The following is a 57,671-nucleotide window of genomic DNA, read 5'->3' as shown; positions in this document are numbered from 1 at the left end:
CCTGGAAAGCAAAGCCTGCGTTAGCTTCGGCGGCCGTCAGCACAATTGACTGCGTGTAAGCGTCGGCAGACGTACGACGCACCGAGAAACCGGCCGGCGCAGTCACCGTTACAGGGCTTACTACATTAGTACCTGAAACCGTTATGCTGGTTGCTGGCGTCTCCTGCCCAACAAAAGTGGTTCCGAAATCTACGGAAGCTGGTGAGGCGACAAGCGTAGGAACAGTACCATTACCCGTCAAAGCAATAGCTACCTCATCAGCATTGAGGCTCGACACAATTAAAGAAGCATTGTTAGGGCCCGCTGCCGTCGGCGCGAAACGCACCTGTACCCGCGTACCGGGCACCACTCCATTAATAGGAGCAAAAGAAATGCTCTGTACAAACTGACCGCTAACCCGGATTTCATAACCGGCAGGTGCCGTTACAGTGAGGTTACCAGTTAGCTGCTGGCCGCTAACACGAATGTTCTGAATGGCACTGTTGGAACCCACCGCGACATTATCGAAGTCGAGGTTGGATGGCAGGCCGGTTACAACCGGAGTCGTGGTGCCACTCAATTGCACGTCATCGATCCGGAAATCACCTGTAGCACCTCCAACCCGCTGGAACCGAAGTGCTACCAGCGAATTGCCTACAAAAGCAGCCGGAAGATCAACCGTAACAGCACCCCAGCCCCCTGAACTTCCAGCAGTGTAAGTGTAAGGCAAGTTTACATAGTTACCATATGTATCGTTGCCCGCGTCATTTACCGAGCCCACGCTGTATGCAATACGAAACCGGCCTGTAGCCGACGCATTGGTTCCTGGGATTTGGTTAATAGGGGCGTTTAACTGAAACGTAAGAGAAGCAGAACTGAAACCAGCCGTGCTGATGTCGCGAATAAAGAAGTTGGCTGCTGAGCTACTATTCGGGAAGAGTACGTTGACACCGCCAGATACCCCGCCCGGATTAGCCAGCGAAAGCACTGGAGCATCGGTACCGTTGGCAAGGTAACTCAGTCCTCTCTCGTTATCATTATCAAAGCCAAGGGCCGAGGTGTAAGAAGCTACAGATTGCCCCTCAGTGGCCGTATTGCCCATTGATTCTGTAAATGTCTGAGCCTGGCCCAGTAAGGGCGCAAACCACAGCAGGGCCAGTAAGGCCCACAAGCGCCCGTCCGAGCCGGCCTTGCTATTGCGTAAGTATTTCTTTTTCATGAGTATGATGAATGAACTGTTTACGATTGGAAGGTTTCTTCTTAGAGGATGTCGCGGAGCAACAGGTTGTTTCCGCAACGAGTATGCCAAACTTCGGCTTCTTTATATAAAGCCTTGTCTGAAATACCGTCTTATACGGGCGCACGCACGGCACGGTGTATGATTTTTTTCATTTTAAATTGGATATATGACACATAAATATCTACCTACTTTTAGTATGCATACGCCCTATACAATTGAAACCTAGTAATACAACATAATTTCATCTTTGTGTTAATCCTTTGAAAAATAAACTTGTATGTTTCTAAGCAACTGGCTTCAAGTATTATACCAGCGCGCAGGAGACACTATATAACTTACATATAGACACTTACTAGACCTACCCTATTTTGCAGCTGCAAAGTTAACCTGCATTGTTCATATAATCATGCTTTAAAAGACAAGTATTTATATAACTATTCATATATAGATACTTTTCCAGGCGCCGAAGCTGTTTTATCTGCCTGAATATCCTCTTGTAACAAATCCGCTAATGGCGAGCGGAAGGAGACATTACCACTCATGTCCCTTCCTTTCTAAATACACTTGACAACTGATAAAGCACCAATAACATGCCATATGATTGTTTATCTACCAGTTAAACCAGAAGAGGGCCACCCGACTTCTGCGGGTGGCCCTCTTCTGGGTCAACTGGTAGCTATTTTTATTTCCAGTCAGGCATCGTGGCATTATCAAATAGCTTTGCTCTGTTCCGGCCAGTCAAGTCAACCGTAAAAATCTCGGGTACCGATTGGGCTACGTTGTTCACCTGCACAAATATAATCCGGGCTCCGTCAGGCGAGTAGCGAGGAAACACGTCGTTGAAGCCAGCAGGCTTAGTAGAATTGGTGGTGCCACCCGAGCCTGCTGATACATCTACCAGGCCACTGCCGTCGAGGTTCTGCGTAAAAATGTGCGCATTAAGCTGCCGGCCGTTAGCATCGTTGAATGCGTCTATGTCGCGGGTATACACAATGCGTTGCCCGTCTACACTGAAGGAGGGAGAATCGAGGCGACCGGGAAGGTTGCCGATGAGCTGTGTAAAGTTCGATCCATCGGCGTTGAGTAGGTAGAATTCCGAATCGTAGATGCTTACCCCTACCGTCTGCACTACAATGCGGTTGCCCTGCCCCGTCCAGTCTACCTCCCGGAAATGCCGTTCAGCCGGGGCCATAGCCAGCAGCACCAAGCCAGTACCGTCGCGGTTGATGCGGTAGAGCTTATTGAAGCTGCTGTAGACCAGCTGCCCCCCATCAGGCGACCAGCTGTAGCCCACTCCCTGGTTGAAGTAGCCATCTACGGGTTGCAGGGTTACCTGCCGCACATCGGAACCGTCGCGGTTCATCGTGTAGAGCTGAAACTGACCCGTAGCATTGGAGGTATACGCTATCCGGTCGCGGTTGGGGCTGAGCCGGGGATTGGCTTCCACGAAAGCCGAAGTGGTGAGGCGCGTTAGTGTGGTGCCGGTTTCGTTGCTGGAATAGATGTCGGTGTTACCATTTTCGGTGCGTGCAAAGAGGTAACGGTTGTCAGGTTGCGCTCCGGTCCGGAAGCTCCAAAGTGGCGAACGAGCCGAACTGCCACCCGCATTGCGCACCGTTACCTGCCAAAAATACGTGGTGTTGTAGCTCAGCTGTTTAGCTACCACCGTAGTATCGCGGCTATTGGTGAGCAGATTGCGGGCAACACCATTCGTGCCCTGGTACAATATTACATCGTAACGCAATGAGTCGCCTCTGCTCGTTCCTGCTGCCGGATGCCACTCCAGCTTCACGTCTGGTCCAGGAACCGTGGCTTGGTCGGCAGGCGCGGGCCGTACCGGTGGCGAGGGCGGTGTGGTCGACAGGTTTTTTTCCAGTACAATAGCCATAGCCGCGGTGGCTTTATCTTCCACGGTTACAGCTACTGTCACCGAGCGGTAATCGACTTTGGTTGCCACAACAGTCAAACGGCCAGTAGGTACACCCGTTAGCTCGAAATTTCCTTGGGCATCGGTTACCACCGAAGATGTGGCAGGTGTTGTGGTAATAGAGGCATTGGCCAGCGGCTGGTTGTTGCGAGCGTCGCGAACGGTACCGGTTACCTTGCCAAATAGCACAGGCTCGACCGGATTATCCTCGCAACTCGTGAGCCACAGCGAAGAGATAATTAATAGCAGCCACAGCGTTCGGGAGCGGATGGAGAGCAACATGGGTGGGAGGATAATGCAATGAAAAACGGAGGGAACTTGCATGCTGCACCGGCAACTGATTACCGACAGGCTAAGGCGTATTGAAAACTACTTATTTTCCGGCTCATGCCGGATAGAATCCTGCGCTACTAAAACATTATGCGCATCGAAGACGCCTAGATGGCCAATATAAGTGGTCTGCCCATCAACATTTATGCGTGTACTAGATAGCACTACCGATTGGCCAGGAGTCAACTCGAATTTACCGCCCTGCTGACTGCTTGAACGCCCACCGGCTGACTGGCGCTCCAATGTCATCTCATATCTGAGTGAGGCTGTTTTTTTTGTCAGGTTCGCACAATTGCCACTCATTTCCAGCATATTACCACGGGGCGTAGCTTCCAACCAGACCCGATAGGGTGGACCAGATGCAGCTTGGCTGACTCCCATTAGCGCGGCCCAGCCAGCCAGAAAAAACAAGGCAGTATACATAGTAGTTTAGCATTTTTTATTTACGTCAAATATACCTTTTTTTAGAAACATAGTACCATTAAACTCAGATTATTTATAGCCCTCACATAACCTGTATTTCAAACACGCAAACACCCGCCACTTTGAGAGGGCGGGTGTTTGTCAACATTGGCCAGATATGGCACGACACGCAGTCGTTTCGCTACTGGCCGATTCGGCCGTTTTGAATTGAGAGTTGAATACCATTGCCCTTCATCTCCACTTCGTAGCGCGGAGGAGCTAACGACTCGGTACCGGTCTGACGGAGCTGGTTATTGTTGCCTAGTTGCGTTAGCTTGAAATCAGTCTGGTTGGTAGCTACATCACGCACGAAGTCATTACCATTGCCGATCTGGTTGAGCTTAGTGGTATTATTATCACCCTGCACCTTGCTCGTGGCTTTGTTATTGTAACCCAATTGATTAAGGGTTGTCGTATTACCGCTACCCCTCTGAGTCAGTGTAGCTTCGTTGGAGGAACCTACCTGTAAGATATACGCCTGGTTAGCAAAGCTTCCAGGGTTGTCCTGCTCGGCCCGGGCTTTATTGAAGCTACCTAGCTGTACCAATTTTGCCAGGTTACGGGTGTTAAGCGTTGCTGGCGTCACCAACTGGTCGAGCGCGGAGAAACCAAAGTCCTCGACCAAGCGCTGAGATACGCTATTGGCCTCACTTTGGCCTTCCTGTTGTGCCTGCGCCACATTGGCCCAACTCAGCAAACAGGTCAGCAGGCCGGCAGATGCGAAAAAACGGAGCTGTTTCATAGGAGTGGAAGTTACACAAAGTCCTGTAGAATAGAGCTATTCAGGAAGTCGGGCAGACGCTTAAGAACGTTCCCACCCTACTACTTACCCGATAGAAGCAGGCATTGGCCGGGCCTCCTTTCTCCGGCGAGAAAAGGGGCCCGGCCGTTGTTACCTGCCTTACAGGCTTAGCTTGCTATACCCGAAGGCCTAGCGACGATCCTGCAGTACCAAAGCCTGGTTGCTGTTGCCACCCTGCTCGATGCAGCTACGCTGACCGCTGATAGAGGAAGGCACGTTGGCTAGCCCGCCCTGCATGGTTACAGCAGTATTGTCGTTACCAATCTGCGACTGGGTGGCAGCACTACCATTTACGCGCTGCATGATGCTACCGCTGTTGCGGCTACCTACTTGGTTTTGCGAGGCATAGTTGGAATTGCCGTAAGTTCTGATGTCGGCGTTGTTGTCATTTCCAGCTTGGTTCTGCTCAGCCCAGTTGTCGTTACCGTTCTGCGTACCGCGTGGGCTCTCCGACCCTTCTACCTGGTCTACATTGATACCTGCTCTGTTACGGTCACCGCTCTGGAGCTGCAGGGAGGTATTACGGTTGCCCCAAACAACTGCAGTAGCTTGGTTAGAGTTACCCGTTTGCACCTGCAGTCCGTAGTTACGGTCGCCTTCACGCTGAAACAGCGCAGCGCGGTTACCATTACCAGACTGGTCAACAACGGCCCGGTTGTCGCTTCCGGTTGTAACACCAGCGCCCCCTTGTACTACTACCGAGCAGTTGTCGATAGCGGCGAGAGCAGGCGTACCATTAGGGTTAGTCTGGCTAGCTTCACGAATTGAAGGTGCAAGAGGCTCGCAACCTATGCAGGCGTTAATTGCGCGAAAGGATTCGCGGGTACCCGACTGGGCGTAAGCGGAGCTAGCGAACAGAACGGCCGCAGCGGCGAGGAGTTGTACTTTTTTCATGGTAATGGGGAAAAGAGTGAAAAAAATATGAGGAAAAATTCGGTGGGTAAGCCTGGCCCTAGAAAGGAACTATTCCCTTTTAAGATTATCCTTGCCCTTTGATTGAGACAAATATAAATAAGAATAATCAACATGCAACAGGCTTTTAAAAAGTTTAGTTACACTTTTACACTACAATATTATATTTTCAAGAACGCCATTGAGCGTATATATCGTATGTGCCTCATAATCAACATTAAATGAGTATAGTTAAAAACAATATTTTTTTAGTTATATTTTATTTGCATAAAAAATTACATTCCGGTTCTATTATAATCACAGCCTATTTTTACCACAAGCAGCTAGAAGTCTTTATCTTACACATACATGAACATCCATAACGACCTTCGATTCACAGTTACTCCTATACACTATCCTCCAAAGTGATAAGAGGAGAGAGTAGGTTGATCTGTGCAATCGGTTGAAAATGGCTTATAAGGATGGTACTTTCTGCTTAGTGCTAAAGAAGCGCTGGCAAAAGGGAGTATCCATGCGTTGTTGTTCTGCACCAGGCACCAGTCGGATTACCGTATGCCTTTGTTCCTTGCTCTAACTCACTGGCACCCTCTCCTTTCCATCAGAGGGCATCTACTTCGCAACTCATTAAATCAGAGGAGTTATTCACTCGCATTACACGGCTAAGACTTACTGATAAAGAGTGTGGGGCCTGTCTCCGCCCACCATTGCCAATCCAAGTCCGGGCCCTTCAATAGCGGGCATGCACAAGCTCTACACCCTATCATCAGCCCAAATGATATGACTACGCATTTATTAGCTTTCGTCGACCTTACACAACAAATCTTTGCAGGGTAGCATAGTAGCAATACTGAGTGGCAATAAGCACAGCCCCCGTCACCCAGCCGATGCAATGCGTGAATGATTAATGTTGCCCCTGAAGCATCAACGTTGCTATAATGTACCTGCCTGCACAACCGCGCTACTTTGCGGAGCCATTGCATAATGGCTGATATCCGGCCTCGATTCAAGGAAAGCACGCAATAGCCCTCGGTGCTACGAGGGGCAGGATGAAATTCGCTGAGGGACACCAGATAACGTAGTTGCAACCGCCTTACGCCTAATTTATAGTAATAAGGGGCGGTATTAGAGGTATTTCAGACCAATAACCATCTGCTATAAAAGCNNGCTTTTATAGCAGATGGTTATTTAGCAGCCGGACTTTTTCGTCGGGCACTCAATTGATAGGTGATTCCAAGCCGGACCCCAACACTATTGTCGTTATAACGCCCAACATCAGCGCCGTCGATGTCATCGCGCAGAAACAGGCGACTATCTACTCCACCCATCATGCTCCAGTTTAAGCTGAACTGATACTCGAGGCCGGCACCGGCCGAAATATGGGGTATAAAGCGGCTGGATGCTCCGACCGTGGACAAACTGTTGCCGCTGGTGGTTACGCCGCCACCTAGCTGTAGGTAGGGAGTAAATCGGTCGGTTGGTAGCACGCGCATCATCACACCTGCCTCAGTGAAGTAAAATTTCTGATCGAAGAACTGGCGGGCGGCCAGTCGGCTCTGCCCAACAGCAACGTAGGGGTTGAGGAAACCGCCTGCGGGCTGATATGCTACCTGTAATTGCGTAATGGGAGTAATGCGGGGCGAAGCAAAGTCGCCGGCGTAGCGCTGGCCCCCGCCCGAAACGGTTGCCAGTAGCGCCTTCTTGCGGTTCAGCACCTGCCGACCCAATACATCGTAGAACTTGCCGTACTCCCGCTCGCTTACGTACTGCAGCATTTTTGGGCCTGTAGCTTCGGTTGAGTCTTTGGGCAACCATAGTCCGTCCTGAATGCCTTCGTAGATGAGGGCCTGTACGGCTTTTTCGATGGCTTCCTTAATAGCCATTTCGCTGGGCTCATTGTAGGTGAAGCCCGTCTCAGCTTCCATCAGGCGCTTAAAGCTCACGAAGCGGAACAGGCTACCCTGAATCTGCTGCGACAGGATGGTTTTGGAGGTGTACACGGTGCGCAGAATACGGCCATTGCTGGTGCTGATGGCCCGCAGATACACCGTTACGCGGTCTTGGCGGTACTGGCCCGAGGCACCGGTGCCGAAGTAGCGCAGGCCGGCTCCACCGGTGAGCATGTTGGCATCGTAGGAAATGATACCGCCTTCCAGCATTACACCTGCAAACAGCAGGGGCGGTAGCACGGGCTGCTGCACACCCGTCTGCTCGGTGAACTCGGCCCGGGTAGAGCGAATGATTTTGCGCTCATTGAGCAGGTTGCCCAGGTTCTCGCGCTCAATGGGGTCGAACCAACCCGACTCTTCGAGCGCCCGCAGCAAAATGGTGGTGGTGCCCTGGGTAATAGCCGTCGAGAAGCTGGAGCCATTGACCTGGGGCTTGTACTGGCCGGTCTGGTCGCGGAACTTATACACGGCTACTACCGTGCGGGACTTGGGCGCCGGCAGATTGCGCATCTCGGCGCTACCGTTTACCTCGGCCCCCAGCCGAGCCCGCTCGGGGCTGAAGGGCTGATGAAAGTAGGGGCTGCAGGCAGCCAGCAGTATTCCGGCCAGCAAGCACCATGCATAGGTATAAGTGCGCACAGTAGAAGTATTCATAGAGCGACCAGTATTGAAGAGAAGAGAGAAATATGGAGAGGCACGCAACACGGGTAGCCGTGCCCACGGATTTGCCACCCGCACTAAAGCCGGCCCTGCTAAGGCAGGTTAGGAATCGTGACGGTGGTTTGGTTGCCGGTGGCGGGGTCGGCAATGACGATGACGACGCCGTTTGAACCGGGTGTTACCTGAATCTGGTAGCCGCCCACCGTGTAGCTGCCGGCTCGTACCGTACCCCGGCCAAACTGGTCGCTGATGAAGCGGTCAGTCAGCTGACTCAGAATCTGACGGTTTAGATTGGTAGCGAATGAGGCCAGAGGATCCTCGACAGCCCGAGCCTGCTCGGCATCAGGGTCTTTAAAGGTGTCTTGGGCAGTGGCTGCGCTCAGCAGCGAAGAATAGTTAAATGTGTTGCCGCCGAAGTTCGGATTGACAGGCTCATATATGAAATCCTGGGCACCGGCAGTTGGTGCGGCAACCAAGGCCAGCAGTAGCGCGAGAAAAGAGCAGTACAGGTATTTCATAAGGGAACAGGTTAAGAGAGAAGACAGGAGAACTAAGGCAGAACGGGGCTAATACACTTCCAGAGGCTGGCTGTTGCCTTTTTCCAGCTCATTGCCCAGACGGTTGTTTTCGATGAGGTGCTGCGTAACAGTGCCAACTGCTTCGCTGGCAGCCGCCTCAATATATTCTTCATTTGGCTGGAGCGGCATTTCAAGCAAATCGGTGTTGTTGACGGCTACCGTAACCAGAATGCTGGTGCCCCGGGCAGGCTTTTCGGTAATCGTAACCACGTAGTCGCCCGAGCCGGTCGGGGCTTCGAACGTGCTGAAAAACAAGCTGTAGAAGTCGCGCCCGAGCTTGCTAATGGTCTGGTCGACGACGAGGCCATCTATTTCGAAGCCACGCTGGACTTTTGGGGTATTAGTCGAGTCGGCCGTTACCTGGAGCAGCAGCCGCAGGGCTTCTTCGAGCTGCTTAGGGGTAAGCGGGTTTGCTTTGCTTTCGTTGGTGGGGGCCTGTGCCGGCACAGGGCTGCCCTGCTGCTTCACGCGGGCCGGGGGCTGCCGCACGCCCTGGGCCAGAGCGGCCGGGGCAAGCAGCAGCAGGCCCGGTAGCAGCCACCAGCCCCATTTTCGCCAGAAATCAACGAAATTTATCATAGCACCGCCGCAGCTTAGGAGCAACAAACGGAAGAGCACAGTCAGGCAACGGGCTCTTACGGTGCCTAAATGTAAGTATTTAGTATATGAATATAACTAATCACACGACAAGTAAAATTACACTGCTTAATTTCCTACTTCTATTCCCAAAGTGGATAGTGCTCCAAATTCACTTCCTGGCCGAAAAAGATGCGGGTGCTCTCCTCGAATGAGCGGGTGAAATCGGAGACATAGAAGTGGTGGCGAGGCGGCGCAGCAATGGCAGGTGCCAGCAGCTGCCGGCTTTCCAGGTACTGCCGCACATGCTGGGCCACTACATCGGAGGCATCGAGCACTTCGGTGCGGCCCTGATAGAATTCGGCAATCTGCTCTTTAATCAGCGGGTAATGGGTGCAGGCCAGCACCAGCGCTTCCACACCTTCCAGCGCAGGGTTGGAGAGGTAGGTTTCGATGACGTTTCCGGCAATGGTGTCGTTGAAGAAGCCTTCCTCAATCATGGGGGCCAGCAATGGGGTAGCCAGGCTGCGAAGGTCTACGCCGGCGTCGAGGTCGTCTACTTTCTTCTTATAGACATTGCTGTTCACCGTTTGCTTGGTGCCAATCAGACCCACTGTGCGGCCCGCGTACTGTTGCCCGACGTGCGCCACAATAGGGTCGATAACGTTGAGCACCTGGGCCTTGGAACCTACATATTCGCGCACCAGCTCGTAGGCAGCGGCCGAAGCCGAGTTGCAGGCGATGAGAATAACCTTGCACTGCTGGCGCAGCAACAAGTCGCAGATTTTCACGGCATAGGCCTGAATGGCGGCTGTGCTTTTGTCGCCGTAGGGCAGGTGGGCCGTGTCGCCGAAGTACACCAGCCGCTCGTGGGGCAGCACCTGGGCCACGGCCCGCGCGACAGTAAGCCCGCCAATGCCGCTGTCGAATACACCAATGGGGCGGGTGGTCAGGTTGGGGGAGGAAGTCGGAGCAGTCATCAGCAGCGAAGGTAATGGCCAGGCCGGGTTTCGGCTGGAGAAGCGGTTGTAGCCTATTTTTCAGAATCGGGAAAATAGGCTACAACCGCTTCCCTCCTACCCGCTCAACCGTCCGTCGGGGGCATAGCGCAGTTCGCCCAGCTCTACCAGGTCGCGCAGCAAGGCAGTAATGGCGGAGGCCTGGCCGGGGGCGTAGTGGGTGAGCACCTCGCGGGGCGTCTGGGGCGTAGCTTTAAGTAGTTCCAGCAGCTGGGCGCGTAGCTCGGGCAGCGGCACGGAGTCCTGGCGGGCTTTTTTGCGAGCCAGGCAGAAGTCGCACACGCCGCAGGCAGGTGCATCTAGCTCGCCAAAGTAGGCCAGCAGCAGTTGCTGGCGGCAGCGGCCGCCGGTGGCGTAGCGAATAACCGAGTCGGTTTTGTGGGTGGCCAGATCGCGCTGTTTGGTCAGGCGCTTCTGGTCGAGGGGCAGCTTATCGGCATCGTAGCGCGGGGTGGTAAACAGGGCCTGGGGCGACTCGTGGCGGGGCTGAAACTGAATGACGCCCGAGCGGTGCAGAAACAGCAGCATCTTGCGCAGCTCTGTCACGCTCAGGCGCAGGTACTGGGCCAGGCTGTTCTCCGAAATCCGCTGAAAACCGGCAAACAGCTCGCCCCCATGCAGCCGCAACAGGCTTTTGATAAGCTGGTCGTGCTGCACGTTGGCCACCTGAAAGCGGTACAGGTCGGTGTGGTCGATGGGGATATGGACCCGGGCGGGGTTGCTGACGGCCTCGTTCAACTGCACGAATCCTTCGCGGGCCAGGGTGCGCAGGCTGTTGTGAGCGTCGAGGGCTTTGATGCGGTAGGTTTCGGCGAACTGCTGCAGGTCGAAATCGAAGGCCACCAGCTCGCCGCCGCCCACCGCGGTGCGCGAGAAGTTAGCCAGCGCCTGGTACACGCGGCGCACCGTATCGAGGGGCGGATAGCTCAGGCGGGTGCGGCGGCGCAGCTCGTCGGCGTCGGCGGGACCGGTGAGCAGCACGGCAAAGGCGTACTTCTCGTCGCGGCCGGCGCGGCCGGCTTCCTGGTAGTAGGCCTCTAGGTTGTCGGGAGCCTCCAGGTGCACTACCAGGCGCACATCGGGCTTATCGATACCCATACCGAAGGCGTTGGTGGCCACGATGCAGCGGGTTTTGTTCTGCATCCAGTCCTGCTGCACGCGGGTGCGCTGGTCGGCGGGCAGGCCGGCGTGGTAAGCGGCGGCCGACAGGCGCTGCTGCTGCAGGTAGGCGGCGGCATCCTCGGTCTGGCGGCGGGTGCGGGCGTACACAATGCTCGTTTTGCCTTCGCCCACCCCGCGTACCACTTCCAGCATCCGCTTCATCTTGTCCTCAGTTTCAAGCACCGAGTACGAGAGGTTGGGCCGGGCAAAACTCTGCTGAAATACCTGCTGACTGGCCCCAAATACCAGCTTCTCCACAATATCCTGGCGCACCTGCTCGGTGGCGGTGGCCGTGAGGGCAATGCAGGGCACGCCCGGAAGCAGCGCCCGCAGCTCGGCAATGCGCAGGTAAGGCGGCCGGAAATCGTAGCCCCACTGCGACACGCAATGGGCCTCATCAATAGCCAGCAAGCTCACCTTCATCTTGGTCACCCGGGCCCGGAACATGTCGGTCAGCAGCCGCTCGGGGCTTACGTACAGGAACTTTACCGGCCCGTACACGCAATTGTCGAGGGTCTGGTCGATTTCCTGGTGGCTCATGCCGGCGTACACGGCTTCGGCCTTCACGCCCCGCTGGCGCAGGTTTTCCAGCTGGTCCTTCATCAGCGCAATCAGCGGCGACACGACCAGGCACAGGCCCGGCCGGGCCAGTGCGGGCACCTGAAAGCAGATGCTCTTGCCCCCGCCGGTAGGCAGCAGCGCCAGCGTATCGTGCCCGGCCAGCACTGCCCGGATGATGTCTTCCTGCAGCGGCCGAAACCGGGTGTGGCCCCAGGTTTGGCGCAACACGTGCAGAATATCGTCGGTGGCTTGCTCGGGCATGCCGCAAAGGTACGCTACGCCCGGACGCTAGGCTTTTGCCTGACCCGCTTCCTGCGCTTCTTCCTCGCGCTCTTCCTGCCGGGCCTCTTCAATTTTCTCTACCGCCTCCTGCTCATCGGCCTCATCCACCTCTTCCAGATTTTCTTCCTGCTCCGCCTTATCCTTGGGTTCGAAGCTAAGCTTGATAAAGATGGGGAAGTGGTCGGAGCCAACATACGGGAGCCGCGCCATGTCATCTACCTTGAAATGGGGCGACACGAACACATGGTCGAGGGGCCAGCGTAGCAGCCGGTACTCGGCATGAAACGTGGGCAGCAGGCCGCGCCCCACCCGCGGGTCGAGCAGGCCACTGATGCGCCGGAAAAGCTCGGAGGTGTGCGACCAAGCTACGTCGTTCATATCACCGAACACAATGGTGGGCTCGTCGCGCTCCTCCAGCTCGCGGCCTACCAGCAGCAGCTCGGCGTCGCGGCGGGTACTGGTTTCCGACTCGGCAGGAGCCGGGGGCTTGGGGTGCAGGCCGTACACGCGCACCCAGGTACGGCCGTCGGGCAGCTGCACCTTGGTATGCACGCTGGGCACATCGTCGTCGATGAGGTACTTGATTTCGCAGCCGTCAAGCGGCAGACGCGAGAAGAACAGCAGTCCGTACGTGTTGTCGAGCGGCTCGTGGCAGGTGTGGGGGTGCGTTTTCTCCAGAGGCTTCAGTTGCTGATGCCACCACTCGTCGGTTTCCACCGCCATAATAATATCCGCATCGGCCGCTTGCAGCACTTGCAGGGCTTTAGCGCTCTGTTTGTTGTACTGTAGCACGTTCATCATCACCAGGCTCAGATGGCCTTTGCCGTCGGTGCGGGTACTATCGCCCACATGTTTGCCGGCCAGCGGCGTGTAGGGCAGAATCCGGAATGCCTGGTAGGCGGTAGCCAGCGCCACACTCGCCAGCAGCCCCCGCATCCAGTAGGTATCTTCGGCAGGTTGGTGCCAGCCCAGTAGCGCGCCCGCCACCAGCACCAGCAGCAGCACGCCCACAATTTGCAAACGCGGAAAGTCGAACACACGAATCCACCAGATGGTATGGCGCAACAGCGGCAGCAGGGTAGCAATAAGCGCGACGGCGGCCAGCACCAGTATGAGCGCCTGCACCAGCGTGTGCCAGGTAAATTCGTCGAAGTGAGGCACTAGACTAGAAATTGGGATAAGAAAGAAGCCATTCGGCCACTTTTTGGGAGTGGTACAAAGCGGCAATAGGGCATTACGCACCCACCGCCAAGGGGTTGTTTTCGCTAAAAGTAGGATTTTCCCCGTGCTCGTGCCACAAAGGCTCGTACCTTTGCCGGCCATACCCTGCCCGCGCCTATGGATATTCTGCTCGCCACGTTCACTACCCTGTTCTCCGTGGTCAATCCGTTTGGTGCCATGCCGGTTTTTCTGTCGCTTACCGAAAGCGACACGCCGGCCGAGCGCGCCAGTATTGGTCTGAAGGCCTGCCTGTCGGTGCTGGCGGTGCTATCGGTGTCGTTTTTCGCGGGCCAGTACGTGCTCAATTTCTTTGGCATCAACATTCATCATCTGCGCATTGCGGGCGGTATCCTGCTCATGCGCTCGGCCTTCGATCTGCTCACGCCCGGCGGCAACCGCACCAAAGTGTCGCAGGAAACCATCGAGGCCAGCCGCGAGAAGGATGATATCAGCTTTACGCCCCTGGCCATGCCCATGCTCTCGGGTCCGGGGGCCATTGCCGTGTGTATCAGCCTGTACACCAATAAGCTCACGTATTTCGATATGGGGCTGATTTTTGCCGGCTTCGTGCTGGTGGCGCTGGCCGTCTACATCATTCTGATGTCGTCGTTGCGGCTCACGCGCTTCCTGGGTCGCCCGGGCCTGGCGGCGCTGGCCCGCATCATGGGCTTCATCACGCTGGCCATCGGTGTAAACTTTATCATGACCGCCATCAAAGCCTTGTTCGTAGATTAGGTATCAGCCGAGCGCTATTATTCAGTAGCTCTCGCTTATCAAACTTACCACAGGCCCTTTTCAACAGAAAGCTAACGGCTACCAGCTATTAGCTAACAGCTAAAAACCCGTGCTTAAAAACGACCTGCTCCTGCGCGCCGCCCGCGGCGAAGAAACCGAACGTACCCCTGTATGGCTCATGCGTCAGGCGGGCCGGATTCTGCCCCAGTACCGGGCGTTGCGGGGCCGGCTCAGCGGCTTCAAGGAGCTGGTAGAAACACCCGAGCTGGCCGCCGAGGTTACCATCCAGCCCGTTGATGCACTCGATGTGGATGCCGCCATCATCTTCTCCGATATTCTGGTGGTGCCCGAGGCCATGGGCCTGACCTACGAAATGGTGGAAGCCAAAGGCCCGCTGTTCCCTGAAACCATCAAAACGGCCGCCGATGTAGCCCGGATGCGCATTGCCGACCCCGAGGAGCACCTGGGCTACGTGCTGGAGGCGTTGCGCGTCACCAAGCGCGCGCTCAACGGCCGGGTGCCGCTCATCGGTTTTGCCGGCGCGCCCTGGACTATCCTGGCCTATATGGTAGAGGGCCACGGCTCGAAAACCTTCAGCAAGGCCCGCCGAATGCTGTACCAGGAGCCGGAGCTGGCCCACGAGCTGCTGCGCAAAATCACGGCTACTACCATTGCCTATCTGCAGGCGCAGGTGGCGGCCGGTGCTAATCTGATTCAGGTGTTCGACTCCTGGGCCGGTATTCTGCCGCCCGCACATTACGCAGAATTCAGCCAGCGCTACATTGCCGAAATCTGCGCGGCCCTGCCCAACGTACCGGTAACGGTATTTGCCAAAGGTGCCTTCTGGGCCATAGAAGACTTTGCGGCCCTGCCCTGCCGCACCATCGGCCTCGACTGGAACCAAGACCCGCGCACGGTCCGCCCGCTGGTAGGCGACAAAACCCTGCAGGGCAACCTCGACCCCTGCGCCCTCTATGGCACACCCGCCCAGGTACAGGCGGCCACGCGGGCTATGCTCGACCAGTTCGGCCCTCAGCGCCACATTGCCAACCTGGGCCACGGCGTGTACCCCGACACCAACCCCGACAACGTGAAGGTGTTCATTGAAACGGTGAAGGAGTACAGCGCGGGGATGCGCAGGTAGCGTCGTTGCTTCTGGCTACAACGGCCCGCCAGTTTCAGGTGCTCCACTACGAAACTGGCGGGCTGTTTCCGTTTTGTCGTGTTCTTTGTGGCTTACCCATTTGCTATGCCTGCCCTGCTCACCCGCCTTACAGCCCGTTCCTGGTTCTGGTTCGGTATTGCGTTTCTGTTGTTCGGAGTACACGTATTTACCTCCCGTTTCCACATCCAGGTGTACGATGCCAACGGCTACCGGGAGCTGGCATATAAACTATACAATGGGGGTGATTTCGCGCTGCTCCGCTTCGATAGCGCCCTGCGCGGCTACCTGTACCCGTTGCTGTACGTTCCAATAGTTGCGCTGGCCAACGCCCAGAGCATTGTCTCGGAAGAGGCCCTGATTAAACTTGTAGGGGCTCTGGTAGCCGGCGCCATATTCGGATGGCTGCCGGCGCTGCTGTGGCAGCGCGTCACTGGCACGAAGCTCCCACCACTGCGGCGGGGAGCATTTATCGTCGTCGGGTTTTTGCTTTGGCGCGACTATTTCAACTACATGCTCACCGATTTTCCGGCCGTAGCAGGGCTGGTAGGAGCACTGTGCCTGCTCTTGCCTCGCCCTACCCTGGCAAAAAGCGTGCTGGCGGGCCTACTGGTAGCGGCCGTCATCAATATGCGGCCCGTTTATCTGGTGGCCTTACCATCGGTGTTGGCGGTGGGTAGCTGGTTGGCTTACCACGACAGTACCCGGCGGTGGCACATTGCGGTAAGCCGGTTTTTAGGCGCGTACGCCCTGGGATTCATGCTGTTGAGCGCACCGCAATGGTACATCAATTGGGAAAACTTTGGGATAAATCGTCCGCTCGTTATTGGCATCGACTACACAGACCCGGCTATGGTGGCAACCGGCGACCTGTACTTGCAGAAAATTACTGACGGGTTTACGGTCCAGAAATATGAAACCGGCATTGCAGTCGATTATTCCAACGCCCAGGTCCAGTACCTGGATCTGAGCGGAACAGCACTGCTCGCACTGGATTTCAACAGGAAAATGGATTCCTATGGCGAATACCTGCAGTTCGTGCTGCGTCATCCACTGGACATGCTGGGCCTCAATGCCCGCCACCTGTTCAACGGGCTCGACGTGCTCTACCCTACCCCGTATCTCTACCGGGTATACACCACCACGGGCTTACTGGCCGGGATGAATTACACCCTTTTATTCGTGGCCATCATCATCTGCATGCTGCGCCTCAACCAACTTACCGTTACGCACATCCTGCTGATATCGGCCCTGCTAATACCTGCCCTGATATCGGTGCCGCTGCCCGTAGAATGCCGCTATGTGTTGTCGCTGCACCTGCTCCTGGTGGCAATTGCCTGCTTCGGATGGCCAGCCACTTGGACGTGGCGCCGCTTGGCTCCTTACCGGCTGCCACTGGTACTAACGTATCTGCTGTTCCTAACCCTCTGCTTTACCCTTTCCGGTGCCACGCAGGCCCTGCTGAGAGAGGGTCCCAAGCTCCTCAACTAGTTGCCTGCCATAGCCGAGCCTACGCAACACGAACAGCGGTTGCAATCAGCCGACGCTCAGGTTCAGGCCCACTCGCTCGGCTTCCTGCAGTAGCAGCTTTTTTTCGATAGGTACCACGCCCACCTGCTCGCACACCAGGCCGCCACCCAGGTTGGCCAGGGCCGCCGTTGCCGCCACCGGCAGCTGCAGGCCTACGCATAAGGCGGCAATACTGATAACCGTATCACCGGCCCCCGACACATCGGATATGGTGCGCAGGTGGGCCGGCAGGTAGGTTTTGTGTTCCTGCCGCTGGGCAAACACGCCGTGCTCCGATAGTGTAACGAGCACCATTTCGGGTTTCAGCACCTCCCGCAGCCGGGCCACGGCCGCCTCGAAACCGGCCTGGTCGGTACCCGGGTCGCCGAATTCGAGCTTGAGGCCCTCGCGCAATTCCTTCAGGTTGGGCTTGAACAGGGTGCAGTGCTGGTAGGCCAGGAAGTTCCGCTTCTTGGGGTCGACTACGGTGGGGATACCTCGCTCGCGGGCCAGACTGATAAAGTGGCGGATGTTGCTCTCGGTGAGCACGCCCTTGTCGTAATCCTCGAAAATCACCACATCGGCCCGCGCCAGCAGCTGGGCAAAGCGGGCCGTAAGGGCCTCGTTTTCGGTGGCGTCGGCTTCCGTTTCCACTTCGGAGTCGATGCGTAATAGTTGCTGCCCGTGGGCCAGAATGCGCTGCTTAACCGTAGTGGGCCGGGTGCCGGAGCGCACAATACCCTCGGCCGGCAGCCCGTTTGCCTCCAGCCGCTCCAGCAGCTGGTCGCCGCCCGCGTCCTGCCCGATAAGGGCACACAGCAACGGCGTGGCCCCCAGCGCCTGCACGTTCAGCGCCACGTTGGCCGCGCCGCCCAGGCGCTGCTCGGTACGGCTCACGTTTACCACCGGCACCGGAGCTTCGGGCGAGAGGCGTACCGAGCGGCCCCACACGTAGGCGTCAAGCATCACGTCGCCCACAATAAGCACGGTTAGCTGGTTGAAAGCAGCAAAAAGGTCAGGCAGCGAAGCAGGCGGCAAGGTAGTAGCGGGCATTAAAAACGGAATCCGGTAAGAAGCCGCAAAGGTAGTTTAGTATTGAGTAGTGAGTACAGAGAGGGGAGATAAGGAACGTCATTCAGAGCGCAGCGAAGAATCTCGCTTCGAATCGTTGCGCAATTATCGTTCAAAGGATTCGAGCGAGATTCTTCGCGCTACTCAGAATGACAGTGTATCTACTCGCTTCTATTTCAGCCGGGCCAACGATGCCTTGATCCGCTCGAAAGCCTCGCGAAGCTTCTCGTCGGCAGCGGCGGTGCTGAAGCGCAGGCAGTCAGGTGCGCCAAAGGCGGCACCATCGACGGCAGCTACATGGGCATCATTGAGCAGGTACATGGCCAGGTCGGAGGCCGTAGCAATGGTTTCGCCGGCGGCTGTAGTGCGGCCAAAATACCCGGTTACATCAGGAAACAGATAGAAAGCGCCGCTGGGCACGTTGGTCCGGAAACCGGGAATATCCTGTACCAGCTCCAGCACCAGGTCGCGGCGGCGGCGGTAGGCAGCCACCATCTCATCGGCCGAGGCGCGGCCGCCCTCCAGGGCCGCAATGCTGGCCCGCTGGGCAATCGAGCAGGTGCCGGAAGTAATCTGACTCTGGATTTTCTCGCAGGCGGCAGCAATTTCGCGCCGGGCAGCCAGGTAGCCCACCCGCCAGCCGGTCATGGCATAGCCCTTCGAGAAGCCATTCACGGTAATTACCTGGTCCTTCACCTCCTCAAACTGGGCCAGACTTACGTGCTCACCCACGAAGTTGATGTACTCGTAAATCTCGTCGGCCAGCACATGAATGTGGGGGTGCCGGGCCACTACGGCGGCCAGTTCAGCCAGCTCTTCGCGGCTGAAAACCGCCCCGGTAGGGTTGCAGGGCGAAGAGTACATAATGAGCCGGGTGCGGGGCGTAATGGCCGCCTCTACCTGCGCGGCCGTTACCTTGAAGTTATTTTCGAATGCCCCAACCAGCGGCACGCTCACGCCCTCGGCCAGCCGCACCATTTCCTCATAGCTCACCCAGTACGGCGAAAACACAATTACCTCATCGCCCGGGTTCACTAAGCTGAGCACGGCGTTGGCCAGCGACTGTTTGGCGCCGGTACTTACCACAATGTTCTCGGGCAGATAGTCCAGCTGGTTGTCGCGCCGGAACTTGTCGCAGATAGCCTGCCGCAACTCCAGATAGCCGGGCACCGGCGTGTAGAAGGTGTAGCCTTCGTCGAGGGCCTGCTTGGCAGCGTCCTTTATATACTGAGGTGTCTGGAAATCGGGTTCGCCAAAGCTCAGGCTGATAACATCAACGCCTTCGGCTGCCAGCGCCCGGGCCTTTTTGGCCATGGCAATAGTTTGCGACTCCTGCATGGCATTAATGCGGTCGGAGAGAACAAGCGGGGCGCGGTCGGTGGCAGCAGTAGCAGACATACTAGGGGCTATGGGTGGGTGGAACGGTAAAGGTAAACTGTTCGTCAGGAACCGATAGTATAGGCCGTTGTGCTGCCCTACTCCTCCCGGCCCAAGTGGCGCAGGCACTGGGCCATAATGCGCCAGTCGATGGCGGGGTGGTAGTCCTTGGCATAAAGCAGTTCCAGGCGGCGCTGGGTAGCTTCGTCGAGTGGGCCGGTGGCGGCGGTGGCGGCGGCATCGGCGGGCGAAAGGATGGCCCGGGCCGCTGCCTGCGGTGCGGTGGCATGGCGCAGGCCTACCCAGGTACGCGCGCCCACCAGCACGCGCAGGCAGTTGCGCAGAAACCCTGCTTTGTGCTGCTCAAACCACACCAGCAACGGGCTCAGCGTCAGCAGCAGCAGGCTACTGAGTATATCGAGCAGGCGCTTGTTGCGCACTTGCTCGGGCCGAAACAGATTGAGCGTAATATCGAGGGCATAGTAGTCGCCGGGCGAATCTTTGCCCGAGCTGCCGATGATGTACTGGCTGCCGGGGGGCAGAATTTTGAACGCTACTGGTGGGTGTTGGGGCAGGCCGGCCATCAGCCCGATAATCTGGCTTGCGGGTAGGTCGCGGCCGCAAAACACCAACTCATCGAGCCCATAGATGCGGATGATGTCTTCCAGCTGGCGCACCTCGCCCAGCAGGTCGTCGGGCGGCGGCGCGGCGCCGGTAGCCGGTGCGGTGGTCGGCTCTACGTAGCCGATAATGCGGGCCGGCACGGCGGCCTGCTCCAGCAGCTGGCGTACCCGGCCGCTTTCCTCCGCCGAACCCACGATGCCCACGTTTTTCTGCTGGCTTTCGCTTAGACTAAAGCGACGGTGGCGCAGGAAATTGCCCGCCGCCCGGCGCAGCAGCAAAGCCGCCACCGCCCACGCGCCCCCCAACAGAATAAGGGCTTTAGAGAAGCGCCAAGCGTCCAGGAAGTTGCTAAAGGCCGAAATCAGCAGCGTACCCACCACAATGCCGCGTACCAGCCGCCCGGCCCGCAGCGGCCGGTCGTAGGCCCCGCTCAGAAACGCCGAACCCAGCCACACAGCAATGTAGACCGGCACCGCCAGCAGCATGTACTGCTCGGGGTAGGGCTCGCGCACGTACTTGTGGTTCTGTTCCCAGTAGTTTTTGAGCAGGTACATACCCGCGTACAGCAGCCCCGCATCGAGCAGCACCGGGGCGGCCCGCAGCAGCAGCCGCTGGGCCACCGCTGCGCCCGCCCGTAGCCAGATAGCCGCGTTTATCAGCACCGAAAACGTACCCGCGCGCTGCGGGGCGAAGTGCTTGCGAGCGAAAATGACCATTGCCCGGTAGAACACGAATACGTAATTCACGCTCGTGCGCTTCGTGCTTTCGCCCTTGTAATGAATGATGCGGGTGCCGGGGTAGTAGTAATTCTGCCAGCCGCCCTGCGTGAGGCGGTACGAAAGGTCGATGTCCTCGCCGTACATGAAGTAGTCCTCGTCGAGCAGTCCTACTTCGGCCAGCGCCGCCTGGCGCATCAGCATAAAGGCCCCACTGAGCACCTCAATTTCGTGGGTTTCGTTGGGGCTGAGGAAGCCCAGGTGGTAGCGCCCGAAGCGCCGCGACTTCGGAAACAGCCGCGCCAGCCCGAATATCTTGTAGAAAGCCACCGCCGGCGTGGGCAGGCCGCGCTTGCTTTCGGGCAGAAACCGGCCCTGCCCGTCAAGCATTTTCACACCCAGGCCACCGCAGCGCGGGTGCGCATCCATAAACTCGCAGCACAGCCGGAAGGTATCTTCCTCCACCACCGTATCGGGGTTGAGCAGCAGCACGTACCGGCCCCTGGCTTTACGCAGTGCCTGGTTATTGGCCTTCGAGAACCCCGGATTGTGGTGGTTGGCCATGAGGATTACCTCCGGAAACCTGGCCCGCACCATGGCCACCGAGCCGTCCACCGAGTTGTTATCGACCACGAACACCTCCAGCGGCCGGCCCAGCTTCTCGCCCGCCCGCCGCACCGACAGCAGCGCCTGCTCCAGAAAGTAGCAGACATTGTAGTTGACGATAATAACGGACAGGGCAACTTCTTCGGGCGGCACGGGGCGGAGCGTCGGCGGTTAGGGCCGCGAAAGTTACACAGAAGGGCTGTAGCGCGAAGCTCCGGCTTCGCGCGCCGTTGCTGACTGCCGAGGGAAGCCGTTCAACGACACGCGAAGCCGGAGCTTCGCGCTACAACCCTCCTCCCCTACTGCGCCTGGCGCTGGCGGTCGACGATGCTGCGGCCGAGCGTAATTTCGTCGGCGTACTCCAACTCACCACCCATCGGGATGCCGCGGGCAATGCTGCTGAGGTGCAGCTCGGGCTGGTCGCGCAACTTGCGCGAGAGGTAAAAGGCCGTGGTGTCGCCTTCCATCGTGGGACTGATAGCCAGAATAACTTCCCGGATTTCGGAACCCTCGCGGGTTATGCGCTCCAGCAGCGAATCAATGTTCAGGTCGCCGGGGCCGATGCCTTCAATGGGCGAAATGACGCCGCCCAGCACATGGTACATCCCTTGGTACTGGGCCGTGTTTTCAATGGCAATTACGTCCCGGATGTCCGACACCACGCACACCGTGCTCTGGTCGCGCAGGTGGTTGGCGCAGATAGCGCACTCGGGCGTATCGGAAATGTTGTGACAGGTGTCGCAGTAGCGAATCTCGAAGCGCATTTTGGCCAGCGCCTCAGCCAGTGAGGCCGTGGTGTCGGTTTCGGCCTTCAGCAGGTGCAAAGCCAGCCGCAGGGCCGTTTTCTTACCTACCCCCGGCAGCTTCGAGAGCTCACCAACGGCGTTTTCAATTAGCTTGGAAGGAAACTCCATGTAGTTTAGCTACAAGCTATAAGCTATAAGCTATAAGCTTTTACTTTCCGCAACAGAAAGCTTGTGGCTTGTAGCTTGCAGCTTGCAGCTCAGATTAGATTACATCGGCCGAAATACCACGGTCGTGGATGGCGGTGCACATGCCGGCCAACTCCTCGTAGCTGCCGTGCTTGACGGTGCACTGGCCTTTGTAATGGATAAGCAGCGTGCATTGCTCGGCCTGTTCGGGCTGGTGGCCGCACACATCAACCAGGGTTTTGATGACGTGGTCGAAGGTGTTATGGTCGTCGTTGTACACGATAAGGTCGCGCACATCCGTCGTCTTTTCCAGGAGCAGAACGTCCTCGTCGTACTCGATTTGCGGGTTGCTGTTCATGGCACAAAAATACGAAAAACCGGCCAGAAAACTGGCTGCTACGCTCTTGGCAGCCGGGTATAACAGGGCGGCGCGCCGATTCGTTTCTGGGTTGCGTAAAAGAGTTTCGACGGAGGCCGCGCAACGGTTTTGCAGCTACTGGGCAGCCCCCGACAACTTTTAATTCGTCAATTTTATTATTTAGCCGACCCCAATGCCTGTCCCGTCCGCCGATTTCAAGCGCGCCCTCAAACAGCTTTCCGAGAAGGAAAAGGAAGCCCTGCTCCTGCGGGCCGCCCGCCGCGACGCCGAGCTCTATGACACGCTCTGCTTCGAGCTACTGCCCGACGTGGACGCGGCCACCGTGTACGAGCAGGCCTCCGACCAGATTCATGAGCTGTTTGCGGTGGGCGCCACCGGGCGGCTGCTCAACCGCAGCCTCACCAAGGCCTTGAGCAAAACCGTGAAAGAGGTGGCCCGCGCCCGCCGCATCACCAAGGACAAGCGTCTGGAAATAGACCTGAACCTGTACGCGCTACGGCATATTTTCGAGAACTATACCGGCCAGTTCGAGAGTTCGTACGCGGGCTTTTACACGGCTACGGCCCGGTTGGCAGCCCGCACTACCCAACTGATACAGAAGAACCTGCACGAAGACCTTTGGCTTGAATACAAAGCCGACTTGGATGACTTCCTGACCCAGCTGCACGCCCGCAGCAAAAGCCGCAGCCTCAAGTTCGAGCTACCCCGGGAGTTGGTATTGGCCGACTGATATGAGTCAGGTGGATGGCACAGATTAGGCTGTTTAAAAAAAGTTATAGACTGGGCTAACAAAAAGTATAAATTTTATCATTCACTGGTACAAAGCAGTTCTGCCGACCTATACATTTGGTCGAAATATCAGCGTGTGGTATGCTGGTGCTATCATTCTCATCGTATTTATATGCGAAAAACATTTACCCAAGTGGCAGCCGCTGTATCAGCGACCGTTTTGTTGTCGGGCTGTGCCGGTAGCTACCGTGCTATCCAGCCGGAGCGCATCACCTCGTACCAGCCGGCCGCGCCAGCCGGCGCGCCGGTCGATTTTAGCTACCGCTACAGCGCGTTGATTACCAACGGAGCCAACAAAAAGTACGTAAAAAAGGAGCGCAAGCGCGGTTACCAGGTGGTGGCCGTACAGTTACGCAACAACACGGCTAACGAGCTCAACTTCTCCCGCGACCTAGAACTGTCTTTTGGCGACCGGCCCATTCAGCCGGTTTCCTCTATGCAGGCATCTGAAGACCTGAAGCAGGGCGTGGCCATTTATTTGCTGTATGTGTTGCTGAACGTTACCGTTGGCAACTACACCACCGTAAATGGCCAGATAACAGAAGATAATCGGGTCTTCCTTCCTACCGGCCCGTTCATTGCCGGCGGCAACATGCTGGGCGCCAGTGCGGCCAACAAAAACATGCGCAACGAACTGGCCCGTTACGACCTGACCAACAAAGTGCTGCGGCCCGGCGAAACTGTGTACGGCATTATGGCCCTGCGCGAAACCAACGTGGCGCCACTCAAGCTTACACTCCGCAATAGCGCGGCAGCAGCTCCAGCAGCTGCCCCAATGCCCACGCCGGCTTCGGCTCCCGTGCCCACTACTAGCGGGCAATAAGCTTCTGCCGCTTCTGAACACGCAAAAGGCCCCGCAACTATAGTTGCGGGGCCTTTTGCGTACCGTGCTTTCGTAGTATGTACTACGCTCGAGGCACTAGTTTACTTCTTGGCAATTACGTTGAAGCTGAGCGTGAACTCGTCCATGATGGCTTTGTCGCCGATGCTCTCGAAGAACGACTTGGAGCCGTACTTGATGTCGAACTTGGTGCGGTCGATGGTAGCCACACCGGTGGCCGAGGCTACACCACCTTTCACGCCGGTTTTGGCCGGAAAGCTGATGCGCTGGGTGATGCCTTTAATGGTGAGGTCGCCGGTGATGGTGGAGTTGTTGCCTTTAGCATCGCCCCGCAGCGGCGCAATGCTGGTAATAGTGAACGTGGACGAGGCGTTCTTATCGATGCTGAAGAAGTCGTCGGAGCGCAGGTGGCCCACCAACTTTCCGTTGGAGTCAGCGTCCTTGATGTCCTCTACTTTCAGCGAGTTCATATCCACAACAAACTTGCCGCCTGTAATCTGGTTGCCGCGCACGGCCACAGCACCGCTTTGGAACTGCATAGTGCCGTTGTGGGCACCGGTTACTTTTTTACCCTCCCAACCCAGTGTGCTCAGCTGAGGCTGCAACTGGTAAGTGGCCGCGGAAGCAGTCTGGGCGGAGGCGGTTTTGGCTTTTTTCTGGGCCGAGGCCGGAGCAGCTGCCAGCAGCGAAGCGGCCAGCAAGGCGGGCAGGAAGAATTTGTTCATGACAAAAAGGGAAGAAGTGAAAAGAGAAAATGGGAAATCTGAAGTATGGTCGCTAGTCGCGGATTTTGTCGAGTAGCCGGCTGAGTTGGGCGGCTTCGGCCGATGTGAGGTGCTGCACGCCGAACTGCTGCTCATTCATAGCCGCATCGAGGCGCCCGAGCAGCTCCAGGCCGGCGTCGCTGATGCGGATATCGACGGCGCGGCGGTTGCTGGGACACACGCAGCGCGTTACCAGTTCTTTAGCCTCCAGCTTATCAACAATGCGCGAGGCGTTGCTGGTTTTGTCGAGCATACGCTCGATAAGCAGGTTAACAGTGGCCGGCTTAGGATGCTGGCCGCGCAGAATCCGCAGGATATTGAACTGCGGCAGCGTAAGGCCAAATTGCTTGAAAAAGCCGCTTTGCTGCTGCTGCAGCCAGTTGGCCGTAAAAATCAGGTTGACGTGCGCCTTCTGGTAGTCGTCGCGGAAAGCAACCTGTTTGATTTCGTCCTCAATCTTCATGGGCAGCGGGGAAAGGCGGATCTGGCGACAAATATATGTACATACATTTAATAATCCACCACAGTTCCGGTGAGTATACCCGGCCGGACAGACAACAACCGCGCCGCCCGGCCCAACGCAACGACCTGAACGCCGTAAGTAGCTGCATTCTCCGACGTAACTTGCCCCCATGAAAAAGATTCTCTGTGCCCTGCTGCTGGCCCTGGCCGCCACCCCGGCCCTGCATGCCCAAACGCGGCCCGCTGGCGAAGTAGCTGGCCCGGTCGAAACCTCACCCTCCGACCGTTTTATGCTCCAGAATGGCGAGGTAGTGCTCATGAAAGGTCAGCGCGCCACCTCGCTCAGCAAAAATGTGCTGCTGAAGAACGGCACCAAAATCAACTACAAAAGCGGCATTGTGGAGCTGCCCGGCGGTAAAATCACGACGCTTAAAGCGGGCGACTATGTGCGGCCCAACGGCGATATTGTGTTTGGCTCGCCGGCCAGCGCCGCTCAGGCCCGTGGCGACAACTCGGTGCCTGCTACCGCCGAGTTCAGCACTTACACCGACCCGCGCCCGGCCCCGGGCAACGCCGCCGCCATGGAAACCCGCCTGAACGAAATGAACGACAAAATAGGCCTCATGGCGCAGAAAATCGGCCTGCTCAATCAGAAAATCAGCCTGCTCAGCAGCGGCGGCAAAACCGCCGACACCTCGGCGCTGGACAGCCAGATTCAGGCTATCGATGCCAAGCTGAAATAAGCAGCACGTCGCGCTGAAATAAGCAAAACGTCATGCAGAGCAAAGCGAAGAATCTCGCGTGCCAAAGTAATCCTGATGTAGGAAGTTACTTTGGCACGCGAGATTCTTCGCTTTGCTCTGCATGACGTTCTAATATGACGTTCGGATTACGCTTTCTTCACAGAGTTACGCAACAGGCCGTTTTCCTCCTCCACCATTCCAAAGGGCTCATCGCGCACAATCAGAAAGCCGTCGAGGTCGCACACGTCGGCCAGGGCGCTCAGCTGCAGAGCCGACCAGATGCCGAGCGAGGTTTCGACCATGCAGCCAAGCATGGTTTGCAGGCCCTGCGCACGGGTTTCGCGCAGGATGCGCAGGCCGTTCAGGTAGCCACCGGCTTTCATTAGCTTCATATTCACGCCATCAAACTGCCGGGCAATATCGGCAAAGTCGGCCCCGTCAGTCACCGATTCGTCGGCGAAAACGGGGCAGCCGAGCTGGCCTTTGAGGGCGCGGTAGTCGGTGGCGCAGGTGGCGGGCAGCGGCTGTTCGAGCAGGCGCACATGCAGGCCGGGCAGTTGCCTTATCTGCTCCCAGTTCTGGCGCAGGCTGTCGGCATCGGGCCAGGCTTCGTTGCCATCGATGATGAGCGAGTGGCCGGGCAGCAGGCGGGTTACTTCACGCAGCAAGTCCAAGGCCCCGTCGCGGTTCACCTTTATTTTCAGCAGCGGAAACCGGCTCAGGCGCTGCTCGCGGATAAAACCGGCTACTTTGCCCGGCTCCATAATGGGTAATGTAGCCGCCGTGGGCACTGGCCCAGCCGGGGCAGGCACGCCCAGCAGCTCGGGCACCGCCAGCCCCAGCCGGGCGGCCTCGTAGTGTACGAATGCCGATTCGAGGGCAAAGCGGAGCGCGGCGGCCGGCTGGTGCCGGGTTAGGAAATCGGTTAGCTCGGCCAGGGTTTCGCAATGGACCAGGCCGGCAGCCTGCAGCTGTGCAAACTCCTGCTGCAAGCCTTCGGGGGTTTCGTGGTAGCGGATGTTGGGTGCCGCCTCGCCGCGGCCGGTGTAGCCGCCACCGGCCACCTGCAGCAGCAGGTTGGTTTTAGAGGCCGAAGCGTTGCGGGCAATTTTCCAGGTAAAGCGCAGCGGTAGCGCCAGGGGCGTGAGCGTCCAGGTGAGCATGGGGCGGGGCGGGCGGATGGTGGGCAAGCCGCGGGCTAAGCTAAGGCTTCGGCCGCGGTTCTCCGGCCGGGCCGCCTATATTTGTCGGATGCTGCTTTTACGGGCCGCACCAATTACAGCTCTCCATCATTACTCCCACCAAACCGGCGGGTGCTTGCCCCGCACCCCTACACCGCATGAAAATATCCCGACTCACGCTCCTGGTTCTCGTTTTACTCGCGCTGGCCGCCGGCCTAACCGTACTGGCTGGCCGCGGTATGCTCGACCCCACCGTGGCGCTGGCCGCCCGCTGGCTGTTTCTGGTAGCCCTCACCTGGGCCGCCTGGAAGCGCCGCTCGCTCACGTTCTGGATCGTCATCAGCATGTTTATCGGGGCTGAAATCGGCAACGACTACCCCGAAATAGCCGTGAACCTCAAGGTACTGAGCGACATCTTCCTACGGCTGGTGAAAACGATTATCGCGCCGCTGGTTTTTGCCACCCTCGTAGTGGGCATTGCCGGCCACGCCGACCTCAAGCAGGTAGGCCGCATGGGCGTTAAGGCGCTGGTATACTTCGAAGTCGTGACCACCTTCGCCCTGTTCATCGGCCTGGCCGCCATCAACCTCACCAAGGCCGGTGCTGGCATCGACCGGACCGGCATTGCGGCCGATGTGGAGGAACTGCAAACCGTGGAGCAGACCACCAGCGACATTATCCTGCACATCTTCCCCGAAAACATTGCCAAATCGGTGGCCAACGGTGAGGTGTTGCAGGTAGTGGTATTTGCCCTGATTTTCGCCGTGGGCCTGGCCATGGTGCACCAGCGCCACCGCCAGCCCATGATTACGATTACCGAGAGCCTGTCGGAGGTGATGTTCAAGTTCACCAACGTGGTGATGTACTTCGCCCCGATTGGCGTAGGTGGAGCCATTGCCTACACGGTGGGTAAAATGGGCTTTGCGCCGCTGTTCAACGCCTTTCAGCTGCTGCTCACGCTCTATGCGGCGCTTATTGTATTTGTGCTGGTAGTGCTGCTGCCGGTAGCCCTTATTGCGCGCCTGCCCATCATGCGCATCATCAAAGCCATTGCCGAGCCGGTGAGTATTGCCTTTGCCACTACCTCGTCGGAGGCGGCGCTGCCCCGGGCCATGGAAGCCATGGAAAGTGTGGGCGTACCGCGCCGCATCGTGGCTTTCGTGATGCCGACGGGCTACTCATTTAACCTCGACGGTACCACGCTCTACCTCTCGCTGGCGGCCGTGTTCGTGGCCCAGGCCGCGGGCGTCGACCTGACCTGGGGCCAGCAGCTGGTGATGGTGTTCACGCTGATGCTTACCAGCAAGGGCGTGGCCGGCGTGCCGCGCGCCTCGCTTGTTATTCTGCTGGCCACGGTGGCTTCGTTCAATCTACCAGCCTGGCCGGTGTTCATTATTCTGGGCATTGATGCCCTGATGGACATGGCCCGCACGGCCGTGAACGTAGCCGGCAACTGCCTGGCCTCAGCCGTAGTAGCCCGCTGGGAAGGCGAATTCATCGACAACTATGTGGCTCCTGACCCGGTTGACGACCTGGCCGAAGCCGACAGCGCCTTGGTGCAGCACGGCCACTAGGTTTAGCTGTTGGTTACTTGAATTTTATTTGGGCAATTCTGCCAAAAAAGTCCCACTGGTTTTGCACCGGCGGGACTTTTTTTTGTGCAAAAAGCAGAGGCTTCTTGCTTATCGGCAGGAAGTGCTATTTTTTGTTTTTGGAGTGAAAAACCCGGATTATATTTCTCCTAATTGCTGGAATCAATTTCCTGGCTTTCCCCGTATTTTTGCATTTCTATCTGACTGACAGCTTACTGACTGGAATGTGTATGAGGAATTTGTATCGTGGTACTGCTCTGTTTCTGCTGGCTGCCCTGAGTCTGGGAAGCTGCAAGTCGACTGAAAAGGCGGTATTTCGCACTATTCAAAGCAACAACTCGGTGGCGGTGGGCACGCTGCCCAAGCTGGAAGCCGTCGTCGATGCCGGACCGCTCACGACCAACTCGGAGGACGGCTACCCCGAAGACCCGGGCAAGGTGTTCCGCAAGGAACTGTCCTATCACCTGGCCGAATCGGCCGCGACGGGCCTCGATGCGGGCCTCGACAGCGTGCAGTACGGCTATGCCAAGTTGCAGATTACCCAGGCCACGCAGCGCCGCACCGGCCGGGTCCTGCAGATTTTCCAGATGCTGACGCTGATGACGCCCAGCCTGCTGGGCATTCCGCTGGAGTGGTACCGCACCGACATCCGCGCCGAAGTCCAGATTATTGACGCCCGCGGCGAAACTATTGGCACCTACGCCGGCCAGGGCCGCAGCAAAGTGCGTGTGGCCGTGTACCACGGTTACGGCCAGGGCCACGGCCACGCCTCCCGCCTCGCCGATGTGCAGGGCCTGCGTCTGGCCCTCGACCAGATCAGGCCCCAGCTGGAGCAAGCCGCCGACACGCTGCGCCAGCAGCTGCTCAGCACCGGCCCGGTGCAAGAAGTTATTGGGGTGTCGTCGGTGGCGGAGTAGCAGTAGCGGCCAGCACGAGTAGACACCCAGGAAACCACACACGGTAACCCAGGCCAGTAATGGTCTGGGTTATTTTAGTTTAACGCCCCGGGCTTTCAGCACAGTTTGTTGCTGAATTTTCACCAACTCATCCACAAAATTGCCGTATTCGGCTATAGCCTTCCCATTTGCCATCCGGTAGTATGGCGCAGGGTACTGCTCCTTTACCCATTCAGCATCAGAGCCTGTTATGTCAATCTCAACCGGAGTTGCAAACACGATTTTACGCGGCTTGGGCGCTTCCTTGGCCATCGGGTGTTTCAGGTCGCTGGCCATTACCGGTGAAGCCCACCGACCGTCGATGGTTTTGTACAGTGGATAATACATGTATTTCTGCTGTACATACTCCCCACAATACCGACTTACAAACAGCAGCACAGTTTCGTAGCGGCTGAAACCGGGCCAGCCGTAGTGGTCGTATGCTGTGAATTCCAGCACGGAGTCAGGCAGCAATCCAGACGCATTGGCGAGGACCTGGTACCGCCCCACAAACTTGCTGTCCATAGAAATGCGGTTGCAGTAGTAGGGCTGCTCAGCACGATTCACCCGAATTTTCCGGCCAACGAATACGAAAGTTGCCGGGGCGTCTTCTTGGCAAGGCATGTATTCCTTGCACGGCTGTGGGGCTAGTTGAATGTGAATCTGAGGTTGACGCTGCAGGTCATGCACCGCAAACCTCTGCGGAAAATGCCGATACGCGGAAAATTGCACGGAGTCGCGTAGCCGGACGGTTAGGCTGAACTGGCCAGCAGAGTCGGCAGTTAGCACATACCGGCCTGTAGTCCTAACCGTTTGGATCTGCTTGAGGGCCTGAGTTGCCAATTCCTTTTGGTGCTGGGAAAGCACCGGCTGGTCTGGTATTGCCCGCCCCATTTTGCGTAGGGTATCATTCACTTCAATCTGAACCGAGTGGTTACCCGTGGTAGTGGCCGTGCCGCGCAACACAACTGACTGCGCCCAACTGTCGGTACTCAGCAGTGCCAGAAGTACTAGAACAGCCGTAATCCACTCAGTTTGCCAACGTTTCATTTACTACCAGTAAGTATGCAGCCCATAAGATAGCGGCTATTTTTTGCTGGTTCACTACACTGTTTTTTTTCTCTGTTGCTACTTCTGCGCCCGGTGCAGCGCATCCCTAAGTCAAAAGAAAACAAAATGCAATCGTAGCGGCCCGGAGATAAAGGCTACCTTTGTTTCCCGTTATGCCAGACCGAAATTCAACTTCCGCGGCGCCAACGGCCAAATACATCTTTGTAACGGGCGGCGTTACATCTTCCCTGGGTAAGGGCATCATCTCGGCCTCATTGGCCAAGCTGCTGCAGGCCCGGGGCTTTAGGGTCACTATCCAGAAGTTCGACCCCTACATCAACATCGACCCGGGCACGCTCAACCCCTATGAGCACGGCGAATGTTACGTAACCGACGACGGGGCCGAAACCGACCTCGACCTGGGCCACTACGAGCGGTTCCTGAACGTGCCCACCTCGCAGGCCAACAACGTAACCACCGGCCGCATCTACGACCACGTGATAACCAAGGAGCGCGAGGGTGCCTACCTGGGTAAAACCGTGCAGGTCGTGCCCCACATCACCGACGAAATCAAGCGGCGCATGCTGCTGCTGGGCCAAACGGGCCAGTTTGATGTGGTGATAACCGAAATCGGGGGCTCGATTGGCGACATTGAAAGCCTGCCCTTCGTCGAGTCGGTGCGGCAGCTGCGCTGGGAGCTGCCCGAGAGCAGCTCGCTGGTGATTCACCTCACGCTGTTGCCTTACCTGAAGGCGGCCGGGGAGCTGAAAACCAAGCCCACCCAGCACTCGGTGCGCGATTTGCGCAGCGCCGGCCTGCAGCCCGATATTCTGGTGTGCCGCTCCGAGTACCCGATTCCGGCCGAGATGCGCCGTAAAATCGCGCTGTTCTGCAACGTCAACATCAACTCGGTAATCGAAAGCCTTGACGCCGACAGCATCTATTCGGTGCCATTGCTTATGCTCAAAGAACACCTCGATGAGCGCGTAATCAAGAAGCTCAACCTGAAAGGCGGCGCGGCCCAACCCGACCTGGAAGCGTGGAAGGACTTTCTGGGCCGGCTCAAGAACCCCACCGAAGAGGTGACAATTGCGCTGGTGGGTAAGTACGTGGAGCTGCCCGATGCCTACAAGTCCATCATCGAGTCGTTCATTCATGCCGGGGCCCAGAACGAGTGCAAGGTGACGGTGCGCAGCATCCAGAGCGACAACCTGACGGCCGAGAATGTGGTCCAGCAGCTGGCCGGCGTACATGGCGTGCTGGTAGCGCCCGGCTTCGGCGAGCGGGGCTTCGAGGGCAAGATTTCGGCGGTGAAATATGTGCGCGAAAACGGCATCCCGTTCTTCGGCATTTGTTTGGGCATGCAGGTGGCCGTGGTAGAATTTGCGCGCAACGTGCTGGGTTTGCAGGCAGCCTCCTCGACGGAAATGGACGCCCAGACTGCGGAGCCGGTTATTGCCATGATGGAAGAGCAGAAGACCGTAACCCAGAAAGGCGGCACCATGCGCCTGGGGGCCTACGACTGCGAATTGCGCCGGGGCTCGAAGGCGGCCAAGGCTTACGGCCGCAACCACATCAGCGAGCGGCACCGCCACCGCTACGAGTTCAACAATGACTACCTGGAACGCTTCGAGGCGGCGGGCATGCTGGCCAGTGGCCGCAACCCCGAAACCGGACTGGTAGAAGTGGTAGAACTGGCCGACCACCCTTGGTTTGTAGGGGGCCAGTTCCACCCCGAGCTGAAAAGCACCGTCCAGAACCCTCACCCGCTGTTCGTACGCTTCGTGAAAGCGGCCATTCAGTACCGGAAGGGGTTGTAGGGTTTTGGAGGTCCGGGGAACTGAGAAAAGACGTGTCATGCTCCGTTGCGCTCAGCATGACACGTCTTTTCTCAGTTTTCACTTATCCTTACAATCTCAAATTCCCCCGCCGAAAAATATTCGGCCGGTAAGTCCGACCTTTGCGGCCGGGTGGCGGACTTCGGCCGGTGCCCGGCTCTTTATTTTCCGTTGGAAGCGCCCCGGCGTAGCTCCGCACACTTTTCAGTAAATGGACAGAAATTCAGCAATTGGCCTGTTTTTGATGGCGGCCTTGCTTCTGATTTACCTTCAGTTCGCACCTAAACCCGAGCCCGCCGCCGTCGAGCTGGCCAAGACTACCAAGTCGGCCACGGCGGGCACCGATTCTGCCCGCGCCGCCGTACCTGTCGCGCCCGATTCGGCGCAGCTGGCCCGGCAGCTCGGCTCGTTTGCCGCCGCTGCCCAGGGCACAGCCCAAACGACGGAGCTGAGCAACAAGCTGCTGACCGTGACCTTCTCTTCGAAGGGCGGCCAGCCCCAGGCTGCGCGCCTGCATAAGTACAAAACCTTCGGAGGCCAGCCGCTCGACATTTTCGATGTCAAGAGCGCCCAGATGGATTTGCGCTTCCGCACCATCAGCGGCCAGCAGATAAAGCTGTCGGACCTTTATTTCCGGGCCGAGCCCCAGGGCAGCAATGCCCTGCGCTTCGTGGCTGAGGTGGCCGGCGGACAGATTGAGCAGACCTACACGCTGGCGCCCGAATCGTATGAGGTGGGCTACCAGCTGCGCTTTAATGGCCTGAGCCAGACGCTTGCCCAGGAGCCGCTTACGTTCACGTTTGTGGACAATGTGCGCCAGACCGAGCAGGACCGCACCCAGAACCGCAACCAAACCACCATTAACCGCTACCTCGCATCGGGCGACCACACGGTCTTATTCGAGGCCAGCGAGACACCGGAAGAAATTCAAGTAGAGGAGCCGATAAAGTGGGCCTCGCACAAGCACGGCTTCTTTATTGCCGGCATTGTGGCCGACAACGAGTTTACCTCGGGCCAGTTGAACTCGGGGGTTGACCTGAACGACTCGACGTATTTGAAAACGCTGAGCAGCACGCTTAAGATTCCGGTGACGGATGTGCAGCAGGGCAAGGCTAACTTCCGGTTTTTCTTCGGCCCCAACTCCTACGACCTGCTCAAAACCGTTGCCCCCGATTTTGACCGCAACGTGTACCTGGGCTGGGGCCTGTTCCGGTGGGTAAACCAGTTTGTGATACTGCCGGTGTTCCACTTTCTGCAGCAGTATATCGCCTCTTACGGTTTGATTATCGTGCTGCTGGTAATTCTGATAAAGCTGGTTACCTGGCCTTTGACGTACAAAACCTACGAAAGCCAGGCCAAAATGAAGGTGCTTAAGCCCGAGATGGACGCCATCAAGGAAAAGTACCCCGACGACCAGATGAAGCAGCAGCAGGAGACCATGAAGCTCAACCAGAGCATGGGGGTAAATCCGCTGAGTGGCTGCGTGCCCACCCTGCTGACGCTACCGATTCTGTTTGCCATGTTCCAGTTCTTCCCCAACGCCATCGAGCTGCGGCAGGAGGCGTTCTTGTGGGCGAAGGACTTGAGCACCTACGACAACCCGATTATTCTGCCCTTCGCCCTGCCGTTCATGGGCAACCACATCAGCCTGTTTACGGTGCTGATGACGCTCTCGACGCTGGCCATGACGTACCAGACCAACCAGCTGAACCCATCGGCCATGCAGGGCCCGATGAAGTTCTACAGCTACCTGATGCCGCTGATTTTCTTCTTCGTGCTCAACAGCTTCGCCGCCGGCCTGACCTGGTACTACCTAGTTTCCAACCTGGTAACGATGGGCCAGATGGCCCTGACGCGCAGCTTTATTGATGACGATAAGGTGCGGGCCAAGCTGGAAGCCAACCGGGTAAAAAACAAAGACAAGAAGCCCAGCGGCTTCTCGGCCCGCCTGGCCGATGCCATGAAAGCGGCCCAGGAGCGCGATGCCCAAACCAAACCGGGCAGCAGCAAGAAGCTGGCTACCAACAACGACGCGGCCGATGAGGCCGAGCCCGGCACCGGTGCCGATGACGTGACCAACCCAAAAAAGCCGCGCAAAACCCGCCGCTCGTAAGCCTGCTGTACGGCTGCACTTATCAAAAAGCCCCGCGCCTATAATAGGTACGGGGCTTTTTGGTGGCTTCTGGCCCGAACTTTGGCATTAGCCTATTGGTATATTGCCCCGATTTTCCTCCCAGCCTCTCCCCTGTTTCTGCCCTTGCCCATGCGTACTCCCCTGCTCCTTCCGATGTTCATGCTGATGCTTGGCCTGCCCGCGTTGCCCGCCTGCAAAACCAGCCGTCCGGCTGCGGACAGCACTACAGCCGCCGCAACCGCCCCCGCTACTGCCACGCAGCCACAGCAGCAGGAAGCCGTGCTCGTGTTCGGGCGCACGGCCTGTTTCGGCACCTGCCCCGACTACACAGCCCGCTTTTTTGCCGACGGCCGCCTTGAGTATGAGGGCCGCGAGCACGCACCTGTAGTGGGCAACCGCACCGTACAGCTGGCACCAGCCGTAGTGCAGCAGCTGCTACGCGAGGCCGAGCAGCTGGGCTTTGCGCAACTGCGCGACGTGTACTCCAAAGGAACCCTCGACCTGCCTTCCACTACGCTTAGCATCACGACGGCTACAGGCACCAAAACGGTGCGCGTTGACGAAGGCGGCCCCGAGAGCCTGCAGAAACTCTTTACCCAACTCGATTACGAGGTGCAGAAGGCGCTGGGTGTAGTGGCCGAAAAGTAGAAGCGTCCTCACATCAATATGACTTGCGCAAACGAGGCTGCAGGATGTAGCGCGAAGCTCCAGCTTCGCGTATCGTTGCACGATGTCATTTGGCAGTCAGCAACGGCACGCGAAGCTGGAGCTTCGCGCTACGGCTTGAGCACTTAACCGGTAATTTTGCACGAACATAAAAAGGCTGGGCCGCTGAACGAACCTGATGGTAACGTTCAGCGGCCCAGCCTTTTTCTCCTCAGCTTTTAGCCTACTCAGCCCTTCTTGGCGGCGTCGTAGAGTCGGCCGGCTTCGGGCCAGTTGACGACGTTCCAGAAATTTTTAATGTAGTCGGGGCGCTTGTTCTGGTGCTTGAGGTAGTAGGCGTGCTCCCAAACATCGAGGCCGACTATAGGCAAGCCGCGCCGGTTGCCGGGCAGATCCATGAGCGGGTTGTCCTGGTTGGGGGTCGAGGTGACGGCCAACTTGCCGGTTTTGCTGTCTACTATCAGCCAGGCCCAGCCCGAGCCGAAGCGTGAGCTGGCCTCTTTGGTGAACTCCTCACTGAACTTATCGAAGGAACCGAAATCCTTATCGATGGCTGCTTTAAGGTTACCGGTAGGCTGCCCCCCACCTTTGGGGGTCATAGTGAGCCAGAAGAACGAGTGGTTCCAGTGGCCGCCGGCGTTGTTGCGTACGGCTTCGCTCTGCTTACTCATGGAAGCCAGCAAGTCGGACATGCTCAGTTTTTCGGCTGGTGTGCCCATTACGGCCGCGTTCAGCTTGCTCACATAGCCCTTGTGGTGGGCATCGTGGTGGATTTCCATCGTACGGGCGTCGATGTGGGGCTCCAGGGCATTAAAAGCGTAGGGCAGCGCGGGCAGGCTGAAGGGCCCGTCGGCAATGGGCGTGGCGCGGGCTTCGCGCAGTAGTTTTTCATCGTGGGCGGCGGCCAGCAAAGTGGGGCTCACGAGGGCTCCGAGGGCAGTGAGCAGACCGGTTTTGAGAAAATCGCGCTTGATCATAGGAAGGAGGCTTTCGTTTTCAATGGATAGTTATTCGTTTTTCGGGGCCGATTGGTTCGGTTTCAAGGCAAAGCGCTTCATCCAATACGCTGAAGAAAATCTTCCCCAAAAAACGAATAATGAGCAGCAGATACTGCCCCAATATACCAACGCTTACCTGCAATTGCCGGTCCAGGTTCGGTTTTGGCCGTACTTTTACGCGCTCGGGCACGGTTTTGGGAGCGGCCCGCGTTACTGCTTCTCTGGCTGCCGCCCGGTGGCTTCTCCCCTTTAATGTATATGCCAACTTTCCGCTTTTCGCCGCCGGTTATTCGTTTTCTTCCTCTTCTGCTCGTTTTGCTGGGCCTCGCCCACCTTAGCCAGGCGCAGGTGCAGCTGCGAGGCGTGGTGCGCGACCGGGAAACCCAGGAAGTACTGCCTTTCGCCAGTATTGCCGTGCTGGGTACTACCAACGGCACCACTACCAACCTGGAGGGCGAGTTTACGCTCGTGGTGAAGGAGCTGCCCGCTCAGCTGCTGGTGTCGGAGCTAAGCCACATGCGCGACACGGTGCGCGTAACGGCCGGCGGCGAGCTACTGAACATTACACTGGCTCCGGCCTCCGTGGTGCTACCCGAAGTGAAGGTGGCCAGCTACCCGTTCCAGCTCGTAGACCGGGCCTTCCGGAACCTGGCGCGCAACTACCGCCGCAGCTACTACGGCCGTGCCTTTTACCGCCAGATTACGCGCATTGATGACGAGCCAACCGAACTGCAGGAAGTGGTCTGGAACGTAAAATCCAACCCCGCCCGCATTGAGGGCACCACGCTGGCCCAGGGCCGCTACGCCGGCGTGCAGGCCCCCATCAGCCTAAGCAACTTCTCGGTGTACACCCGCCGCTACGGCCTCTTCGACATCCGGCAGGACAGCACCACTTCGCTGGCCCTGTTCAGCCCCAACGTCGAGAAAAACTACCTGCTGGAGCTGAAAGGCATTGTGGGCGAAGACTCGACCGTTGGGGTTGCCGAAATAGGTTTCGAAACCCGGCCCGAGCTGGCCTACCAGGCCCAGGGCACCGTCTGGATTGATCTGGAAACCAACCAGGTAGTGCGCTACCGGGTGGTGCAGCCCAGCTTTACGGGCAGCACCAGCAACCCGCGCCAGAAGTTTACCAACGCCAAGCTCACCATCGAAATGACCTTTAAGCCCGGCGGAGAAGCCGGTGTGGCCCCACTGGAGCTGATGAAAATGGACCTGACTACTGACCTGACCGAGCCGGGCAAGGAGCCGCTGGCCATTAAGGTATCGTCGTTCACCTACTTCTACAACCAGAGCACCACCAACCCGCGGCTGCCCTATGCCCAGGCCAGCCTCAACGACCGGGACCTGGACGCCATCCGGGCCAAGCCCTACGACCCCGAATTCTGGGCCAACAACCCGGTCGTAAAGCGCACCCCGGCCGAGGATGAAGTGGTAGCCGCGTTCGAGAAAAAGGGCGCTTTCGGCTCGATGGTAAAAGGCCAGACCCGCAAGCCCGCCCGGCGCTAGCGGTTAGCGGTTAGCGGTTAGCGGTTAGCGGTTAGCGGTTAGCGGTTAGCAAAAAGAACGTCATTCAGAGCGAAGCGAAGAATCTCGCGTGTCACAGTATTCCTCACAATAGGGGTTACTGTAGCACGCGAGATTCTTCGCTTCGCTCTGAATGACGTTCTTTTTAGCCCTAAATCCTCGTTTACAAACTAAAATACAGCACCAGGCCCATCAGCACCAAGCCGGTGAGAAAGGCGCAGCCCAGGCCGATGCCGATGAATTTGAACAGGCGAATGTCGCTGTGGGAATGGTAGGCGCGGCGGGGCTCAGGATTTTCAGGCATGGAACCGTAACCGGCCAGCGCGCTAAAAGTAACTGAGCGGCGCAGCTTTGGGCCTTGCGAGGCATCTTTGGGGTATGAAACTGCCTTTCCGCCGATTGATTCTATTGGGTTTGCTGGGTGCCTGCTCACCCAAGGCTCCTCTGGCTACTGCGCCCGCTGTTGCAGTTGCGCCGGCCGAAACAGGCGCCGAGCTGAGCATTGCGTTCGGCTCGTGCAGCCGCCAGAACCTACCCCAGCCGCTGTGGGCCGATATTGCCCGCGACCAGCCCGACGTGTGGATGTGGTTGGGCGACAACATCTACGGCGACTCCGACGACCCAGCCGTGCTGCGCGCCAAGTACGCTACCCAGTTCAGCAACCCCGGCTACCGCCAGCTGCGCGAGCAGGGCACGCGCATCATCGGCACCTGGGACGACCACGACTACGGCCGCAACGACGGCGACAAGCACTACCCCTTTAAGGCCCAGAACCAGCAGCTGGCCCTCGATTTTCTGGAGGAGCCCGCCGACAGTCCCCGCCGCCGCCAAGAGGGAATTTATGCCGCCTACGAGTACCGGGTAGCCGGTAAAAAGGTGAAAGTGCTGCTGCTCGACGACCGGTATTTCCAGGACCCGCTCTACCGCGATGCCCAAAAGGTGTACCAGCCCAATCTCACCGGCGACGTGCTGGGCGAGGCGCAGTGGGCCTGGCTGCGCGCCCAGCTGGCCGGTTCCGATGCCGATGCCCACATCATCGGCTCGGGCATCCAGTTTCTGCCCACCCAGCATCCCTACGAGAAGTGGAGCAACTTCCCGGCCGCCCGCCAACGCCTGCTCGACCTTTTTTCTGAAACCCAACCGAAAGGTCTGCTACTCGTCAGCGGCGACCGGCACATTGGCGAGGTGTCGGAGCTGGCGGTGCCGGGGCTGGCGCGGCCGGTGCTGGAGGTAACATCGAGCGGCCTGACGCACCCAGCCACCCAGAATACCAGCGAGCCAAACGCGCTACGGGTAGGGCCTTTGGTCAATCAGAAGCACTATGCATTGTTCCGTTTCCGGGCGCCCGAAGGTCGGTTGCTGCTGGATATGTCGTTGCGCGGCGAGGCTGGCAACGTCTTCTACGAGCAGGCAATCCGCTTGGAATAAGCGCCGGCCCGCCGCGCCTTCGCGTTGCATGCCGTAAATTGACGCCACCCCCCTCATCCTTCACTACTGCCCGTCTTGGTTTACTTCCGCCGGTTTACCCTCCTGCTTGCCCTGCTTGCCGCCGCCACCACGGCCACGGCCCAGCGCCGCTCTGCTACCCGCCCGGTTAACATGCCGACTGCTTCCAAACCAGCCCCGCCGCGCAACCAGCCCGTGCCGTTTGCCGGGCAAATGGCCGGCTCGCGCTGGGTTGATTCGGTGATGGCTACGCTCACGCCCGACCAGCGCGTGGCCCAGCTGTTCATGGTGGCCGCCTACTCCAACCGCACCCGCGCCGACGAGGATTCAGTGTCGGCGCTCATTCAGAAATACGGCATCGGAGGGCTGATTTTCTTTCAGGGCGGGCCCGTGCGCCAGAGCCGGCTGCTGAACCGCTACCAAAGCCAAAGCACTGTGCCGCTGCTGGTGGCCATGGATGCCGAGTGGGGCGTGGGCATGCGCCTGGATAGTGTGGTGCGCTTCCCGTTCCAGATGAGCCTGGGTGGCCTGAAGGACAATGCGCCCATCTACCAGATGGGCCGGCAGGTGGCCGCGCAGTTCAAACGGCTGGGCATGCACGTCAATTTCGCGCCCGTCGTCGACATCAACAACAACGCCCAGAACCCCGTTATCGGCTTCCGGAGCTGGGGCGAAAACCGCGAAAACGTAACCGAAAAGAGCCTGCAGTACATGCAGGGCATGCAGGATGCGGGCGTGCTGGCCGTGGCCAAACACTTCCCCGGCCACGGCGACACCGACGTGGACTCGCACCTCGCTCTGCCCCTGCTGCGAGTTGACCGGCAGCGGCTCGATACGCTGGAGCTGTTTCCGTTCCGGGAGCTGATGGCTAAAGGCCTGGGCGGCATGATGGTGGCCCACCTCAACATCCCGGCCCTCGACACCACCGGCGTACCCTCCACGCTTTCCAAGCCGATTATTGAAGGCCTGTTGCGCCAGAAGATGGGCTTCGAGGGCATCATCTTCACCGATGCCATGAACATGAAGGGCGTGACCAGCAAGTACCCTGCCGGTGAGGCCGACGTGCGCGCCCTGCTGGCCGGCAACGACATTCTGGAGTTCAGCGAGGATATTCCGCTGGCACTGCGCATGGTGCGCGAGGCCATAGCCAAAGGCCAGATAACCCAGGCTGAAATTGACCGCCGCTGCCGCAAGGTGCTGGCCCTGAAGCAGTGGTCGGGCCTGGACCGCTACCAGCCCATAGAGCTGAAGAACATCATTGCCGACCTGAATACGCCCCACGATCAGTACCTGAGCCGGCAGCTGTCGGAGCTGAGCGTAACGGTGCTGCGCAACCAGCAAAGCCTGCTGCCGTTGCAGCGCCTCGACACGCTGCGGCTGGCCACCCTCACGCTCGGCACCACCGACACCACCGCGTTCCAGCGCCGGGTGGCCGATTACGCACCCGTGCGCCACTTCTGGCTGCCCGCTTCGCCTTCGCTCGATGAGCTGACGAAGATGCGCGAAACCCTGAAGCCCTACAACACGGTGCTGGTGGGCGTAAACAACCTGGGCCGCCAGCCTGCTACGGGCTTCGGCGTAACGCCCGAGATGAACGTGCTGCTGCGCGAACTGGGCGGTAAAGGTCAGCAGCTGGTAGTAAGTGTGTTTGGCACGGCCTACGCCGTAGACCGCCTGCGCGACCTGAACCGCGCCGGGGCCGTGGTGCTGGCCTACCAGGAAAGCCAAAACGCCCAGGAAGTGGCCGCCGAGGCTATTTTCGGTGGCATCTCGGCCAGCGGCAAGCTGCCGGTTACCGTTTCGCGCAGCTACGGCTACGGAGCTGGGCTGGCCACGGCCGGGGGCACACGGCTACGCTACAGCTTCCCGGAGGCGGTGGGCATGAGCAATGACCTGGAAAGTCGGGTCGACTCAATAATGAATGGGGCGCTGGCGGCCGGGGCCTTCCCGGGCGGCGAGGTGCTGATTGCGCGCCGCGGCACGGTGGTGCTGCGCAAAAGCTACGGCACCCAAACCTACGGCTCGAAGTCGCGGCCGGTACGCAACAACGACCTCTATGACCTGGCTTCGCTCACGAAAGTAAGCGCCGCGCTACCGGCTTTGATGAAGCTACAGGACGAAGGCAAATTCTCGCCCGATAGGACGCTGGGCCAGCTGTTCCCGGAGTTCAAAGGCACCAACAAGCAGGACCTGAAGCTGCGCGACGTACTCACCCATCAGGCCCGCCTTAAGTCCTGGATTCCGTTCTGGAAAGACTACACCAAGCCCCGCGGCCTGTTTAACTCCCTGTTCGGCAAGAGCCCGGCCGCCACCACCGTTTCGCTCACTCAGCCCGCCGAGCTGAACCGCCGCTACTTCCGTCCCGATTCGTCGGCTCGGTTCCCGCTGCCGGCCGGCCCGGGCCTGTGGGCGCGCCAGAATTTCCCGGAATTGATTACCAAGGCTATTGCCAAGTCGCCGCTGAATGAAAAGCCCGGTTACGTGTACTCCGACCTGTCGTTTATCATGTACCCACGCTTCGTGCAGGCCGCCTCGGGCAAGCCGCTCGACCAATTCGTGCGCAACGAGCTGTACGGGCCGCTGGGCGCCACCACACTAGGCTTCAACCCCACCCGGCGCTTCCCGCTGAGCCGCATTGCGCCCACCGAGTACGACTCGCTGTTCCGCCACGGCCAGCTGCACGGCACGGTGCACGACGAGGGCGCGGCCCTGCTCGGGGGCGTGTCGGGCCATGCGGGCCTGTTTGGTTCGGCCAACGATTTGGCCAAGCTCGTGCAGCTCTACGCCTGGAACGGGCGCTACGGCGGGCAACAGCTCATCAAGTCGGAAACCCTGGCCGAGTACACCCGCTGCCAGTTCTGCCCCGACAACCGCCGCGCTCTGGGCTTCGACCGGCCGGCCACCAACCCCGGGCTGAACTCGGCTAAAAGCGCCTCGCCGGCCAGCTACGGCCATACTGGTTTCACGGGTACCCTGTTCTGGGTCGAGCCCAAGGAGGAGCTGATTTGCATCGTGCTTACCAACCGCGTAAACCCCACGCGCCGCAACAACAAGATTTCCAGCCTCAATGTGCGTACCAACGTGCTGCAGGTGGCGCTGGAAAGCATCCGTCAGAAGCCGGCAGTGGAAACGACTGTAGAAGAGTAAAACCGGTTTCTCGCAGAGGGGCGCAGAAGATAAGCGCGGAGGTTTGCGGAGGTCATTCTCTGCGAACCTCCGCGCTTATCTTCTGCGCCCCTGCGCGGGAGAAAGCGTTGGCCTGAAGCTCTACAAGAGCGTCATATCAGATGCTAGGACGCATGATGCACCAGTTCCTGTGCATTGCCGGGCTGCTCGGACAAGCCGGGAAGCGGCATACTGATCCTAAAACGTTGCTGACGACGCTGAGCCTGCTACCCCGGGCGGCGCAGGTATTGTCGTTCAACGCCGAGACGCAAGGGTGCGTCTCAGCGTTGCCCAGTTAACTACACCTTGATAATAACGCCCTTTCGGTACATCAGCCACAGCACTCCAAACCAGATGAGCACGCACACCAGCGCCCCAGCCAACGAGGCATTAACGGGGCTGAAATAAGGCGTGAAGAATGTGTTGTAGAGCCAGCTTTTGAGCGACACGTTGGCGGCCGTAACCTTGATAGCGCCCAGCGTTTTGGCTACAATGCCCGATAGGAAGAACACAGTAATGGCATTCACACCATACACCTGCCCGAAGCGCGTCCACCAGCCGCGGCGGCCCTGGGCGTCGCAGAGCCAGTAGAGCAAGGCCAGCGCGGCCGTAGCCAGGCCGCCGGTATACAGCACGTAGGAGCTCGTCCAGAGGCTTTTGTTGATGGGAAACCACTCATTCCAGATAAGGCCGGCCACGATGAGGCCGGCGGCGGCCACGAACAGTTGGGCCACCCGCACAGCCGGCTCCAGCTCGCGGCGGCGTAGGTACTGGCCCGTCAGTATCCCGAGCAGGCCGGTGGCAATGGCCGGCAGCGTGCCCAGCAGGCCTTCGGGGTCCCAGGTGCGGCTTTGCTTCCAGAGATGCGCCTCGGTAAACACCACCCTATCGAGCCAGGCGCCGAGGTTGGTTTCGGGCTCCAGGTTAGCTGGCCCGAAACCGGGCACCGGCACCAGCTGCAGCAACACATTGTAGCCTACCAGCAACAGCACCAGCAGCCCGATTTGCTGGCGGCGGCTGGTTTTCAGAAACAGAATACCGCAGGCCAGAAACACCCACGAAATGCGGGCCAGTACGCCGGGAATCCGTACGGTACCGAACTCGAACTTCGGGTAGAGCGCCATCAAAAGCCCCAACCCAAACAGCAACGCCGCCCGCCGGAGCACCCGCAGCATAGCAGCGCCGTGGGTGGCCGGCTGCTGCCGCGCCGCACCCAGCGCGTAGCTGATGCTGACGCCCACGATGAACAGGAAAAACGGGAAAATCAGGTCGGTGGGCGTGCAGCCGTGCCATTTGGCGTGCTCCAGCGGAGCGTAGATGTGGCCCCAGTCGCCGGGGTTGTTCACCAGAATCATGGCTGCCACCGTGAGGCCCCGGAACACGTCGAGGCTGATGAGGCGGGCCGGCTGTGAGGCCTGGCTTACGCTTTCCTTCGGTTCGGCCAGCGGCTGCGCGTCGGTAGTTTCGAGGGCAGCCTGGGTGGTAGCAGTAGTCATGGTGAAGCAGAGAAAAGCGGGTAGCCGGCCGTGGTTGGCACCGGGCGCGGTGCGCTGTAACCGGCCATCCGGCCAGCCGCTGGGCACTCGGCCGGACAATATACTTTGACTAAACCTAGTCCTTTTTCAACTTTATGAGCATCTTAGTACCCTTACATGCCGCTCGAACCGCTTTATTTGGGTCCTTTGGGCGCACTTCCAACCACCTGATTCCAGCCCCGCGCCGACAGCTTTAGCCCCTAGCAACGCTATCTTCCCACCACTCTTCTCCCTGCATCATGCAAAAACTCTACTGGCTGGCCCCTGTGTTGGGGGCCGCGCTGGCCCTGCCACCCCAGGCAGTTTGGGCCCAGACAACGGCGCAGCGTACCGTAACGGGCGTTGTAACGGCCGCCCTCGACCGCTCGCCACTGCCCGGCGTAACTGTAATTGTGAAGGGCACGAGCATTGGCGCCACCACCGACTCGGAAGGGCGGTTCTCGGTAGCGGCCCCGGTAGGCAGCACGCTCTCGTTCAGCTTTATCGGGTACACCACCCAGGAGCGGGCCGTGGATGCCGCCGACGGGCCCATCAGCATTGCGCTGAAAGAAAATACCACGGCCCTCAGCGACGTGGTGATTACCGGCTACAATATTGCCCAGGAACGGCGCGACATTGTAACGGCGGTGCAGGAGGTGAAGGCCAAGGACATTATCGACTCGCGCCAGACCAACATCGTGAATGCGCTGCAGGGCAAGGTGGCGGGCGTCAACATCACCTCATCGGGCGGTTCGCCAGGCGAGGGCTCGGCCATCGTCATCCGGGGCGGCACCTCGCTCGACGGCGACAACCAGCCCCTGTTCATTATCGACGGGATGATTATGGACAACTCGTCGTTTCAGGAAAGCACGGCACCCGGCGGGGGCTCGCAGTTCAACGGACTGCTGGGCCGCTCGGTGGGTACGCCCAACCGCGCCGGCGACCTTAATCCCGAAGATATTGCCAGCATGACGGTGCTGAAAGGCCCGGCCGCCGCGGCCCTCTACGGCCTGAGGGCTGCCAATGGGGCCGTGGTTATCACCACCAAAAAGGGCACCGCCGGCCGCACCACCATCAACTACCGCACACAATTTTCGGTGGATGAGGTGAACCGGTTACCCAAAACGCAGGACCAGTACCAGCAGGGCTCGAATGGCGTATTCGACGCCACCACCCGCAACTCGTGGGGGCCACGTTTCGCGCCGGGCCAGGCGCAGTTCGATAACCTGCCCAACTTTTTCGATAAGGGCTATGCCTTCCAGAACTTCCTGAACATGTCGGGCGGCACCGAGAAGGCCACGTTTTTTGTGTCGGCCTCGCGGCTCGACCAGAGCGGCGTAACGCCCGAAAACAAGTACGACAAAACCACGGTGCGCCTTTCGGGCACGGCCCAGCTTTCGCCCAAGTTTAACGTAACGGGCTCGGCCCAGTATCTGAACTCGGGCGGGCGGCGCACGCTGCAGGGCCCGGGGCTGTTTGGCTCGCAGGGCGGCTTTCTGCTGAGTTTGCTGAACTGGCCTCAGAACGATGACGCCCGCATTTACCTCAACGCCGATGGTACCCGCCGCCGCCTGCTGCCGCCCAACAACGGCACCGACGTCGACGCGGACAACCCCTACTGGTCGGCCATTTTCAACCCTCAGACCGACCGCACCAACCGCTTTCTGGGCAACACCCAGCTCAGCTTCAAGGTACTGCCCTTCCTGACGGTAAGCCACAACATTGGCACCGACCTGGCCAGCACGCACTCGACTTCGGTGCGGGCGGTGGGCACCTCGCAGGTGGGCAACCAGAACGGCGGCATTGCCGAAACCGTGGACCTGAACCGGCTGATTACGGCCACCACCCTGGCCTCGTTCCAGCACACGTTCAGCGAAAACCTGCGCGGCTCGCTGATTCTGGGCAATACCATTGAGCAGAGCCGCTCCGAGGCCGTGGACTACATAGGCCTGGTTTTCCAGAATCCAACCTTCGTGAGCATCAACAACACGGTAAACCGCAACGCCCTGCAGCGGGTGAGCACGCGCCGGCTGGTGGGCAACTTCGCCCAACTGAGCGCCACGCTCTTCGACCAGGTGATTGTGGAGCTGCAGGGCCGCTACGACAAGTCGTCGACGCTGCCGCGGCCCGATGAGGGCAAGATATTCGGCAAGGGCTTTGGCTACGGCTCGGCCGCGCTGGGCTACGAGTTTACCCGCACACTGGGCCTGGAGCAGAACAGCATCCTCAACTACGGCAAGCTGCGGGCCTCGGTGGCCCAGGTAGGCCGCGACACGGGCCCCTACCGGGTACTGTCGCCACTCACAAGCAACACCTACATCGGGGGCGGCTTCCGCAACGACTTCTTCGGCTCCAACCCGCTGCTCAAGCCCGAGCAAACTCGCTCCTACGAGGCCGGCGTTAACCTGCAGTTCTTCCAGAACCGGCTGGGCTTCGATTTCAACTACTACTTCTCGCGCACCAAAGACCAGCTGATTGCCCCGCGCGTCAGCCAGGCCACGGGCTTCATTCTGCAGTATATCAACGGCGGGGTGGTAACCAACGAAGGCCAGGAAATAACGCTCAGCGGCACGCCCGTTCGTTCGGCGTCGGGCTTTAGCTGGGACATTCTGGCCAACTTCTACCACAACACCAACCGCACCGAGTCGCTGCCGTCGCCGCTGACGGTGGTGTTTCAGTCGGATGCCTTTATTACCAACGTGCACCAAGGCGGCGCTTTTGTGGGCCGGCCCATTACGGGCATTGCCGCCTACGATTTCCAGCGCGTCACGAACCCGGAGAGTCCCGACTTCGGCAAGATGCTCATCAACCCCACCACCGGCTATCCTATTCCGGGCAACACGTTCACCTACGTTGGCAACCGGGCCCCGCGCTTCACCACGCAGCTTACCAACACGGTCAGCTACAAGGGCTTGGGCCTGAGCTTCCTGCTCGATTTCCGGGTGGGTGGCAAAGTAGTCAATGGCAACGACCTGTACAGTACCTCTACAGGCACCGGCCCGCGCACCACCGAACGCTATAAGGAGGTAGTGTTCGATGGCGTGGTGACCAATGCTGACGGCACCTACTCGCCCAACGCCCGTCCCGTCGAGCTGACCCAGGGCTACTACCAGAACATTCTGGGCGCGGTGGGTACGCCCTTCATCGAGGATGCTTCGTGGACGCGCCTGCGCTACGCCACGCTCAGCTACGCGCTGCCGGCCGCGCTACTGGAGCGCACCGGCGTTATCAAGGGCCTGGAGCTGAACGTAACCGGCCGCAACCTGGTTTTGCTGACCAAATACAGCGGAGCCGACCCTGAAACGGCGGCTTCCGGCTCGGGTGTGCGCGGCGGCGGCTCCAACGGCTTCGATTACGGCAACGTGCCCGCCACCCGTGGCGTGGACATGGGCCTGCGCGTTACATTTTAAGCTGGTAGCTTTTAGCTGTTAGCCATTAGCTTTTCTGTGGAAAAGCCCCCCCCGCCAGCAGCTGAAAGCTACCCGCCATCAGCTATTAGCTTTAAAATTGATTTAACCGATGAAAAAGTATCTTCTGTTTCTGGGGCTGCTTATGGGTGGAACCGGGGCTTTGAGCTCGTGCGAGAGTTTTCTCGACGTGAACGACAACCCCAACAACCCCTCCGAGGCCTCGCCCAACTTCCTGCTGCCCAACATCATCGCCAACGGCATTCAAACGCAGATGTTCACCAGCCTGCGTACGCCGTATATCGAGCAGTACATTGTGAGCCGCACCGTGAACAGCGGCGGCAACGACCAGTACCGTTTCACCAACGCCCAGAGCACCAACACGTTCAACTACTCCTACTTTCAATCGGGCGGCAACATTCCGCCCATGATACAGGCGGCGCAGGCCGAGGGCTCGGTGTACTACGTGGGCGCGGGCAAGATTATGCAGGCCTTGATTCTGGCCCACCTCACCGACATGATGGGCGACGTGCCTTACAGTGAAGCCTACCAGGGCGGGGCCAACTACAAGCCCAAGTACGACTCGCAGGAGCAGCTGTACGCGTCCATCAACCAGCTGCTCGACGAGGGTATTGTGGAGATGAGCAAGCCCGCCAGCGAAAACACGCGGGCCTTCTACAGCACCACACCCAGCGAGAGTGGCGACATTCTGTATAAAGGCGATCCGACCAAGTGGGTTAAGCTGGCTTACTCCCTCAAGGCCCGGCAGCTCAACCACCTCACCAAGAAAGCCAGCTACGACCCCAACGCCGTGCTGGCCCTGGTCGACAAGGGATTTGAGAACAGTGCCGACGATGCCCAGCTGCAGTTCCAGGCAGCCGTAGCGCCTCAGGTCAATACCACCAACATCTTCGGCACCACGCGCGCCAACTTCGGCACGGCCACGTTCTCGAACAACTTCCTCGACTATCTCGATGGCACTACGTTTCCGGGCGTAACCGACCCACGCTTCGGCATTATGGCGCCTACCACCAGCACCGGGGCGGCTCCCGGAGCCGGTACGCCCGCCGGCACCAACCTCACGCCGGGCAGCACGCTCACCGATTTCTACGCCAGCTGGTATGCCCGCGACCTGGGCTACTTCGAGGTGATTACCTACCACGAGCTCAAGTTTATCGAGGCTGAGGCCGCCTTTAAAGCGGGCAACAAAACCCGGGCCCTGACGGCGTACAAAGAGGGAATTCGGGCACACATGGCTAAAATCGGGGTGGGCGGCACCTCCGCCGCTCCAAATGTTACGTTCCCCGTCATCACGGCGGCCCAGATTACGGCCTACCTCAACAGCGCCGCCGTAGCCCAGACGCCCGAGCAGTTGGCCTCGCCCACCAACCCCGCCGTACCCCGCGCCATCATGGAGCAGAAGTACATTGCTATGTTCCTCAACCCCGAGTCGTGGACCGATATGCGCCGCTACGACTTCAGCTCCGACGTGTACGTGAACTTCCAGTACCCCACCGGCAATAGCGTCAACGCCGAACTATCGGGCAACCCCGACCCCAAGTTGCGCTTCCCGCGCCGCCTGCTGCCGGGTGCCACCGAAACCCTGTACAACCCCGAAGAAGTAGCCCGCCAGTTCGCCGAAGCCGGTGCCACCACCAACGACGACTACATCGGCAAGCCCCTGTGGTTCGACCGGCCTTAAGAAGCCATTTGGCATACTGAAACCACAAAGCATCTGGCGTGCTGACGTTGCCAAAGTAGCTGTCATGCTGAGCTTGCCGAAGCATCTCTACCGCTTCGTTGTAGCGTCGGCTACCACGCCTGGGTGTGTTACGGTAGGGCTGCTTCGGCAAGCTTAGCATGACGGGTGCCTTACCCGTTCTAACTCTCTTCTTTCGACTATTTCCCTTTTGATATGAACTCTACGCCTCTGTTTTCCCGCCCGGCCCGGCTGCTGCCGCTGGCGGCGGTGCTGCTGCTGAGCAGCTGCGAGAAGGAGCTGGATACGTACTATTCCGAAGTCGGGCCCCAGTTCCCCACCTTCTCCACCAACGCCCTGGGCACGGCCAGCAAATACGCGACCGGTGAGGTAGTGCCATTCGAGCTGCGCTTCGCTCCCCAAACCGACCCGATCAAGGAAATTCTGATTTACCAGAAAATAGAGCCCGGCCGCGACTCGACGCTGGTTACTACGATTCCGTACAAGTCGTCCTTCTCGCGCATCCGGCAGGCCGATACGCTGGTGGTAAACTACGTGGTGCCGGCCGGGGCCAACAAAGCCAACGTGAAGGTGGATGCCCTACTGGTAAGCACCAACGGCCAGATCAAGGGCCGTAACTTCAGCTTCCGGCTGGCCGAAGCCACGCCTACTATCAGCCTGAAAGCCCCGACCAACGTGACTCTGCCAGCCGGCGCCGCCCCTGCTCCTGGCGACGTGGTACGCTTTCCGGTACTCATCAACGAGGGCGGCATTAATACCGCCTCCTCGCTCACGGCTGCCGGCATTCTGTATAATAATCTCGACAGCCTGATTACCTACGTGAAGGTGGGCACGGCCGCCGAGCGGCGCTTTGCCCGCCAGCGCGTACCGGTAGCCGGCACCCAGAGCGGAGCCGCCACCACCGTGAACGTCGATGTTGCACTGCCGGCCGGCAGCGCGGGCCAGCCGGTGGTGTTCCGCTTCGAAGCCAAGAGCCGCTTCCTGAGTGTGCCACCAAGCACCCGCTCGGCTACGGCCACGGCGGCGGCCCTCACGCCCGTAGCCGCCACGCCGCTGGCCGCCGCCCGTACCGCCACGCTTAGCTACGCCGGCACCACCGGCGGCGACTTGGCCGCCTTCGACCTGACCACCTTCGCGCCCGTAGCCGCCGCCTCTCCCGTTGCCACCAAAGACGTAGCCATTACCAGCACGGCCAGCAATGCGGTACGCCTGCAGGCCCTCAACACCACGAAGTTCGTGCGCGTGGCTACCGGCGGCGCGGCGGCCTACACCAACGCCACGCTCAGCAGCATCCGCCAGACCTACCAGGCCACGGCCGCCGCCAGCCAGGTTGCCCAGCTCGATAATGTGCTCATCGGCGACGTCTATATCGCCCGCCTGCGTGGCCTCGATCAGTACGCCATCTTCACCGTCACCAGCCTCAACCGCACTTCTGCCACTGATGTAGCCGTTACGCTGGCCATAAAGGCGCTGTAGTTAGCTGTTCACCCAAAACAAAACTGCCCCGACTCGTCTGAGTCGGGGCAGTTTTGTTTTGGGTGAACTTATAGTATCGGGAGGGCGCTCAGAACTTCCACAGAAGACCGTAAGCTTGTAGCACGAAGCAAAAGCTTCGCGTATCGTCGAGCGTCATCATTCAGAAGTCAGCAACGACACGCAAAGCGGAAGCTTCGCGCTACATCCAGCTACCGTCGGCCGCCGAAGATGCGCTCGAAGAAGCCACCGCGCTTTTTGCTTTTGGTTTTCACTTTGACTTTAGTAGGAGCCGGAGTAGGCCGCGCAACGGGCGGGCGCGGGGCCGGCACAACGGGCGGGGCAGCCGGCTGGGGCACGGGCGGCGTTACAGGGGCCGGAACGGGTGCTGGTTCAGGCGCGGGCGCGGGCGGGGCCTGGGCTACAATTACTTCGGCGGCGCGGCCGGTGGTGCGCACCCACACGGGGCGGCTTTCGTTGTGCAGGCGGTCGAGGGCGGTTAGGTAGTAGGCGTAGGCCTGGCCGGGGCGGGCAGTGGTATCGGCGAAAACGAGGCCGGTGCCGGGGAGCGGGCGTACCAGGGCCAGCAGGTTGCGTGGGTCGTCGGGGCGGGGCGTTTGCTCGGGCGTGAAGCGGTAGAGGGCGTAATAGCTGGCCCGGTCGCCATCGGGGGCAGGCGGGGCGGGCTGCCAAGTGAGCACGTTGGCAGCGGTGCTGGCCGTGAGGGTGAGGCGCTGGGGTGGCAGCGGCGGCACGGCGTCAATCCAGGGCATGGTGGGCGGCAGGGCCGGGTAGCGGAACTCGTGCTGGCGCAACGAATCGGTGGTACGCAGCGGATTGGCCATAAGCGACTTCGAGCTGAAGAACACGCTGCCCTGCAGCTCGGAAGGGAACGTGCGGTTCAGGCGCACCTGCCGGGGCAGCTCGCGCGGGTTGCGCCACACGGTGTCGGCCTTGGTATTTTCGAGCATGCGGTAGGCGCCGTGGCCGATGTACACGTGGCGGCCGTTGGCGTTGCGGGCCCACCATTCCACCAGCGTGGGGTAGCGGGCAACGGCGAAGCCGGTGCTCCAGTACAGTTGGGGCAGTACGTAATCCACCCAGCCCTGGCGGGTCCATTCCAGCGCGTCGGCGTACAGGCCGTCGTAGCCCTCGAAGGCGCGGGTATCGGAGCCGTTGGGGTCGGTGCGCTGGTTGCGCCACACGCCGAAGGGCGAGATGCCGAACTTCACCCAGCGCTTGGTGCTCCGAATGGAGTCATGCAAGTCGCGGATGAGCAGGTTCACGTTCTGGCGGCGCCAGTCGGCCAGCTTTAGGTTATCAGGGTTGAAGCGGGCGAAGGCGTCCTGGTCCTCAATCACCTTCCGGGCCTCCGGGTAGGGGTAGAAGTAATCATCAAAATGCACCCCGTCGATGTCGTAGCGGCGCACCACGTCCATAATCACGCGGTTGATGTAGGCGCGCACTTCGGGCAGGCCGGGGTTGTAGAGCAGCTTGCCCGAAAACCGCAAAAACCACTCGGGGTGCTGCCGGAACGGGTGGTTGGGCGCGAGCCGGCGCGTGAGCGTGTCCATGGTAGCCCGGTAGGGGTTGAACCAGGCGTGGAACTCCATGCCGCGGTTGTGGGCCTCCTCAATCAGGAAAGGCAGCGGGTCGTAGTAGGGCGCGGGGGCCTTGCCCTGGGTGCCGGTCAGCCACTTGCTCCAGGGCTCCAGCTCGCTGGCGTAAAAGGCATCGGATGCGGGCCGCACCTGCACAAACACCGCGTTGATGCCCGTGCGCTGGTGGTCGTCCAGAATCCGGCGGTACTCGCGGCGCTGCTGCTCAGGGCTCAGGTTGCGGCTGCTGGGCCAATCGATATTCTCCACGGTGGCAATCCATACGCCTCGCAGCTCCCGCTTCGGCGGCACTCCGGCGTCCTGGGCCCACACCTCTCGGGGCAAACCGATAAGCAGGCAGGCAATCAATACTAAAAACGGGAAGCGGGCGGCGGCAGGCAATAGGAACATTGCCACAAATTTAGCCCTAAAAAGGCTAGGCCGAAACTGACCGATGCCCGAGTACCGGCGTTTTACGTCAGACAAAAAAAGCCTGACTGCCTATAAGGCAATCAGGCTTTCTCTGCCAGATGCGGTAGCCCGCGTGCTGTGCAGTTAGTCGTTGGCTTTCATTTTCTTCTTCGACTTCTTTTTCTTGTCTTTCACCTTTACGTCAGTCGGCATCGTAGTAGCCTCTGTCATAGGAGCTACGGTGGCATCCGACTTCGTTTCCACAGTAGTAGTGGTAGCTGGGGCGGTAGTAGTGGTCGAATTCATCGTGCCAGTAGCCGGGTCCGTCTGCGTGGTCGTGCTCTGCTGGGGAGTGGTGGTAGTCGTGGTGGTGTTAGTGGTTTGCGCGTTAGCAGCAGTAGCACCAAATACGAATACGGCGGCAAAAACAAATAGCTTTTTCATGGTCAGGAAGGAAAGAAACTAGGGTGAGAATTTCGGAGCAACCGGACGGTTATTTCGAATTTAGGGCTTCAACGCATTTCCTAGACCGCAGTTTTACTTTGCCTCAATTATATACTTTATTTAAGAAGCTCGTGTAGCACGGTTTGCATGGCGAAGGTGCGGTTGCCGGCTTCCTGAATGATAAGCGAGTTGGGCGAATCGAGCACGGCATCCGACACTTCCACGTTGCGGCGCACGGGCAGGCAATGCAGGAACTTGGCGTCGTTGGTGAGGGCTATGTGCTCGGGTGTGAGCATCCAGCTGGGGTCGGTGCTGAGTACCTGGCCGTAATCGTAGTAGCTGCTCCAATTCTTGGCCTGCACGTAGTCGGCGCCGGCCAGGGCCTTGTGCTGGTCGTATTCGATGCGGGCGCCGCGGGTGAAGCGCGGGTCCAGCTCGTAGCCCTCGGGGTGGGTGATAACCAAATCAACCCAGTCGATATCGGTGAACCAGTCGCAGAACGAGTTGGGTACGCACTGGGGCAGGGCGCGCACGTGCGGGGCCCAGGTGAGCACCACTTTCACGCGCTCCTGCTGCTTGGTTTCGGCCACCGTCAGCAGGTCGGTGAAGCTTTGCAGCGGGTGCAACGTGGCGCTTTCGAGGCTGATGACGGGTACCGTGGCGTAGTGCATAATCTTGTTGAAGAACACCTCGCCGTAGTCGGCCTCGCGGTCGGTGAGCGTGGGGAAGGTGCGCACGCCCAGCACGTCGCAGTACTGGCTCATCACGGCAATGGCCTCCTTGATGTGCTCCTGGGTCGAGCCGTCCATCACGGCCCCGTCGGCCGTTTCCAGCGTCCACGAGTCGGTGCCGGCGTTCAGCACCCACACCTGGGCCCCGAGGTTGTAGGCCGCCTTCACCGAGCTAAGCCGGGTGCGCAAACTGGGATTGAAGAAGATGAGCCCGACGGTTTTGTTGCGCCCGACGTGCTGGTAGCCGTACGGGTTGGCCTTGATTTCCAGGGCTTGCTGCAACAGGGCGTTATAGTCGCCCGCGTCGGCGAAGGAGGTAAAGTTTTTCATGAGTTATTGTAGCGCGAAATTGCATTTCGCAGTTCGTTGCAAGGTTTGAACTCCTAAATGGGTTTATGCCGGAGAATAAGTGTGTTATAGCGTCTGTAAAAATCGTAATCCTTAATAGAGTCTTCCTTTGAGTAAAGCTTAAGCGTGTCACCTACAATTCTGAAGGACTCTTTATGAAAGAACCCTTTCTTTTTGCTACGCGAGTCCAACACAAAGAAATTTCCTCGTCGCTGCCAAAGGCCTTTGTCCTTTGACACACCCTTGCTGTGATGATACCAGGAAGAATAGGTAAAGTCGAATCTGGCTGGATGGTGAGGGTAATTCCTGAATAACCCCAGCGGCCGCCTTTGTATACTAGAATCGGTGGTTCGGCCACAAGAACAGTTGCCAATAGAGTGGACCAGATAAATAGTTTCATATGAATTCCGAATGATAACTGTGTTATGAAAAAACCAGAACGTCATGCTGAGCTTGTCGAAGCATCTCTACCGCAATAGTATATGATTACTTCCACAACGAAACGGTAGAGATGCTTCGGCTTCGCTCAGCATGACGTTCTGTTTTCTTTCGTTCCGACGTCTCTACATCGCCTTGTACTCGTTCCAGCTTTTAATCTTCAGATCCTTCATTTCCAGCGTGCAGAAGGCCTTGATGAAGGCCTTGGCCAGCCGCGCATTCGTCAGCAGGCCCACGCCCGAATCCACGGCGGTGCGGCGGATGGTGTAGTCGTTGTCCAGCTCGCCCTTGCTCAGGTTTTTGGGGATATTGATGACCAGGTCGATTTTCTTCTCCTTCAGGTACGTCAGCACGTTGGGCTCCTGCAGCTCGTCGGGCCAGTAGAGCAGGGAGCTGGGCACGTGGTTTTCGGTGAAAAAGCGGTGGGTGCCCAGCGTGGCGTACACCTGGTAGCCCTTGCGCACCAACAGCTGGGTGACGGAAAGCAGCGCCACTTTCGACGTGATGGGGCCGCCGCTGATGAGCACCGACTTCTGCGGAATCTGGTAGCCCACGCTCAGCATGGCCTTCAGCAACGCCTCCTCGGCCGTGTCGCCCAGGCAGCCCACTTCGCCCGTGCTGACCATGTCCACGCGCAGCACCGGGTCGGCCCCGGGCAGGCGGGTGAAGGAGAACTGCGGGGCCTTCACGCCCACGAAGGGCAAATCGTACACCCGCTCGCTCTCGTCGCGGGCCACTTTCTTGCCCAGCAGCACCTGGGTGGCCTTTTGGATGAGGTTGTTGCCCGATATTTTCGACACGAAGGGGTAGCTGCGGGCGGCGCGCAGGTTGCACTCGATTACGCTGATAGCGCCGTTTTTCTCCAGAAACTGGATGTTGAACGGGCCGCTGATGGCGTAGCGCCGGGCCACCTGCTCGGCAATGCGTTTGAGCTTGCGGATGGTGCCCACGTACACGCGCTGGGGCGGGTAGTACATGGTCGCGTCGCCCGAGTGCACGCCGGCAAACTCGACGTGCTCACTGATGGCGTAGCTCACGATTTCGCCCTTGTCGGCCACCGCGTCGAGCTCAATTTCCTTGGCTTCCTGCATGAACTCGGACACGACCACCGGGTACTCGGCGCTTACTTCTTTGGCCGCTTTCAGGAATTCTTCCAGCTCGAAGGCGTTGGACACCACGTTCATGGCCGCGCCCGACAGCACGTAGCTCGGGCGGATGAGCACGGGGTAGCCCACTTCGTGCACGAACTGCTCCATGGCCTCGAGCGACGTGAGCTCCTTCCAGCGCGGCTGGGCAATGCCCAGCTCGTCCATGATGCGCGAGAACTTGTGGCGGTTCTCGGCCTCATCAATGTGGGCGGCCGTGGTGCCCAGAATAGGCGCCTGGGCTTCTTCGAGGCGCATGGCCAGGTTGTTGGGAATCTGGCCGCCGGTGCTCAGGATAACGCCGCCGGGCTGCTCGAAATCCAGCACGTCCATTACCCGCTCGAAGCTCAATTCCTCGAAGTAGAGCCGGTCGCTCACGTCGTAGTCGGTCGAGACGGTTTCGGGGTTGTAGTTGATGAGGATGGTTTTGTAGCCCTCCTCGGCCGCCGTCTGCACGGCCTGCACGCCGCACCAGTCAAACTCGACCGACGAGCCGATGCGGTACACGCCCGAGCCCAGCACCAGGATGGACTGCTCGGTTTCGGGCGCCAAATCGTGTTCGGTGCCGTGGTAGGTGAGGTAGAGGTAGTTGGTCCGGGCCGGAAACTCGGCCGCCAGCGTGTCAATCTGCTTCACCACGGGCAGCACGCCCAGGGCCTTGCGGCGGGCCCGCACGCGCAGCTCGTCCGCCTTCACATCCCCCTCGCCCAGCAGCAGCACGGCCAGCTGCTGGTCCGAGAAACCGGCTTTCTTCACCTCGCGCAGCAGCTTGGTTTCCAATCCATCGAGGCCGGTGGCGCGACCGGCGGCCAGCTGCCGGCCCAAGGAGAAAATGGTGAGCAGGCGCTGCAAAAACCAGTGGTCAATGCGCGTGAGCTCGTGCACCTGCTCCAGCGTGTAGCCGGCCTCAAAGGCGCTGTTTATGGCAAAGATGCGCTCCTCGTTGGGCGCGCTCAGCAGCTGGTCCAGGGCGGCGTTATCCAGCGCGTCCTCGGGGCGGTTGGCCACGAAGCCGCGCTTGCCGGTATCGAGCATGCGCAGGCCCTTCTGGATAGCTTCCTCGAACGTTTTGCCGATGGCCATCACCTCGCCCACGCTCTTCATGGCCGAGCCAATCTGGCGGTTGACGCCCGTGAACTTGCCCAAATCCCAGCGCGGCAGCTTCACCACCACGTAGTCCAGGGCCGGCTCAAAAAAGGCCGACGTCGTTTGCGTGACGCTGTTTTTGAGCTCTGAGAGCGAGTAGCCCAGACTCAGCTTGGCGGCCACGAAGGCCAGCGGATAGCCCGTGGCTTTCGAGGCCAGGGCCGAGGAGCGCGACAGGCGGGCGTTGACCTCAATCACGCGGTAGTCTTCCGAGGCGGGGTCCAGCGCGTACTGAATGTTGCACTCGCCCACGATGCCCAGGTGGCGGATGGTCTGGATGCCGATAGAGCGCAGCTTGTGGTACTCGCGGTTGCTCAGCGTCTGCGACGGGGCCACCACGATGCTCTCGCCCGTGTGGATGCCGATGGGGTCGAAGTTCTCCATGTTGCAGACCGTGATGC

Annotated in this window: 45 protein-coding genes (1 of these 45 only partly in view); 17 read left to right on the top strand and 28 right to left on the bottom strand. The window is 59.1% G+C overall.

The window, feature by feature from the left end:
• The 11 genes from J7E24_RS03395 to J7E24_RS17535 form a co-directional block, all read right to left on the bottom strand.
• Positions 1-1,198 carry the beginning of a T9SS type A sorting domain-containing protein gene (locus tag J7E24_RS03395; RefSeq protein ID WP_215135133.1) on the bottom strand. The gene continues 2,126 nt to the left of window position 1, outside the view, so only the first 1,198 of its 3,324 coding nucleotides appear in the window; the start codon lies at positions 1,196-1,198; its stop codon lies off the left edge, out of view.
• 703 nt (positions 1,199-1,901) lie between these two features.
• A complete protein-coding gene (locus J7E24_RS03390) occupies positions 1,902-3,428 on the bottom strand; it encodes a carboxypeptidase-like regulatory domain-containing protein (RefSeq protein ID WP_215135131.1) in 1,527 nt (508 codons plus the stop codon).
• Positions 3,429-3,515: 87 nt separating this feature from the next.
• Positions 3,516-3,899, bottom strand: coding sequence for a curli-like amyloid fiber formation chaperone CsgH (csgH, locus tag J7E24_RS03385; RefSeq protein WP_215135130.1), 384 nt, complete (start codon positions 3,897-3,899; stop codon positions 3,516-3,518).
• 181 nt (positions 3,900-4,080) lie between these two features.
• A complete protein-coding gene (locus J7E24_RS03380) occupies positions 4,081-4,680 on the bottom strand; it encodes a hypothetical protein (protein ID WP_215135128.1) in 600 nt (199 codons plus the stop codon).
• 189 nt (positions 4,681-4,869) lie between these two features.
• Positions 4,870-5,634, bottom strand: a complete 765-nt coding sequence (locus tag J7E24_RS03375) for a hypothetical protein (RefSeq protein ID WP_215135126.1) — start codon at positions 5,632-5,634, stop codon at positions 4,870-4,872.
• Between the two features lie 1,199 nt (positions 5,635-6,833).
• Positions 6,834-8,252 carry a CsgG/HfaB family protein gene (locus J7E24_RS03370; protein WP_215135124.1) on the bottom strand — a complete coding sequence of 473 codons (1,419 nt, stop codon included), beginning with the start codon at positions 8,250-8,252 and terminating at the stop codon, positions 6,834-6,836.
• 98 nt (positions 8,253-8,350) lie between these two features.
• Positions 8,351-8,776, bottom strand: coding sequence for a curli production assembly/transport component CsgF (locus tag J7E24_RS03365; protein WP_215135122.1), 426 nt, complete (start codon positions 8,774-8,776; stop codon positions 8,351-8,353).
• Positions 8,777-8,824: 48 nt separating this feature from the next.
• Positions 8,825-9,415 (bottom strand): curli production assembly/transport protein CsgE, encoded by a 591-nt coding sequence (locus J7E24_RS03360; RefSeq protein WP_215135120.1) that lies wholly within the window; start codon positions 9,413-9,415, stop codon positions 8,825-8,827.
• A gap of 140 nt (positions 9,416-9,555) precedes the next feature.
• On the bottom strand, positions 9,556-10,392 hold the full coding sequence (gene murI, locus J7E24_RS03355) for a glutamate racemase (RefSeq protein WP_215135118.1): 837 nt from the start codon (positions 10,390-10,392) through the stop codon (positions 9,556-9,558).
• Between the two features lie 96 nt (positions 10,393-10,488).
• Positions 10,489-12,414 carry an ATP-dependent DNA helicase RecQ gene (locus tag J7E24_RS03350; protein ID WP_215135116.1) on the bottom strand — a complete coding sequence of 642 codons (1,926 nt, stop codon included), beginning with the start codon at positions 12,412-12,414 and terminating at the stop codon, positions 10,489-10,491.
• Positions 12,415-12,441: 27 nt separating this feature from the next.
• Positions 12,442-13,596, bottom strand: a complete 1,155-nt coding sequence (locus tag J7E24_RS17535; RefSeq protein WP_215135114.1) for an endonuclease/exonuclease/phosphatase family protein — start codon at positions 13,594-13,596, stop codon at positions 12,442-12,444.
• A gap of 177 nt (positions 13,597-13,773) precedes the next feature.
• On the opposite strand from J7E24_RS17535, the gene J7E24_RS03340 reads away from it, so the two are divergent.
• The 3 genes from J7E24_RS03340 to J7E24_RS03330 all read left to right on the top strand — a co-directional run bounded on the left by J7E24_RS03340 (position 13,774) and on the right by J7E24_RS03330 (position 17,044).
• Positions 13,774-14,391, top strand: a complete 618-nt coding sequence (locus tag J7E24_RS03340; RefSeq protein WP_215135112.1) for a MarC family protein — start codon at positions 13,774-13,776, stop codon at positions 14,389-14,391.
• A 109-nt stretch (positions 14,392-14,500) separates the two neighbouring features.
• Positions 14,501-15,535 carry a uroporphyrinogen decarboxylase gene (hemE, locus tag J7E24_RS03335; protein ID WP_215135110.1) on the top strand — a complete coding sequence of 345 codons (1,035 nt, stop codon included), beginning with the start codon at positions 14,501-14,503 and terminating at the stop codon, positions 15,533-15,535.
• A 105-nt stretch (positions 15,536-15,640) separates the two neighbouring features.
• Complete coding sequence (locus J7E24_RS03330) at positions 15,641-17,044, top strand: hypothetical protein (RefSeq protein ID WP_215135108.1); 1,404 nt, start codon at positions 15,641-15,643, stop codon at positions 17,042-17,044.
• 45 nt (positions 17,045-17,089) lie between these two features.
• Here J7E24_RS03330 and J7E24_RS03325 read toward each other — a convergent pair whose 3' ends face one another.
• The 5 genes from J7E24_RS03325 to J7E24_RS03305 form a co-directional block, all read right to left on the bottom strand.
• A complete protein-coding gene (locus J7E24_RS03325; RefSeq protein WP_215135106.1) occupies positions 17,090-18,115 on the bottom strand; it encodes a bifunctional heptose 7-phosphate kinase/heptose 1-phosphate adenyltransferase in 1,026 nt (341 codons plus the stop codon).
• Positions 18,116-18,304: 189 nt separating this feature from the next.
• The gene (locus tag J7E24_RS03320; RefSeq protein ID WP_215135104.1) at positions 18,305-19,531 is read right to left on the bottom strand and encodes a pyridoxal phosphate-dependent aminotransferase; all 1,227 of its coding nucleotides are present in this window, start codon (positions 19,529-19,531) and stop codon (positions 18,305-18,307) included.
• A 77-nt stretch (positions 19,532-19,608) separates the two neighbouring features.
• Positions 19,609-21,609 carry a glycosyltransferase gene (locus J7E24_RS03315; RefSeq protein WP_215135102.1) on the bottom strand — a complete coding sequence of 667 codons (2,001 nt, stop codon included), beginning with the start codon at positions 21,607-21,609 and terminating at the stop codon, positions 19,609-19,611.
• Positions 21,610-21,755: 146 nt separating this feature from the next.
• Positions 21,756-22,370 carry a recombination mediator RecR gene (gene recR / locus J7E24_RS03310; protein ID WP_215135100.1) on the bottom strand — a complete coding sequence of 205 codons (615 nt, stop codon included), beginning with the start codon at positions 22,368-22,370 and terminating at the stop codon, positions 21,756-21,758.
• A gap of 94 nt (positions 22,371-22,464) precedes the next feature.
• The gene (locus J7E24_RS03305; RefSeq protein ID WP_215135098.1) at positions 22,465-22,746 is read right to left on the bottom strand and encodes an ATP-dependent Clp protease adaptor ClpS; all 282 of its coding nucleotides are present in this window, start codon (positions 22,744-22,746) and stop codon (positions 22,465-22,467) included.
• Between the two features lie 193 nt (positions 22,747-22,939).
• Here J7E24_RS03305 and J7E24_RS03300 point away from each other — a divergent pair, with 193 nt between their 5' ends.
• The gene (locus tag J7E24_RS03300; RefSeq protein WP_215135096.1) at positions 22,940-23,497 is read left to right on the top strand and encodes a hypothetical protein; all 558 of its coding nucleotides are present in this window, start codon (positions 22,940-22,942) and stop codon (positions 23,495-23,497) included.
• A 171-nt stretch (positions 23,498-23,668) separates the two neighbouring features.
• Positions 23,669-24,379 (top strand): hypothetical protein, encoded by a 711-nt coding sequence (locus J7E24_RS03295; protein ID WP_215135094.1) that lies wholly within the window; start codon positions 23,669-23,671, stop codon positions 24,377-24,379.
• A gap of 101 nt (positions 24,380-24,480) precedes the next feature.
• Here the strand turns inward: J7E24_RS03295 and J7E24_RS03290 are convergent, their stop codons facing one another.
• Together J7E24_RS03290 and J7E24_RS03285 are read right to left on the bottom strand one after the other, a co-directional pair.
• Entirely contained in the window at positions 24,481-25,122 is a 642-nt protein-coding gene (locus tag J7E24_RS03290) for a YceI family protein (RefSeq protein ID WP_215135092.1), read from the bottom strand.
• 52 nt (positions 25,123-25,174) lie between these two features.
• Positions 25,175-25,624, bottom strand: a complete 450-nt coding sequence (locus J7E24_RS03285) for a MarR family winged helix-turn-helix transcriptional regulator (protein ID WP_215135090.1) — start codon at positions 25,622-25,624, stop codon at positions 25,175-25,177.
• Positions 25,625-25,793: 169 nt separating this feature from the next.
• Between J7E24_RS03285 and J7E24_RS03280 the strand changes: the two genes are divergently transcribed.
• Positions 25,794-26,366, top strand: a complete 573-nt coding sequence (locus tag J7E24_RS03280) for a DUF6799 domain-containing protein (protein WP_215135088.1) — start codon at positions 25,794-25,796, stop codon at positions 26,364-26,366.
• Positions 26,367-26,512: 146 nt separating this feature from the next.
• On the opposite strand, the gene J7E24_RS03275 is transcribed toward J7E24_RS03280, so the two are convergent.
• Positions 26,513-27,556: a dipeptide epimerase gene (locus J7E24_RS03275; RefSeq protein WP_215135086.1), complete on the bottom strand. Its 1,044-nt coding sequence runs from the start codon at positions 27,554-27,556 to the stop codon at positions 26,513-26,515.
• 149 nt (positions 27,557-27,705) lie between these two features.
• On the opposite strand from J7E24_RS03275, the gene J7E24_RS03270 reads away from it, so the two are divergent.
• Together J7E24_RS03270 and J7E24_RS03265 are read left to right on the top strand one after the other, a co-directional pair.
• The gene (locus J7E24_RS03270) at positions 27,706-29,121 is read left to right on the top strand and encodes a dicarboxylate/amino acid:cation symporter (RefSeq protein WP_215135084.1); all 1,416 of its coding nucleotides are present in this window, start codon (positions 27,706-27,708) and stop codon (positions 29,119-29,121) included.
• Between the two features lie 248 nt (positions 29,122-29,369).
• Entirely contained in the window at positions 29,370-30,056 is a 687-nt protein-coding gene (locus J7E24_RS03265; protein WP_215135082.1) for a hypothetical protein, read from the top strand.
• Between the two features lie 69 nt (positions 30,057-30,125).
• Here the strand turns inward: J7E24_RS03265 and J7E24_RS03260 are convergent, their stop codons facing one another.
• Positions 30,126-31,124: a hypothetical protein gene (locus J7E24_RS03260; RefSeq protein ID WP_215135080.1), complete on the bottom strand. Its 999-nt coding sequence runs from the start codon at positions 31,122-31,124 to the stop codon at positions 30,126-30,128.
• A 173-nt stretch (positions 31,125-31,297) separates the two neighbouring features.
• On the opposite strand from J7E24_RS03260, the gene J7E24_RS03255 reads away from it, so the two are divergent.
• The 3 genes from J7E24_RS03255 (at position 31,298) to J7E24_RS03245 (ending at position 35,744) form a co-directional block, all read left to right on the top strand.
• The gene (locus J7E24_RS03255; protein WP_215135078.1) at positions 31,298-32,944 is read left to right on the top strand and encodes a CTP synthase; all 1,647 of its coding nucleotides are present in this window, start codon (positions 31,298-31,300) and stop codon (positions 32,942-32,944) included.
• A gap of 229 nt (positions 32,945-33,173) precedes the next feature.
• Entirely contained in the window at positions 33,174-35,075 is a 1,902-nt protein-coding gene (yidC, locus tag J7E24_RS03250; RefSeq protein ID WP_215135076.1) for a membrane protein insertase YidC, read from the top strand.
• 150 nt (positions 35,076-35,225) lie between these two features.
• Positions 35,226-35,744 carry a DUF6438 domain-containing protein gene (locus J7E24_RS03245; RefSeq protein WP_215135075.1) on the top strand — a complete coding sequence of 173 codons (519 nt, stop codon included), beginning with the start codon at positions 35,226-35,228 and terminating at the stop codon, positions 35,742-35,744.
• A 245-nt stretch (positions 35,745-35,989) separates the two neighbouring features.
• Here J7E24_RS03245 and J7E24_RS03240 read toward each other — a convergent pair whose 3' ends face one another.
• Together J7E24_RS03240 and J7E24_RS03235 are read right to left on the bottom strand one after the other, a co-directional pair.
• Entirely contained in the window at positions 35,990-36,739 is a 750-nt protein-coding gene (locus tag J7E24_RS03240) for a superoxide dismutase (RefSeq protein ID WP_215135073.1), read from the bottom strand.
• A gap of 19 nt (positions 36,740-36,758) precedes the next feature.
• Positions 36,759-36,950, bottom strand: coding sequence for a hypothetical protein (locus J7E24_RS03235; RefSeq protein ID WP_215135071.1), 192 nt, complete (start codon positions 36,948-36,950; stop codon positions 36,759-36,761).
• 68 nt (positions 36,951-37,018) lie between these two features.
• Between J7E24_RS03235 and J7E24_RS03230 the strand changes: the two genes are divergently transcribed.
• Complete coding sequence (locus tag J7E24_RS03230; RefSeq protein ID WP_215135069.1) at positions 37,019-38,266, top strand: carboxypeptidase-like regulatory domain-containing protein; 1,248 nt, start codon at positions 37,019-37,021, stop codon at positions 38,264-38,266.
• Positions 38,267-38,447: 181 nt separating this feature from the next.
• Here the strand turns inward: J7E24_RS03230 and J7E24_RS03225 are convergent, their stop codons facing one another.
• Positions 38,448-38,588 (bottom strand): hypothetical protein, encoded by a 141-nt coding sequence (locus tag J7E24_RS03225; RefSeq protein WP_215135067.1) that lies wholly within the window; start codon positions 38,586-38,588, stop codon positions 38,448-38,450.
• 74 nt (positions 38,589-38,662) lie between these two features.
• On the opposite strand from J7E24_RS03225, the gene J7E24_RS03220 reads away from it, so the two are divergent.
• Entirely contained in the window at positions 38,663-39,712 is a 1,050-nt protein-coding gene (locus J7E24_RS03220; RefSeq protein WP_215135065.1) for an alkaline phosphatase D family protein, read from the top strand.
• Between the two features lie 75 nt (positions 39,713-39,787).
• The gene (locus J7E24_RS03215) at positions 39,788-42,877 is read left to right on the top strand and encodes a glycoside hydrolase family 3 N-terminal domain-containing protein (RefSeq protein ID WP_251046994.1); all 3,090 of its coding nucleotides are present in this window, start codon (positions 39,788-39,790) and stop codon (positions 42,875-42,877) included.
• A 317-nt stretch (positions 42,878-43,194) separates the two neighbouring features.
• Here the strand turns inward: J7E24_RS03215 and J7E24_RS03210 are convergent, their stop codons facing one another.
• A complete protein-coding gene (locus J7E24_RS03210; protein ID WP_251046993.1) occupies positions 43,195-44,391 on the bottom strand; it encodes an acyltransferase family protein in 1,197 nt (398 codons plus the stop codon).
• Between the two features lie 278 nt (positions 44,392-44,669).
• Here J7E24_RS03210 and J7E24_RS03205 point away from each other — a divergent pair, with 278 nt between their 5' ends.
• The 3 genes from J7E24_RS03205 (at position 44,670) to J7E24_RS03195 (ending at position 51,012) form a co-directional block, all read left to right on the top strand.
• On the top strand, positions 44,670-47,819 hold the full coding sequence (locus J7E24_RS03205; RefSeq protein WP_215135061.1) for a SusC/RagA family TonB-linked outer membrane protein: 3,150 nt from the start codon (positions 44,670-44,672) through the stop codon (positions 47,817-47,819).
• A gap of 109 nt (positions 47,820-47,928) precedes the next feature.
• A complete protein-coding gene (locus J7E24_RS03200; RefSeq protein ID WP_215135059.1) occupies positions 47,929-49,518 on the top strand; it encodes a SusD/RagB family nutrient-binding outer membrane lipoprotein in 1,590 nt (529 codons plus the stop codon).
• A 213-nt stretch (positions 49,519-49,731) separates the two neighbouring features.
• Positions 49,732-51,012, top strand: a complete 1,281-nt coding sequence (locus J7E24_RS03195; protein WP_215135057.1) for a hypothetical protein — start codon at positions 49,732-49,734, stop codon at positions 51,010-51,012.
• 209 nt (positions 51,013-51,221) lie between these two features.
• Here the strand turns inward: J7E24_RS03195 and J7E24_RS03190 are convergent, their stop codons facing one another.
• The 4 genes from J7E24_RS03190 to carB form a co-directional block, all read right to left on the bottom strand.
• Positions 51,222-53,018 (bottom strand): glycoside hydrolase family 10 protein, encoded by a 1,797-nt coding sequence (locus J7E24_RS03190; protein ID WP_215135055.1) that lies wholly within the window; start codon positions 53,016-53,018, stop codon positions 51,222-51,224.
• A 144-nt stretch (positions 53,019-53,162) separates the two neighbouring features.
• On the bottom strand, positions 53,163-53,462 hold the full coding sequence (locus J7E24_RS03185) for a hypothetical protein (protein WP_215135053.1): 300 nt from the start codon (positions 53,460-53,462) through the stop codon (positions 53,163-53,165).
• 116 nt (positions 53,463-53,578) lie between these two features.
• Complete coding sequence (locus J7E24_RS03180; protein ID WP_215135051.1) at positions 53,579-54,523, bottom strand: acetylornithine carbamoyltransferase; 945 nt, start codon at positions 54,521-54,523, stop codon at positions 53,579-53,581.
• Between the two features lie 581 nt (positions 54,524-55,104).
• On the bottom strand, positions 55,105-57,671 hold a 2,567-nt coding region (gene carB, locus J7E24_RS03175; protein WP_215135049.1), incomplete at its 5' end, for a carbamoyl-phosphate synthase (glutamine-hydrolyzing) large subunit.

The sequence above is a fragment of the Hymenobacter sp. ISL-91 genome, from assembly GCF_018613725.1.
In the GTDB taxonomy this organism is placed as follows: Bacteria; Bacteroidota; Bacteroidia; order Cytophagales; family Hymenobacteraceae; genus Hymenobacter.
Note: the sequence above shows the minus strand (reverse complement) of the source record. Positions and strands in the feature narration are given on the sequence as shown.

Excerpts from the sequence above, each read along its gene's own strand:
- J7E24_RS03390 (WP_215135131.1), bottom strand. The coding sequence starts at position 3,428 with ATGTTGCTCTCCATCCGCTCCCGAACGCTGTGGCTGCTATTAATTATC.
- csgH (WP_215135130.1), bottom strand. The coding sequence starts at position 3,899 with ATGTATACTGCCTTGTTTTTTCTGGCTGGCTGGGCCGCGCTAATGGGA.
- J7E24_RS03380 (WP_215135128.1), bottom strand. The coding sequence starts at position 4,680 with ATGAAACAGCTCCGTTTTTTCGCATCTGCCGGCCTGCTGACCTGTTTG.
- J7E24_RS03375 (WP_215135126.1), bottom strand. The coding sequence starts at position 5,634 with ATGAAAAAAGTACAACTCCTCGCCGCTGCGGCCGTTCTGTTCGCTAGC.
- J7E24_RS03370 (WP_215135124.1), bottom strand. The coding sequence starts at position 8,252 with ATGAATACTTCTACTGTGCGCACTTATACCTATGCATGGTGCTTGCTG.
- J7E24_RS03365 (WP_215135122.1), bottom strand. The coding sequence starts at position 8,776 with ATGAAATACCTGTACTGCTCTTTTCTCGCGCTACTGCTGGCCTTGGTT.
- J7E24_RS03360 (WP_215135120.1), bottom strand. The coding sequence starts at position 9,415 with ATGATAAATTTCGTTGATTTCTGGCGAAAATGGGGCTGGTGGCTGCTA.
- murI (WP_215135118.1), bottom strand. The coding sequence starts at position 10,392 with ATGACTGCTCCGACTTCCTCCCCCAACCTGACCACCCGCCCCATTGGT.
- J7E24_RS03350 (WP_215135116.1), bottom strand. The coding sequence starts at position 12,414 with ATGCCCGAGCAAGCCACCGACGATATTCTGCACGTGTTGCGCCAAACC.
- J7E24_RS03340 (WP_215135112.1), top strand. The coding sequence starts at position 13,774 with ATGGATATTCTGCTCGCCACGTTCACTACCCTGTTCTCCGTGGTCAAT.
- J7E24_RS03330 (WP_215135108.1), top strand. The coding sequence starts at position 15,641 with ATGCCTGCCCTGCTCACCCGCCTTACAGCCCGTTCCTGGTTCTGGTTC.
- J7E24_RS03325 (WP_215135106.1), bottom strand. The coding sequence starts at position 18,115 with ATGCCCGCTACTACCTTGCCGCCTGCTTCGCTGCCTGACCTTTTTGCT.
- J7E24_RS03320 (WP_215135104.1), bottom strand. The coding sequence starts at position 19,531 with ATGTCTGCTACTGCTGCCACCGACCGCGCCCCGCTTGTTCTCTCCGAC.
- recR (WP_215135100.1), bottom strand. The coding sequence starts at position 22,370 with ATGGAGTTTCCTTCCAAGCTAATTGAAAACGCCGTTGGTGAGCTCTCG.
- J7E24_RS03305 (WP_215135098.1), bottom strand. The coding sequence starts at position 22,746 with ATGAACAGCAACCCGCAAATCGAGTACGACGAGGACGTTCTGCTCCTG.
- J7E24_RS03300 (WP_215135096.1), top strand. The coding sequence starts at position 22,940 with ATGCCTGTCCCGTCCGCCGATTTCAAGCGCGCCCTCAAACAGCTTTCC.
- J7E24_RS03295 (WP_215135094.1), top strand. The coding sequence starts at position 23,669 with ATGCGAAAAACATTTACCCAAGTGGCAGCCGCTGTATCAGCGACCGTT.
- J7E24_RS03290 (WP_215135092.1), bottom strand. The coding sequence starts at position 25,122 with ATGAACAAATTCTTCCTGCCCGCCTTGCTGGCCGCTTCGCTGCTGGCA.
- J7E24_RS03285 (WP_215135090.1), bottom strand. The coding sequence starts at position 25,624 with ATGAAGATTGAGGACGAAATCAAACAGGTTGCTTTCCGCGACGACTAC.
- J7E24_RS03280 (WP_215135088.1), top strand. The coding sequence starts at position 25,794 with ATGAAAAAGATTCTCTGTGCCCTGCTGCTGGCCCTGGCCGCCACCCCG.
- J7E24_RS03270 (WP_215135084.1), top strand. The coding sequence starts at position 27,706 with ATGAAAATATCCCGACTCACGCTCCTGGTTCTCGTTTTACTCGCGCTG.
- J7E24_RS03265 (WP_215135082.1), top strand. The coding sequence starts at position 29,370 with ATGAGGAATTTGTATCGTGGTACTGCTCTGTTTCTGCTGGCTGCCCTG.
- J7E24_RS03260 (WP_215135080.1), bottom strand. The coding sequence starts at position 31,124 with ATGAAACGTTGGCAAACTGAGTGGATTACGGCTGTTCTAGTACTTCTG.
- J7E24_RS03255 (WP_215135078.1), top strand. The coding sequence starts at position 31,298 with ATGCCAGACCGAAATTCAACTTCCGCGGCGCCAACGGCCAAATACATC.
- yidC (WP_215135076.1), top strand. The coding sequence starts at position 33,174 with ATGGACAGAAATTCAGCAATTGGCCTGTTTTTGATGGCGGCCTTGCTT.
- J7E24_RS03245 (WP_215135075.1), top strand. The coding sequence starts at position 35,226 with ATGCGTACTCCCCTGCTCCTTCCGATGTTCATGCTGATGCTTGGCCTG.
- J7E24_RS03240 (WP_215135073.1), bottom strand. The coding sequence starts at position 36,739 with ATGATCAAGCGCGATTTTCTCAAAACCGGTCTGCTCACTGCCCTCGGA.
- J7E24_RS03230 (WP_215135069.1), top strand. The coding sequence starts at position 37,019 with ATGCCAACTTTCCGCTTTTCGCCGCCGGTTATTCGTTTTCTTCCTCTT.
- J7E24_RS03225 (WP_215135067.1), bottom strand. The coding sequence starts at position 38,588 with ATGCCTGAAAATCCTGAGCCCCGCCGCGCCTACCATTCCCACAGCGAC.
- J7E24_RS03220 (WP_215135065.1), top strand. The coding sequence starts at position 38,663 with ATGAAACTGCCTTTCCGCCGATTGATTCTATTGGGTTTGCTGGGTGCC.
- J7E24_RS03210 (WP_251046993.1), bottom strand. The coding sequence starts at position 44,391 with ATGACTACTGCTACCACCCAGGCTGCCCTCGAAACTACCGACGCGCAG.
- J7E24_RS03205 (WP_215135061.1), top strand. The coding sequence starts at position 44,670 with ATGCAAAAACTCTACTGGCTGGCCCCTGTGTTGGGGGCCGCGCTGGCC.
- J7E24_RS03200 (WP_215135059.1), top strand. The coding sequence starts at position 47,929 with ATGAAAAAGTATCTTCTGTTTCTGGGGCTGCTTATGGGTGGAACCGGG.
- J7E24_RS03195 (WP_215135057.1), top strand. The coding sequence starts at position 49,732 with ATGAACTCTACGCCTCTGTTTTCCCGCCCGGCCCGGCTGCTGCCGCTG.
- J7E24_RS03190 (WP_215135055.1), bottom strand. The coding sequence starts at position 53,018 with ATGTTCCTATTGCCTGCCGCCGCCCGCTTCCCGTTTTTAGTATTGATT.
- J7E24_RS03185 (WP_215135053.1), bottom strand. The coding sequence starts at position 53,462 with ATGAAAAAGCTATTTGTTTTTGCCGCCGTATTCGTATTTGGTGCTACT.
- J7E24_RS03180 (WP_215135051.1), bottom strand. The coding sequence starts at position 54,523 with ATGAAAAACTTTACCTCCTTCGCCGACGCGGGCGACTATAACGCCCTG.